Below are 49,166 nucleotides of genomic sequence, written 5' to 3'. Positions count from 1 at the left end.
GCACGGATCCCGGCGGACGGGCGCTACCTGATCGAGCACCCGACCGGCGCGGCCGAGGTGCTGCTCGACATCGCCCCGGACGGCGCGCTCCGGGGCGCCGGCACAATTCGCACCGCCCGAAAGCTCTTCGACGGCCGCGTCTTCCCCGGCCCCGCCCGCGCCTGAGCCGAGGGAGGCCGTGGCGCGAATATGCATTTGCATATTCAGGCGGCGCCGGGCGATATGCAAATGCATATTCGCCCGTTCAACCCTCGGAACGCGCCGCCTCCACCGCCGCCGGAACCAGCGCGCCGGGGTGCCGGATCACCTGCCGGCTGAGCGCGTGGCCCGCGCGGATCGCCGCCGCGCAATCCGCGCCCGCCAGCGCCGCGGCGAGGTAGCCGGCATTGAAACTGTCGCCGGCCGCCGTGGTGTCGACCGGCCGCTCCGGGCGCGGATCGTCGAGCGCGCCCCAGCCTTCGGCGCCGCCGAACCGCATCGGGCCACCGCCGTTCTTCACGACGACCTGGCCCGCCCCGAGGTCGAGATAGCGGCGGATCGTCGCCCCGGCGTCGGCGTCGCCGAAATGGGTCGCCTCGTCGTCGAAACTCGGCAGCACCAGATCGGCCGCCGCCGCCGCCGCCTCGATCCCCGCCCGCATCGCCCCGGGCGAGGACCAGAGCCGGGGCCGCAGGTTCGGGTCGAAGACGATCCGCGTTCCCCGCGCCCGCGCCGCGACCAGCGCCTCCGCGAGCCGCGCGCGTCCCTCCCCGGACAGGATCGCGACGGTGATCCCGGAGAAATAGGCGACGCGGCAGTCGTGAAGCGCGCGCCCGAGCGCCCCGGGATCGTCCGCCAGCCGTTTCGCGGCCGAGGTGTCGCGCCAGTAGGAGAAGCTCCGCTCCCCGTCCCGGAGCGAGATCGCGTAGAGGCCGATCTCGCGCTCCGGGTCGCGGCCGACATGCTCGGTCCCGATCCCCTCGGCGGTCAGGAAATCGAGCATCCGGCGCGAGAATTCGCCCTGCCCCACCCGGCTGAGATAGCCGACGCGCCAGTCCGCGCCCAGCATCCGGCGCAGATACCAGGCGGTGTTGAGCGTGTCGCCGGCGATGCCGAGGCGCCAGAGGTCGCCGGTCCCGGCGGCCGAGAGCTCGACCATCGCCTCGCCGATCGAGAGCACCAGCGGCGCGCTCACGCGCCCGCCTCCGCGAAGCGCCGCGCGAGCGCCGCCTCGACGCCGCGAAGTTCCGCGAGGCCCTTCAGACGGCCGATCGCCGGATAGCCGGGCTGGCCGCCCCGGCCGATGTCGTCGAGGATCTCCTGGCCATGATCGGGCCGCATCGGGATCTCCGCGTCCGCGCGCCCCGCCGCGCGCCGCCGCGCCTCCTCCGCCAGTACGGCCTCGACGAGGGCGACCATGTCGGTCTGCCCGCCGAGATGCTCGTCCTCGAAGAAGCTCGCCGGAACGGTCTCGGTATCCCGCCGGACGTTGCGCAGGTGCAGGAAATGCACCCGATCGCCGAGGCGGCGCATCATCCCGGGCAGATCGTTGTCGGGCCGCGCCCCGAGCGAGCCCGAGCAGAGCGTGATCCCGTTCTCCGGAAGATCGACCGCGGCCAGCCGCTCGGCATAGTCCTTCTCGGTCGACATGATCCGGGGCAGGCCGAGCAGCGGGAACGGCGGGTCGTCGGGATGGCAGCAGAGCCGGAGGCCGAGTTCGCGCGCGACCGGCGCCACCTGTTCGAGGAAATCGTGGAAATGCGCCCGGAGCCGGGCATCGGTCACCGGCGCGTAGCTTTCGAGCAGCGCCCGGACGTCGGCCATGCCGAGCCGCTCGGCCGCGCCCGGCAGGCCGAAGACGACGTTGCCCGCGAGTTGCTCGCGCCGGCCCGCGTCCATCTCCGCGAAGCGGCGGGCCGCCTCCTCGCGGATCTCCTCGGGGAAATCCTCCGCCGCGCCGGGGCGTTCGAGGATGTGGATGTCGAAGGCGGCGAAATCGGCGAGATCGAAGCGCATGCAGCGCGCGCCATTGGGCCGGCGCCAGCCGAGATCGGTGCGCGTCCAGTCGAGGACCGGCATGAAGTTGTAGCAGATCACCTCGATCCCCGCGGCGCGCAGGTTGCGCGCGGAGGCGATCCAGTTCCCGACATGGGCGCGCCAGTCGCCGGTCTGGGTCTTGATCGCCTCGCTGACCGGCAGGCTCTCGACCACTTCCCAGGCGAGGCCGGAGGGCGCGCCGCCGCGCGTCGTCGCGACCTCGCGCTGGCGTTTCGCGATCTCGTCGGGCGTCCAGACCGCGCCGGTCGGGACGTGGTGCAGCGCGGTCACGACGCCCCGGACGCCGGCCTGCAGCATGTCGTCGGTCGACACGGGGTCCTTCGGACCGAACCAGCGCCATGTATGTCGCATCGGGGTCTCCTGAATGTCAGTCGGTGAAGAAATCGGGATGGCGCGCGGCGATGCGCGGCAGTTCGTCGAGCATCTGGCGCAGATGCGCGCGCACCGCGCGCTCGGCCGCGTCGGGAGAGCGCCGGCGCAGCGCCTCGAGGATGTCGCGGTGCTGGCCGATGGTTCCGGCGCGGTCGAAGGCGCGCATCGACATGTGCCGAAGCCGGTTCATCTGCGACTTCAGCTTCTCGAGATCGTGCCAGACCGCCTCCTGCCTCGCCCCGGTGGCGAGCAGGCGATGAAAGCGGTCGTCGGAATCGATGAAGGCCTCGACCGCGCCCTCGGCGTCGGCGCGCTCCTGGAGCGCGATCTCCTCGGCCATCCGCGCGAGCATCTCCACCGGCGGGTCGGCCGCGACCATCCGCGCGAGATCGCTCTCCACCGCCTCCCGGATCAGGCGGGCGGAGAGAACGGCGGCGACCGAGATCTTGCCGATATAGGTGCCGCGCTGCGGCCGGACCTCCGCGAGCCCGTCGCTCGCGAGCCGGATGAAGGCCTCGCGCACCGGCTGGCGGCTGACGCCGATCGCGCCGGCGATCTCGGTCTCGCTCAGCCGCGCGCCGGGCGCGAGCTCGCCGCGCAGCACACGTTCGCGCATCCAGTCATAGACCTGGCTGGTGACGCTCGGCGCCGTGGCGATGACGATGCGATCCAAGATGTTCCTCCCTGATTGCTCCATACGGGATACTTCCATACAAGTAAACCCGTCACGCGCGTTCTGCGAGATTTCCGCGGAACTCTCCGCGTCGCGGCCGCGTTGCCTCCCCGCAAGCCACGGGGACATGCCTTGCCACAGATCTTCACGCCCTCGGCCGATACCTGGCCGAGAGTCGGCGTCGGTCTCGGGATCGTCGCCGTGACCGCCGCGATCCTCCTGGGCGCGGGCCTGGTGCAGTCCGCCTATGTGACCTCGGTCGACTGGGTGGTGGACCAGCCGGTGCCCTTCAGCCACCTGCACCACGCGGGAGAACTTGGCATCGACTGCCGCTACTGCCACGCGGGCGTCGAATCCGCCCCCAATGCCGGCCTTCCGGCGACGGAGGTCTGCATGACCTGCCATTCCCAGATCTGGACCGGAGCGCCGATGCTGGCGCCCGTGCGCGAAAGCCTCGCCAAGGGCGAGCCGCTGCGCTGGAACCGCGTCGCGCGGTTGCCCGACTACGCCTATTTCGACCATTCGATCCATGTCTCGCGCGGCGTGCCCTGCGTCGAATGCCATGGCCGGGTCGACGAGATGCCACTCATGAAGCGGGGCGAGCCCTTCACCATGGCCTTCTGCCTCGACTGCCACCGCGATCCCGCGCCCCATCTGCGGCCTCCGGATCAGGTCACGCGGATGGACTGGTCCGACTGGACGGCGGAACGCGCCGCCGATTACGGCCGCCGCGCGATGGAGGCCCATCACATCGAGCCGTCCCGGCTCGACGACTGCGGCGTGTGCCACCGATGAGCGCGCCCCGCCCCCCGCTCTGGCGCGCGCTCGACGCCGATCCCTCCGAGGCCCGCGCCGCGCGCGAATTTCCCGCGCTGGCGGCGCTCCCGCCGGTCGAGCGGCGCGACGTGCTCCGGCTCATGGGCGCCTCGCTCGCGCTCGCCGGGCTTTCGGGCTGCGACTGGGGGCCGGACGAGACCGCGATGCCCTATGTCACCGTGCCCGAGGGCGAAGTGGTGGGCGAGCCCCGCTTCTACGCCAGCGCCGCGCTGATGGCGGGCTATGCGATGCCGCTGATCGGCCGGACCTATTCCGGGCGGCCGGTGAAGCTCGAAGGCAATCCCGACCATCCCGAATGGCGCGGCGCGACCGATGTCTTCCTGCAGGCGGCGCTGCTCGACCTTTACGACCCCGACCGCTCGCGCACGCCGCGGCGCCAGGACCGGCCGGCCGACTGGGCCGCCTTCGACACCATGCTCGCCGATCTGAGGCGGCGGCTGGACGCGGAGGGCGGCGCGGGTTTCGCGCTGCTCTCGGGCGAGGTGACCTCGCCCACGCTGCTGCGCCAGTTCGCGGCGCTCGCGGCGCGCTGGCCCCGGGCGCGGCGGTTCACGCACGAGCCGCTCGGCGACGCCCCCCGGCGCGAGGCGGCGGCGCGCGCCTTCGGCCGGCCGCTCGCGACGCGGGTCGATCTCGCGCGGGCGGAGGTGGTGGTGAGCCTCGGCCACGACCTGCTCGGCCCCGGGCCGGAACAGGCCGTGACCGCGCGCGGCTGGGCCGAGCGCCGCCGCGCCTGGCGCGCGGGCGCCGGCGCGGCGCGGCTCTTCGCCGCCGAGGCGGCGCCGACCCAGACCGGCGCCTTCGCGGAGCGCCGGCTCGTCGCGGAGCCGGACCGGCTGCCCGCGCTCGCCCGGGGCCTCGCCGCGGCGCTCAACGGCGCGGGCGCCGAGGACGGTCTTTCCGAGGCCGAGGCGGCCTGGGCGCGGGCGGCGGCGGCGGCGCTGGCCGCCCGGCCCGGCCGGGGCCTCGTCACCGCGGGCCCCGAGGCGCCCGCGGAGGTCCAGGCGCTGGCGATGATCCTGACGGCGCGGCTCGGCGGGCTCGGCGCGACGCTACGGGTCACCGAGCCAGTGGCGCCGTCCGGCGAAAGTCTCGCGGCGCTGACGGAAGCGGCGGAGGCGGGGGAGATCACGACGCTGCTCGTGCTCGATGCCAATCCGCTCTTCACCACGCCGGGGGCCGATCCGTTCCGCGCGGCCTTCGAGCGGGTCCCGCTCCGGATCCATCTCGGCACGCATCGCGACGAGACGGCGGTCGAATGCCAATGGCACGCGCCGCTCACCCATCCGCTCGAAAGCTGGGGCGATGCGCGGAGCCGCGACGGCACCGTCTCGATCATCCAGCCGCTCGTGCGCCCGCTCGGCGGCGGACGCGCCCCGGCGGAGATGCTGGCACGGCTTCTGGGCGAGACGGAGACCGACGCGCGCGCGGCGACGCGGGCGACCTGGCGCGAGCCCTGGGGCGCGGCGTTCGAGACGCGCTGGACCGAGGCGCTGACGCGGGGCTTCGTCGCGGGGACCGCCGTCCCCGAACTGCGCCCGGTCCCCCTCGATCCGCCCTTGATGCCGGATCGCCCGGCGGCGGCGCTCACCCTCGTCGCGCGACCGCATCCCTCGGTCTGGGACGGGCGTTTCGCCAACAACGGCTGGCTCCAGGAGACGCCCGCGCCGCTCGACAAGGTCACCTGGGGCGGCGTCATCGCCATCTCCCCGGCGCTGGCCGAGGAGAAGGGCATCGCGACCGGCGACGAGCTGCGCCTCACGGCGGGAGACCGGAGGATGACGGGGCCGGCCTGGATCGCGCCGGGGCAGGCGCGCGGGACCGTCGCGGTGACGCTCGGCCACGGCCGCCGCGTGGGGGGGCAGGTCGCGGCGGAAGTGGGGGCGGACGCCTTCGCGCTGCTGCCGCCGGACGGGGCGCGGGTCTTCGCGCTCGACGGAATCGAGAAGACCGGCGCGCGCGTCACCGTGGCGACGACCCAGGCGCATCAGGCGATGGAGGGCCACGACTTCGTGCGCCTGACCGACCGCGGCGCCCCCCTGCCCCCGGAACCGGCGCGCGCGAGCTTCTATGATCCGCCGAAACCGTCTCCCGGCTGGGGCATGTCGATCGACCTCGACGCCTGTATCGGCTGCAACGCCTGCCTCGTCGCCTGCGTCGCGGAGAACAACATTCCCGTGGTGGGCAAGGATCTCGTCGCCCAGGGGCGCGAGATGCACTGGCTCCGAGTGGACCGCTATCACGCGGGCGAGCCGGCCGATCCCGCGACCTATTTCCAGCCGGTGCCCTGCATGCATTGCGCGCAGGCGCCCTGCGAGATGGGCTGCCCGGTCAATGCCACGGTGCACGACGCCGAGGGGCTGAACCTTCAGGTCTACAACCGCTGCATAGGCACGCGCACCTGCTCCTCCTTCTGTCCCTACAAGGTGCGGCGCTTCAACTGGTTCGACCTCACCGGCGACGATCCGCCCGAAATCCGCGCGATGCGCAACCCCGAGGTCACCGTGCGCGCGCGGGGCGTGATGGAGAAATGCACCTATTGCGTCCAGCGCATCAGCGCCGCCCGGATCGCCGCGAAGAAGGAGGACCGCCCGATCCGCGACGGCGAGGTGGTCACCGCCTGTCAGGCCGCCTGCCCGACCGAGGCGATCACCTTCGGCGACATGAGCGATCCGGAGACGGCGGTCAGCCGCGCCAAGGCATCGGGCCGCGACTATCCGCTGATCCCCGAGGCCAACACCCGGCCGAGCACGACCTATCTCGCCCGCGTCCGGCCCGATCCGGAGGAGAGCGCATGACCGACGCCGCCCTCGACCCGATCGACCGGATCACGCGCATCCCCGGCGACTTTCCGGCGCCCCGCGCCTGGTGGATCTGCTTCGGCGTCTCGCTCGCGCTGCTCCTCCTCTTTCTCGTCTCGGTCGGCGTGCTTCTCGTCTTCGGCGTCGGGGTCTGGGGCAACAACATCCCGGTCAACTGGGGCCTCGCGATCGTCAACTACGTCTGGTTCCTCGGGATCGGCCATGCCGGCACGCTGATCTCGGCGCTGCTGCTGCTGACCGGGACGACGCGACGGAACGCGCTGAACCGCTTCGCCGAGGCGATGACGCTCTTCTCGGTGATCTGCGCCGGGCTCTTCCCGGTGCTGCACCTCGGACGGCCCTGGCTCTTCTACTGGATGGCGCCCTACCCGAACACAATGACGGTCTGGCCGCAGTTCAAGAGCCCGCTCGCCTGGGACTTCTTCGCGGTGCTGATCTACCTCATCGGCTCGATCCTGTTCTGGTACCTCGGCGCGATCCCCGATTTCGCCGCGATGCGGGACCGGAGCCGGTCGCGTTTCGCGCAGGTCGCCTTCGGCCTCGCCGCCCTCGGCTGGCGCGGCGAGGCGCGGCACTGGGCGCGCTGGCGGCAGGCCTACCGCCTCGTCGCGGCGCTCGCCGTGCCGCTCGTCTTCGGCGTCACCGCCTCCTACGCGCTCCTTTTCGCCGCGGGGCCGGTGCCGGGCTGGGCCTCGGGCATCTTCCCGGCCTATTTCTTCTGCGGCGCGATCTTCTCGGGCTTCGCCGTCGTCGCGATCATCGCGGTCACGCTGCGCCACGCGCTCGGGCTCGGCGCGCTCGTCACGCGCTCCCACCTGAACCTGATCGGCCAGCTCCTGCTCGCCACCGGCTTCATGACCGGCTACGGCTACGCCGCCGACGCCTTCACCGCGCTCTGGTCCGGCGACGCGCGCGAGATCGCCACGCTGCACGACCGCTGGACCGGCGCCTATGCCTGGAGCTACTGGGGCGCGGTCGCGCTCAACTTCCTGCCGCTGCAACTGCTCTGGTTCCGCCGCGTAAGGGTCAGTCCCGTCCCGCTCGCGCTCATCGGGCTCTCGGTCACCATCGGCATGTGGCTCGAACGCTACATGCTGCTCGTCACCGGGCTCTACCGCGACTGGCTCGTCTCCTCCTGGGGGATCTACCACGCGAGCTTCTGGGAATGGGCGCTCTTCGCCGGGATGATCGGCGTCTTTCTCGCGCCCTTCCTGCTCTTCGTCCGCTTCCTGCCGGTCATGTCGGTCTTCGAACTGCGCGAGGCGCGGCACGAGAAACGCGAGGCGGGCCATGGCTGACCTGCTGCTCGAATACGACGACCCTGACCGGCTGATGGCTGCGGCGCGACGCCTGCGCGAGGCGGAGCGGCGGTTCGAGGCAATCACTCCCTACCCGCTCGAAGGGCTCGCGGAGCTGACCGGCTTCGCCGAGGCGCACGTACCGAAGCTCGCCCTCGCGGGGGGCGTGCTCGGCGCCGTGCTCGGCTTCGGCGGGCAGGTCGCGACCAACCTGCTCTATCCGATCGACGTCGGCGGCCGGCCGCCCGTCGCCTGGCAGGGATTCGCGCTCGTCACCGCGCTGATCGCGATCTTCACCGCGATGCTCTTCGCGCTCGGGGGGATGCTCGCGCTGAACCGGCTGCCGAAGCTGCGTCACCCGGTCTTCGACGATCCGCGCATGAGCCTCGCCGAGCCCGACCGGTTCTTCCTGCTGATCCCCGAGGGCGAGCGCGAAGGGCTCCCCGAACTCGATCCGCGCCGCGCCGCGGAGGTGCCACGATGAGGCGGGCGACGCTCCTGCTGCTTGCGCTCGCCGCCTGCGAGATGGCGGACCAGCCGCGCTACGACGCCTACGAGCCGGCGCCGCTCTTCCCCAATGGCGCCTCCGTCCAGCCGCCGCCCGAGGGCGCGGTGGCGCGGGGCTATCCCGCGCGGGCCGCGACGCTCGCGACGCGCCCCCCGCTCACGCCCGCGCTGCTCGACCGGGGCCGGGAGCGTTACGCCATCGCCTGCGTGCCCTGCCACGGGATCGCGGGCGACGGCGACGGCGTGGTGCCGTCGCGGGGCTTCCCGCCCCCGCCCTCCTTCGCGGAGCCCCGGCTCCGCGCGGCCCCGGCGGCCACCATCGTCGACGTGATCACGCACGGCCACGGGGTCATGTATTCCTATGCCGACCGCGTCGCCCCCGCCGACCGCTGGGCCATCGCGGCCTATGTCCGCGCGCTCCAGACCAGCCTCGGGACGCCCGCCGCCGACCTGCCCGAGGCGGACCGTGCGAAGCTGGCGGAGGCGGGGCGATGATCGCCGCGGCCGGCCTGCTCGTCACCGCCGCCGCGCTCGGCGCGATCCTGCTCGCGCCCGGCGCGCTCTTCGGCTGGCTCGCCGCCGCCGCCTTCTGGGCCGGGGTGCCGGTCGGCGCGCTGTTCCTCGCGCTGCTCGCCCGCGTCACCCCGGGCCCGTGGCGCGCCGCCGTCGGCCCGGGCGCCACATGGCTCGCGCGGCTCCTGCCCTTCGTGGCCCTCGCCGGGGTGCCCGTCGCTCTCGGCCTCGCGACGCTCTACCCCTGGGTCGGCGCGCCGGCCGAGACGGCGTTCCGGGGCCTCTGGCTGTCGGAGGCCGGCTGGCTCATCCGCGCCGCGCTCTTCCTCGCGCTCGGCTCGGGCCTCGCCTTCCTGCCCGGGGACGGGCTGGCGGCGGCGGGGCTGATCCTCTTCGTGCCGTTCCACACCTTCGTCGCCTTCGACTGGCTCATGTCGCTCGACCCCGCCTTCCATTCCTCGGCCTTCGGCCTCTATCTCCTCGCGATCCAGACGCTGAGCGCGCTCTCGGTCCTCCTGCTCGCCCGGCTCGCCATGCGCCGGGGATCGCCCGATCCCTTCGGGGCGCTGCTGCTCGTCGCGCTGCTCTTCTGGGGCTATTGCGCCTTCATGCCCTATCTCATCGCCTGGTCCACCAACCTGCCCGCGGGCGCGGCCTGGTACCTGCGCCGGACGACCGGGCCGTGGGCGCCGCTCTTCCCGGTGATCGCGCTGCTCCACGTCGCGCCGGCGGCGGCGCTCCTGTTCCGGCCCGCGCGCGCGAACCGCCGGGTGCTCGCCGTCTGCGCGGCGCTGGCGCTCGCGGGCTCGGCGCTCGAAACCGGCTGGCTCGTGCTCCCCGAGGCGCCGGCGGGCGCGGCGGCGCCGCTGACCGCGCTCGCCGCCGGGCTCGGCCTCGGCCTGCTCGGCCATGCCGCGGCGGCCCGGAGACGAAGCCGGGAGGCGATGCCATGAACATGCCCGCGCATGAGACCCGCGACCTGCCGCCGCGCGGCATCCTGCTCGGGCTCGCCGGGATCTTCGTGCTGATCACGCTGACGGGCTTCGGCGTCGCCGCGCTGCTGCAGGCGATCGCCACCGCCCCGCCGCCGGACCGGCTGCCGCCGCCGTCGCGGGAGGGTCCGCCGCTGCTCTCCGATCCGCGCGCCGAGCGGGTCGCGGTCGAGGAGCGCGGCCGCGCCCGGCTGGCGGGCTATGGCTGGGCCGACCGCGCCGAGGGGCTCGCCCACATCCCGATCGACCGCGCGATGGCGCTCACCGCCGCGCGCGGCTGGCAGGATCCGGAGGAGAAAAGATGATCCGGCTGCTCGCTCTCCTGCTCGCGCTCGCCGCCCCGCCGGCGGCCGCCTTCGACGCGCTCCGCGATGCGACGATCGACGCCCGGCCGGGCGCCACGATCCCGCTCGACCGGCCGTTCCGCGACGAGAGCGGACGGCGCGTGACGCTGGCGGAACTCGCGGACGGGCGGCCGATCGTGCTGGCGCCGGTGCTGCACGACTGCCCGAACATCTGCGACGTCTCGCTCGCCGGGCTCGCCCAGGCGATCGGGGGTCAGTCCTACCGGCCCGGGCGGGACTTCGCGCTGGTCGCCTTCGGGATCGATCCGAAGGAAACGCCGGAGACCGCCGCCGCGTCGCTCGACCGGCTGCGGGGCGCCTTTCCCGGACTCGGGCCGATCACGGGGCTGACCGGGGCCGCGCCCGACATCGCCGCGGTGACCGAGGCGCTCGGCTACCGCTACGCCTGGGATCCCGATATCGGCGAATACGCGCATATCTCCGCGGCGGCGGTCCTGACCCCGGACGGCCGCCTCGCCGCCTGGCTGCGCGGCATCGCGCCGGAGCCGGCGGACCTGAGGCTCGCACTCACGGACGCGGGCCAGGGGAAGCTCGGAAGCTGGGGCGATCAGATCCTGCTCCTCTGTTATCACTACGACCCGAAGACCGGGGAATACGGCTCGATCGTCACCACGCTCCTGCGCGCGGGGGGCGTGGCGACGGCGGGCGGGGGCGCGCTGCTGATCGGGCTCGCGCTCTGGCGGGAACGGCGGAGGCGGCCATGAGCTGGCTCTGGCCCGTCGACGCCTCCGCCTACGCCGATCACGTGGACCTGCTGCTCGGCGGCTTCACCGTGCTCATCGTCGCGCTCTCGGCGCCGGTCTTCATCCTGATGGCGGTCTTCGCGGTCAAGTACCGCCGGGGACGGGTGGCGGACCGCCGGCATCCGGTCGACAACAGCGTCGGACTGGAGACTTCCTGGGCGCTGATCCCGTTCATCCTGCTGCTCGGCTTCTATGTCTGGGCGACCTGGCTCTTCGTCGACCTGCACCGGACCCCCGCCGACGCGCTCGAGATCGACGTGGTGGCGAAACAGTGGATGTGGAAATTCCAGCATCCGGGCGGGCAGCGCGAGATCAACACGCTGCACGTGCCGGTCGGCACCCCCGTCACGCTCCGGATGGCGAGCCAGGACGTGATCCATTCGCTCTTCATCCCGGCGCTGCGCATCAAGCAGGACGTGGTGCCCGGCCGCTACACCACCCTCTCCTTCACCGCCGACCGCCCCGGCACCTGGCATCTCGCCTGCGCCGAGTTCTGCGGGGTCGATCATTCGGTGATGGGCGGAAGCTTCGTCACGATGACGCCGGACGACTACGCGGCGTGGCTCCGGACGGCGGACACCGATGCGACGCTGGCCGAGGCGGGCGCGGCGCTCTTCCGGAGCCACGGCTGCTCGGGCTGCCACGGCCCCTCCGCCACCGTCCACGCGCCACCGCTCGAAGGGCTCTACGGCCGTCCCGTCCCGCTCGAGGGGGGCGAGGTGGTCACGGCGGACGCGCAGTACATCCGCGACAGCATCCTGCTGCCCCGGAGCCAGATCGCCGCCGGCTATCCGCCGATCATGCCGACCTTCGCGAACCAGCTCGGCGAGGAAGACGTGCTGAGGCTGGTCGCCTACATCCAGTCGCTGGCGGACGCCAGACCCGAGGATCGCCCATGAGCACCACCGCCGAGCCTCCCGCCGAAACCGAGGAGGAGCGCGTGAGCTACTTCCGCTCCGGCACCTCGCTGCGCTCCTGGCTGCTCACGACCGACCACAAGCGGATCGCGATCCTCTACCTGCTCTCCATCACCTTCTTCTTCTTCGTCGGCGGGCTCGCGGCGGCGCTGGTGCGCGCCGACCTCATGACCCCGGCGCCCGACCTGATGACGAACGAGGGCTACAACCGCGCCTTCTCGCTCCACGGCATCATCATGGTCTGGTTCTTCCTGATCCCGTCGATCCCAAACACATTCGGCAATTTCCTGATCCCGCTGATGATCGGCGCGCGCGACGTCGCCTTCCCGCGGCTCAACCTGCTCTCCTGGTACATCTACATGGCGGGCGGGCTCTTCGCGCTCGCCACACTGGTGCTCGGCGGCGTCGATACCGGCTGGACCTTCTACACGCCGCTCTCGTCGATGTATGCGAACGGCTCGGTCGTGCTGGTCGCGACGGCGGTCTTCGTCACCGGCTTCTCGTCGATCCTGACCGGGCTCAACTTCATCGTCACGATCCACAAGCTGCGCTGCCCCGGGATGACCTGGGGGCGGCTGCCGCTCTTCATCTGGTCGCATTACGCGACGTCGATCATCCTGGTGCTCGCGACGCCGGTCCTCGCGATCACGCTCGCGCTCATCGCGGCGGAGCGCCTCTTCGGCCTCGGCGTGTTCAACCCGGCGCTCGGGGGCGATCCGCTGCTCTTCCAGCATCTGTTCTGGTTCTACAGCCACCCGGCCGTCTACATCATGGTGCTGCCCGCGCTCGGGGTGATCTCCGAACTGGTCGCCGCCTCGGCGCGCAAGCCGGTCTTCGGCTACGAATTCGTCGCCGGATCCTCGATCGCCATCGCCGTGATCGGCTTCCTGGTCTGGGGGCACCACATGTTCGTCTCCGGCCAGTCGGTCTATGCGAGCGCGATCTTCTCCTTCCTCAGCCTCGTCGTCGCGGTCCCCTCGGGGATCAAGGTCTACAACTGGACCGCGACGCTCTGGAAAGGCCATATCGCCCTCGACCCGCCCTTCCTCTTCGCGATGGGCTTCATCGGCCTCTTCGTCGTCGGCGGCCTCACCGGGCTCGTGCTCACGATGCTCGCGGTCGACGTCCATGTCCACGACACCTATTTCGTCGTCGCCCATTTCCATTACATCATGGTCGGCGGCACGGTCTCCGCCTTCTTCGGCGCGCTGCATTTCTGGTGGCCGAAGATCACCGGCCGGCTCTATCCGCTCGCCTGGGGACGGGTCGCGGCGCTCCTGATCTTCATCGGCTTCAACCTGACCTTCTTCCCGCAGTTCCTGCTCGGCTACATGGGAATGCCGCGGCGCTACCATGTCTATCCGCCCGAGTTCCAGGTGCTGAACGTGCTCTCCTCCAGCGGCGCGGGCGTGCTCGGCGCGGCCTATCTGCTGCCCTTCGTCTATCTGCTCTGGTCGCTCAGGAACGGCGCGCCGGCGGGGCCGAACCCCTGGGGGGCGACCGGGCTCGAATGGACCGTCGCCTCGCCACCGCCGGAGCACAATTTCGCCGAGATCCCGGAGGTGACCCGGCCGCCCTACGACTACGAGATCGAGAGGCACGACGCATGACCGAATCCGTCTCCCCCTACACGGACCGCCGCCAGCGCCACGCCGCCGACATGATGGGGATGTATCTCTTCCTCGGCACCGAGATCATGCTCTTCGGCGGGCTCTTCGCCGCGATGGCGCTGACGCGCCTCCAGCACCCGGCCGAATACGTCGCCCATTCGCGCGAACTCCATCTCTGGATCGGTGCCTGGAACACCGTGATCCTGCTGACCTCGAGCCTCTTCGCCGCGCTCGCCGTCCACGCGGCCCGGGAAGGCGCGGGCCGCGCCGCGGCGCGCTGGCTCGGCGCGACGGCGGCCTTCGGCCTCGGCTTCCTCGCGCTGAAGGCGACCGAGTACACGCTCGAATTCCGCGAGGGTCTGCTGCCGGTCACCGGCGGCGACGGCGCGCTCTCCGAGCCGGTCCAGCGGCTCTTCATGCATCTCTACCTCGTCTCGACCGGGCTGCACGCCGTCCATCTGACGATCGGGATCTGCGTCGTCACGGGGCTCGCCTGGCGGCTGCGCCGCGCGGAGAGCGCGCGGGCGATCCCGGTGGAGATCACCGGGCTCTACTGGCACCTCATCGACGTGGTCTGGGTCTTTCTCTATCCCGTCCTCTACCTGGCGCGCTAGTCATGTCCGTCACCCGCCTCCTCGTCCTGACCTGGGCCGCGCTGCTCCTCCTGCTCGCGCTGACGGTGGCGGCGAGCTTCCTCCTCGTCGGGCCGCCGAGCCTCGCGGCCGGGATCGGCATCGCCGCGGCCAAGGCGGCGCTGATCTTCTGGGTCTTCATGCATCTGCGCGAGGATACGGGCCTGCTCCGCGTCGTCGCCATCGCCGCCTTCGCCTGGCTCGGCATCCTCTTCGCGCTCGGGGGCCTCGCCTATCTCGGCTGAGCGACGGCCGGCGCCAAGGCTCGCGCACGGGCTCGGAATCCTCACTTTTTTAAATTATATCAGTGGCTTACATGAGGCCACCTCTCACTTCACCTGATCCAGCATCCGGCGCACCGCCTCCTCCAGCCGGCGCCGGTCGATGGTGGAGAAATCGAGCGCGAGGCGGATCTCCAGCCGGCCGTTGGCGGCGGTGCATTTCGCCGGCCCCTCGGCCCGGGGCACCTCGAAGGTCATCCGCGCCTTGCGCGCGGGCCGGGGCGCGACCGCCGGTTTCTTCCCCGCGGGGAAGGTTTCGCCCCCCTCCCCCGCCCCGGCCCAGCGGCGCAGCACGCCAAGTTCGCCCTCCGCCGTCCGGTCCTCCCGCGCCGCCAGTTCGGCGCGGATCTCCGCCACGATCCCCGGCTCCGCGTCGAGACGCCGGCGCAGATCGAGCCCGAGGCCGCGCGGCAGTTCGCGCGGATATTCCAGCACGTCGCCCAGCAGATCGACCAGCGTCAGGAAGGCGCGGATGTAGCTGCGCTTCTGATAGCCCGCGCTCTGGAACAGGATCGCCACCGCCTTCTCCGGATCGTCGCAGGCGGTTCCCGGGTCGCGGGCATAGTCGCGCGCCATCGTCGCCATCTCCATGAAGGAGATGTCCTTGCGGACCATGTTCTCGTCCACCATCCGCCGGTAGAGCTGGTCGAGCCCCTCGGCATCGGTCATCAGCCCGGCCGGAATGGCGGCGTAGCGCTTCTCCCCGGTTTCGGCCCGCAGTTCGCGGAACGCGGTCAGCCGCCGCATGCCCTGGATCAGTTCGTAGCGCCCCTGCCCCGCCGGCTCGACCCGTATCGGATTCGAAAGGCCGATGTCGCGGATCGAGGCCTTCAGTTCGGCGAGTTCGAGATCCTCGCCCGGCATCCGGTCACGCGCGAGCTTGGTCGCGTCGATCGCATCGAGCGGGATCAGGTCGACGATGAGGCCGAGCCCCCGGAGCCGCACCAGTTCGCCCGCGAGCGCGTCGTTCTCGGCGCGGATCGCGGCCTCGGCCTCGGCCCGCGCCCGCAGCGCCTCGGCGTTCTCATGAACCGCCGTCGCCATCGGACCCCGCCGCCGCGGCGCCTTCTCCGTCGTCACCTTCCCCGCGGGGAAGGTTTCCGCCACCCCCGGCGCCGCGTCCGGCGCCGCCTCGGGCTCCTCCGGCATGTCGAGATCGAAGATCCGGCGCTTCCTCATGCGCGTGCCTCCACCTTGTCCCACGCCGCGACGCAGACCTGCTTGAATTCCGCGTAGGCGGTGTCGAAACTGCCGCGCGCGCGCCGCCAGGTCTCGCGCGTCATGTCGCGGTAGTCGATCTCGTAGACCGAGCAGAGGAACCGGCCCGACTGCTCCACCGCCCGCGTCATCTCGATCGGACTCTCGGTCACGCGGTCGCCGAAGACCTTGCGGAAGGCCTCGAGCATCGCCTTGTGCAGATCGTTGGCCGGCTCGTAGCGCGTCAGCAGGAACTTCACGTCGGCGAAGGCCTTGGGCAGCGCGATCTTCCCCGCGGGGAAGGTTTCCCCGAACCCCGCCGACAGATCCTCCAGCGCCTCGGCGAGCTGGCCGATGAAGCTCGTCGTGGAATCGTATTCCCAGTAGCCGGGTCCGGAGGGGATGTAGAGCACGTCCGCGGCGAAGACGGCGTTCATCGACTGGTAGCCGATCGCCGGCGGGCAGTCGAAGATGATGAGGTCGTAGGCGTCGTCGGGCAGATGGTCGAGGTAGCGCGACACGGCGGCGAAGAACGACCATTCCGGATTCAGGTGCCGGTACTGCGCGCTCGCGAATTCGACGAAGGCGGCGTTGGCGCAGGAGGGAATGATGTCGATCGTCGACCAGGCGGTGGGTTTCAGGAAGTCGTTGACGCGAAGCTCCGCGAGGCCGAGGTCGCGGATCGAGGCCGGGAGCCGGCGCCGGGGCAGGGCGGTCCCGCTCTCCGCCCCCTGGGGCGCCGCGTTCATCCGGTCGGTCTCGTTGATCAGGTCGCGCGCGAGGATGCCCCAGACCGTGTGCTCCTCGCTGACATCGGTCAACCCCATCGAATGGCTGAGCGTCGCCTGCGGATCGAAATCCACCACCAGCACCCGGTAGCCGTCGAGCGCGGCGGCGTGGGCGAAATGGAGCGCCACCGTGGACTTGCCCGCGCCGCCCTTGAAATTCGCGATCGCCGCGCGAAGCGCGCGCTTGCCCTTCGGCCGGGGCGGCATCAGGCTGCGGCGGTTGACCTTCATCCGCCGGCGCAGATCGTTGATCTCGTCGAGCGAGAACCACCGCTGGCGCCCGTCCTCCTCCACCTCGCCCGCGGGCAGGCCCGGCTCCGCCGCCAGCCGGCCGCGGAAGGTCGACTGGTTGATCCGGAACACCAGCTCCGCCACCTCCCAGCTCGAGAACCGCCGCAGCGTCTTCTCGAGTTCGGGACTGAAGGTCTGCCGTCGGATCCAGCCCTGCATCTTGAGCGACTGCGCCTGCAGCGCCGCCAGATCGCTATGTGTGTACATTTCGCCTGCCTTCGTCTTTTCGCGGACGTTGTTTCCTGCCAATCGCAGAAATACGTTGATCTCCGCTTCGACGCAAACACTTCCGGCGCGCGTAGCGTGCCTGGGCGGCCGATTCAGCCCGGCCGCGGCGGCGCCTCCAGATATTGGGGGTCATCACGGTCGCGCCCGCCAGGGATGGGGGGACAAAATCGCCATTCAGAGGGACGTTCTGGGTGTCCCCCAATACCATGATACCTTTTCTTTCAGGGAAGAAGGCGGGCGCTCCCGGCGGCGCCTGCCCTGAACATCAGTCCCTTGACAGAATCGCGAGGCAGGACGTTAATTCGACCGAGGCGGCCAATAGCGTTGAGAATCACAAGCGCCGCGCATCGAGCAGGAACACCGGGCCGGGAAACCCCGGCCAGCGAAGGACGGAACACATGCGGGCGAGGACGCTGGCCGGACCGGAGGCCGCCAGTCTCAAATACGATCTGCTGACCGCGCTCGGCTGCCACGCGCTCGGCGGCGCGGCGGGAACCCAGCGCATGACGCTGCGCTTCATCACGCTCGTCACCGCCCGTTACGACTGGCGGCGCGGGATCCTCCACGTCGGCCAGCGCGAGATCGCCCGGCTCTGGGCGGTGGACGAACGCACCGTGAAGCGCGAGATGGCGCGGTTCCGCGACCTCGGCTGGATCACGCTCGAGACACCGGCGCGGCGGGGCAGGGTGGCGAGCTACGCGCTCGACCTCGAGCGGATCCGCGCGGCGACGCGGGAGGCCTGGCCCCGTGTCGGCAGCGATTTCGACGCGCGGATGCGCGCCCTCGCGGATCCCGGGGGCGGCGCGAATGTCGTCCCGTTCCCGCGCGCCGATGCCCCGGCGCCGGAGGAGGAAGCGGGGACCGCCGCGCCCTGGGCCGCCGCGCGGCGGCTTCTGCGCGACGAGGATCCCGCCCTCTTCGCGAACTGGTTCGAGCCGTTGCGGGCTGGCGGAGAGAGCGCCGGCGCGCTGGTGCTGGTGGCACCGAACAGCTTCCACGCCAGCCACGTCCGCACCCATTACGCCGACCGCCTCGGCCGCGCGCTTCGCGGCGCGGGGCTGGCGGAGGCCTTCCGCCTCGTCGCCGAGGGCGCGGCGGAGAGCGCGGCGCCCCGGTGAGCCATGCGCGGACGCGCGCCATCTGGCCGGCGCCTTTGGAACCCCGCGGGAAGTGTCGGGTTGGACTGCCATTGAAACCCGCCCCCGAGGGAGCGGGGCCGCGAAGCCAAGCCGATGGAGCAGTCGATTTGACCCAGGACAGCCACGAGAAAACCCGCCTCGCCGATCTCGAGATCGAGCGGGGCCGGGGCGGTGAATACCATCAGACCGCCGGGGGCGACACGACGGTCCTGACCACGCAGCAGGGCACCCCCGTCTCCGACGACCAGAACTCGCTCAAGGTCGGCGCGCCCGGGCCGACCCTGATGGAGGATTTCCACTTCAGGGAAAAGATCTTCCATTTCGACCACGAGCGCATCCCCGAGCGCGTCGTCCATGCGCGGGGCTTCGGCGCCCACGGCTATTTCGAGACGCTCGACACGCTCGAGGACGTGACGATGGCCGACATCTTCCAGCGCAAGGGCGAGAAGACCGAGGCCTTCGTCCGCTTCTCGACCGTCGCCGGCAACAAGGGCTCCGCCGATCTCGCCCGCGACGTGCGCGGCTTCGCGGTGAAGCTCTACACGAAGCAGGGCAACTGGGATCTCGTCGGCAACAACATTCCGGTCTTCTTCATCCAGGACGCGATCAAGTTCCCCGACCTGATCCATTCCGCGAAGCAGGAACCCGACCGCGGCTTCCCGCAGGCCCAGACCGCGCACGACAATTTCTGGGACTTCATCTCACTGACGCCCGAGTCGATGCACATGGTCATGTGGATCATGTCCGACCGCGCGATCCCGCGCTCCTTCCGCTTCATGGAAGGCTTCGGCGTCCACACCTTCCGCTTCGTGAACGCCGAGGGGAAGTCGACCTTCGTGAAGTTCCACTGGAAGCCGAAGCAGGGGCTGCAGTCGGTGGTCTGGAACGAGGCGGTGAAGCTCAACGGCGCCGATCCCGATTTCCACCGCCGCGATCTCTGGGACGCGATCCAGATGGGCGACTTCCCGGAATGGGAACTGGGCGTGCAGCTCTTCGACGAGGAATTCGCCGAAAAATTCCCGTTCGACGTCCTCGACGCGACCAAGATCATCCCCGAGGAGGAGGTGCCGGTGCGCATCGTCGGGCGGCTGGTGCTCGACCGCTGCGTCGACAATTTCTTCGCCGAGACCGAGCAGGTGGCCTTCCAGACCAACAACATCGTCCCGGGCATCGACTTCACCAACGACCCGCTGCTGCAGGGACGCAACTTCTCCTATCTCGACACGCAGCTGAAGCGGCTCGGCTCGCCCAATTTCACCCATCTGCCGGTGAATGCGCCGCGCTGTCCGTTCCATCACTTCCAGCAGGACGGCCATATGGCCTTCCACAACCCGAAGGGCCGGGCGAATTACGAGCCGAACTCCTGGGGAGAGGGGCCGCGCGAGGATCCGAAGGGCGGCTTCCGGACCTATCCCGCGCGAGAGGAGGGGGAGAAGCTCCGGATGCGGCCCGAGCTCTTCGCCGATCACTACAGCCAGGCGCGGCAGTTCTACGCGAGCCAGACGCCGGTGGAGCAGGGGCACATGCGCGACGCGTTGGTCTTCGAACTCTCGAAGGTCGAGACGCCCGCGGTCCGCGCCCGCGTCGTCGCGCATCTGCGCGTGATCGACGAGGGGCTGGCGAAGGGCGTGGCCGAGGGCCTCGGCCTCCGCGACATGCCGGACGCGGCGGATCCGGCGCGGCCGGTCGTGGAGGGGCTGCCGCCTTCGCCGAAGCTCAGCATCCTGCGCAACGGTCCCGAGAGCTTCAGGGGGCGCAAGATCGGCGTGCTGATCACCGACGGATTCGACGCCGCCCTCCTGAAAGGGATCGAGAGCGCCGCCAAGGCCGAAGGGGCGATGGTCGAACTGGTCGCGCCGGAGGTCGGCGGCGCGGCGGATGACGCGGGCAAGGTCCACGCCGCGAAGCAGAAGCTCGCCGGCGGCCCCTCGGTCCTCTACGACGCGGTGGCGCTCCTGGTGTCGAAGGAGGGCGCGGCGCGGCTCTCCGGCGATCCGGCCGCGCGCGACTTCGTCGCCGACGCCTTCGCCCATGCGAAGTTCATCGCTTTCGCCGAGACCGCGCGGCCGCTGCTCGATCAGGCGGGCGCCACGCCCGACGACGGCTTCCTGCTCCTCGGCAAGCCGGGCGACGCGGAGGATTTCGTGAAGCTCTGCCGTCAGCTCCGCTACTGGGCGCGCACCAGCGCCGCGGCGCGCGAGGCGATGTCCGCGAAGTGAGGTCCTACCCGGCGGCGCGCGCGCGCCGCGTCGCCGGGAACGACCCGGCCCGAGCGGGGTTTTCAGAGAGACGAAGCGCGGCCAGGGCCGCGATCCTCAGGACAGGAGCGATATTCAATGAGCAACGGGACAGGACCGGACCGCAAGACGCCCGGAGAAGCCTCGGGCGCACTCCAGCACGCCACGATCGTGGCCGGGGAAGAGACCCACGAGATCGAATCCGGGGCGCCCGACCAGCCCGGCAGCCCTCCGGAGCCGCGCCGGGGAACCCTGGTGGCCGGCGAGGAGACCCATGAGATCGAGGGGGAGGGTGGCAAGACGCCGGCGGCGGAGCAGAGTGGAAAGCCGGAAAACTAGCACGCCGCGGCTGAGATTATCGGACGCGCCGCGCCGGTTTCCGGCGCGGCGTTTTCACTCCCGTGCCACGCCCGCGGGCGCCGCGCCCTAGGCGACGGCGAGCGCGGGGCGCGGGGCCGCGACGGCGCGGGGCGCGAATTCCGCCGCCACGCTCTCGGCCACGAGCCGGGCGGTGGCGGCCGAGAGCGTCCAGCCGAGATGGCCGTGGCCGGTGTTGTAGAACACGCCCCTCCGCCGGCCGCGCCCGACGCGCGGCAGCATCGAGGGCGTCATCGGCCGGAGGCCCGCCCAGGGGATCGCATGTTCGGTCGAGACGCCGGGGAAATGCTTCTCGCACCATTCCACCAGCGGCTGGACGCGGTCGGCGCGGATGTCGCGGTTCGCGCCGTTGAACTCGGCCGTGCCGGCGACGCGGAAACGGTCGGCGCCGAAGCGGCTAGCGACGATCTTGGAGCGGTCGTCGAGCAGGCTGATCCAGGGCGCGGCCGCCTGGCTTTCGGGGTCGTCGAGCTGGACGGTGATCGAATAGCCCTTCACCGGATAGATGTTCACCCTGTCGCCGAGCGCCGCGGCGATCGCCCGGCTGCGGACGCCGGCGGAGACGACCACCGCGTCGAAGGCTTCCTCACGCCCGCCCGCGTTCACGCGCACGCCGCCCTCGACGGCCGCGACGCCCTCTACATCGGTCCCGAAGCGGAGGCTCGCGCCCCGGCGGGCGCAGGCGCGGGCGAGGCCGGTGGTGAACTTGTGGATGTCGCCGGAGCTGTCGCTCCCGGTCAGGAAGCCGCCGACGAACTCACCGTGGAGCGCGGGCTCCACCTCGCGGATCTCCGCGGGGGTCAGCTCCCGCCGCTCGAGCCCGCCCTCGGCCAGCATCGCGTTGACGCGGCGCGCATGCGCGAGATCCTTGCGCTCCGAATAGAAGTGCAGGATGCCCCGGCGCTCGAGGTCGAAGTCGATCCCCTCGCGCGCCGCCATCTCGAAGAGCACCGCGCGCGCGGCGATGGCGAGGCGGACCGTCTCGACCGTGTTCGCGCGATAGGAGGGGATGTTGGAGAGGAACTCCGCCATCCAGCGCATCTTGTGCAGGGTGGGGGCGGGGTTGACGAGCAGCGGCGCGTCGGTCTGAAGCATCCACTTCAGGCCCTTCAGCACCGTGCCCCACTGCGTCCAGGTCTCGGCGTTCGAGGCGGAGAGCTGGCCGCCGTTGGCGAAGCTCGTCTCCATCGCGGCGTAGCGGTGGCGGTCGAAGACCGTCACCTCGAAGCCGCGGTCCAGCAGTTCATAGGCGGTCGTCAGGCCGGTCACGCCGGCGCCGATCACGGCGATGGTGGTCATTGGGCACACTCCAGGGCTCGCGGCATTCCGCCGCCGCGCCCCCTCCGTGCCTTGGACCTGAGAGTTTCACCCGGGTGGCTTCCGGGCTTTCTCCTTCGGTGGGCCTCCCGGCCGCTTTCCGGAGTGTTGAGACATCGCCGGTCCTTGGACCTGAGAGTTTCCGGGGCGCGGTTGCTCCTTCGGCGGCGGGTCGCCCCGCCTTCTCCCGGCGATGCCTTTACGCCCGAGCAGCTAGCACGGGCGCGTGATTCCTTCAAGTCCGCGTCTCAGCGGCGCTGGCTGTGCGCCTTCAGTTCGCGGCGCCGGGCGTGGAGGATCGGCTCGGTATAGCCCGCGGGCTGGACCCGGCCTTCGAAGACCAGATCGCAGGCGGCCCTGAAGGCGATCCCGTCGAAACCGGGCGCCATCGGGACATAGGCGGGATCGCCGGCGTTCTGGCGGTCGACGACCCCGGCCATCCGCTTCATGATCTCCATCACCTCGTCCTTGCTCACCACCCCGTGGTGCAGCCAGTTCGCGATGTGCTGGGCCGAGATGCGGCAGGTGGCGCGGTCCTCCATCAGGCCGACGTCGTTGATGTCGGGCACCTTGGAGCAGCCGATGCCCTGATCGATCCAGCGCACCACATAGCCGAGGATGCCTTGCGCGTTGTTCTCCACCTCGCGCTCGATCTGGCTCCGCGTCCATTTGCGATAGCTCGCGAGCGGGATCTCGAGCAGCGATTCCACATAGGCGCGCCGCCCGCCCTTCGCGAGCACGGCCTGAACCGCGAAGACGTCGATCCGGTGATAATGCAGCGCGTGCAGCGTCGCCGCCGTCGGGCTCGGCACCCAGGCGCAGTTCGCGCCCGCCTTCGGATGCTCGACCTTCGCCTCCAGCATGGCCGCCATCTTGTCGGGCATCGCCCACATGCCCTTGCCGATCTGCGCCTTGCCCGAGAGGCCGCATTCGAGGCCGATGTCGACGTTCTGGTTCTCGTAGGCGGTGATCCAGCCCTTGCGCCGGATGAAGTCCTTGCGGCTGAACGGGCCGGCCTCCATCGAGGTATGGATCTCGTCGCCGGTGCGGTCGAGGAAGCCGGTGTTGATGAAGACGAGCCGGTGGCGCGCGGCGCGGATGCATTCCTTGAGGTTGACCGAGGTGCGACGCTCCTCGTCCATCACGCCGATCTTGACCGTGTTCGCGGGCAGGCCCAGCACGGTCTCGACGCGGGTGAAGGTCTCGTCGGCGAAGGCGACCTCCTCGGGACCGTGCATCTTCGGCTTCACCACGTAGACCGAGCCGGCGTGCGAGTTGCGCGGCCCCTCGGTCTTTCGCAGGTCGTGGAGCGCGATCAGCGTGGTGATCATCGCATCCATCAGCCCCTCGAAGATCTCGTCGCCGTTCCGGTCGAGGATCGCGGGGTTGGTCATCAGGTGGCCGACGTCGCGCACGAGCATCAGCGCGCGGCCCTTGACGGAGAAGGCGCTTCCGTCCGGCGCGGTGAAGGTCGGGTCGGGGCTGAGCCGCCGCGTCATCTCGCGCCCGCCCTTCTCGAAGGTCTCCGCGAGATCGCCCCGCATCAGGCCGAGCCAGTTGCGATAGGCCGCGACCTTGTCCTCGGCGTCGACGCAGGCGACGGAATCCTCGCAATCCATGATCGCCGAGATCGCGCTCTCGAGCCGCACGTCCGCGAGGCCGGCCTGGTCGCGCGCGCCGATCGAATGCGTCCGGTCGAAGACGAGCTCGACATGGAGGCCGTTGTTGCGCAGGAGGACCGACTCGGGCGCGCGGGGGTGGCCGCGGTAGCCGACGAACTTCTCCGGCTGGGCGAGGGGCATGTCATCGACGAGCAGCGCGCCCTGATGCACGTGATAGCGCCGCGCGTCGGCGTGGCTCGTCCCCTCGACCGGGAAGGCCTCGTCGAGGAAGACCCGCGCGCGCGCCACGACGCGCGCGCCCCGGCCCCGGTCGTATCCGCCGGGCGCCGGAAGGCCCCCCATCGCATCGGTGCCGTAGAGGCCGTCGTAGAGGCTGCCCCAGCGCGCATTGGCGGCGTTGAGGGCGAACCGCGCGTTGGTGATCGGCACCACGAGTTGCGGTCCCGGAACCGTCGCGATCTCGGGATCGACATTCTCGGTGTCGATGGTGAAATCCTCGCCCTCGGGCAGCAGGTAGCCGATCTCGGTCAAAAAGGCCTTGTACGCGTCGCGGTCATGCGGCTGGCCCCGGCGCGCGATGTGCCAGTCGTCGATCTGCGACTGCAGCGCCTCGCGCCTGGCGAGCAGCGCCCGGTTGCGCGGGCCGAGGTCGTGGGCGAGCGCGGAGAAGCCGGCCCAGAAGGCCCCGGCCTCGATCCCCGTTCCGGGCAGCGCCTCGGCCTCGATGAAGGTCGCGAGTTCCGGTGCGACGAGAAGCTCGCTCCGCTCGACGAAGTTGCGTTCGGCCTGATGTCCGGATGTCTCGGTCATGGTGTCCCCCGCTCTGGTTTCCGCGTCGGCTGGCCCCGGGCGCGCCGTGCCCGCAGGGCGCCGTCCGCGCGCGTCGCCTCCAGTTAGCACCGGTCGCGGCGGACGGCGAGGGGTGGTTTCCCGCGGAAGCGAAACGTACCCCGCGCGTCAGAATATGCTTGCCCGTCCGGCCTCCGGCGCTAGTTTTCCCGCGGGCCGGCGTCTCGCCGCCGCCATTCGCGCGCCGACCCGGAAGACAGTGATTGGGAGACGTGTCATGGAACTTCGGATCAACCGGGAGACCTATTCGGTCCAGTCGGAGGGCGATACGCCGCTCCTCTGGGTGATCCGGGACGAACTCGGTCTCACCGGCACGAAATACGGTTGCGGCATCGCGCAATGCGGCGCCTGCTCGGTCCTCGTCGACGGTGTGGTGACGCGCTCCTGCGTCACCCCGGTCGACAGCGTCGAGGGCAGCGAGATCACGACGATCGAGGCGATCGAGGCGGACGAGACCGGCCGGCGCGTCGTCGAGGCCTGGGTCGCGCATCAGGTGCCGCAATGTGGCTACTGCCAGTCCGGGCAGGTGATGGCCGCGACCGCGCTGCTCAGGGAAAGCCCGAACCCGTCGGAGGAGGAGATCGCCGCCGTGATGGTCAACCTCTGCCGCTGCGGCACCTACAATGCGATCAAGGCGGCGATGGCCGATCTGGCGGACGGCGGGGAGCGGGGCTGATGGGCGATCTCTCGAACAGGACCCTCACCCGGCCCGAACTCTCCGGCGGTCCGGTCAACCTGTCGCGCCGCGGCTTCCTGCTCGCCTCCTCCGGCGCGGCCGCGGGATCCCTCGTGCTCGGCCTCGGCCTGCCCGGGAGCCGGGCGCGCGCCCAGGAGGCGATGGCGCCGGGCACCCGCGTGCCCGCCTTCCTCGAGATCCGCCCGGACGGGACGGTGCGCCTGCTCAGTCCCTTCGTCGAGGGCGGTCAGGGCGTCTTCACCGCGATGGCCCAGATCGTCGGCGAGGAACTCGACGCCGATCCCGCGACCTTCGTGGTCGAGAACGCGCCTCCGGGCGCCGACTACCAGGTGATGGAGGGCATGCCCGGCTTCCGGATCACCGGGGGGAGCCTCTCTGTGCGCACCAGCTACGCCGCGATGCGCCGCCTCGGCGCGCTCGCCCGCGCGATGCTGATGACCGCCGCCGCCGCCCAGCTTGGCGCGCCGGTCTCCGAACTCTCGACCGAGCCGGGACGGGTGGTCCACGCCGCCTCGGGCCGGTCGCTCGGCTATGGCGAGCTCGCGCCCGCGGCGCTCGACCTGCCGGTGCCCGATCCGGAGAGCGTGACCCTCCGCGATCCGGCCGAGTTCCGCTGGATCCGCCAGCCGGTGAAGCGGCTCGACGTCTACGAGAAATCGACCGGCAAGGCTGTCTTCGCGATCGACGCGCAGGTGGAGGGCATGCTTCACGCCGCCGTCCAGCACGCGCCCCGGCTCGGCATGACGATCGGGACGATCCGCAACGAGGACGAGCTTCGCGCGATGAAGGGCGTGCATTCCGTCCACCACCTGCCGGGCGCGGTCGCGGTCGTGGCCGAACGCTGGTGGGATGCGAAACGCGCGGCGGAGGCGGCGCAGGTCGACTGGCGCGAGCCCGAGGGCGCGCCGGAGCCGAACCTGCGCCACATGCCCGCCGATTTCTCCACCGACGCCTTCGGCGACGCCCTCGAGCGCGCGCCCGGCGACGGCGAGGAGGCCGAGGCGAAGGGCGACGCGCCGAAGGTTCTGGGCGAGGCCGAAACGGTGGTCGGCGCGACCTATCGCGCGCCCTTCGTCAATCACGCCCAGCTCGAACCCCCGGCGACGCTGGCGCGGTTCAATCCCGACGGAACGCTCGACCTCTGGGTGCCGAACCAGGCGCCCGACATGTTCCAGGCCGACGCGGCCAAGCAGGCGGGGATCGAGCCGGCGCGGGTGCGGGTCCATTCGCCGCTGCTCGGCGGCTTCTTCGGCCGGCATTTCCTCTATCCCTCCTCGAATCCCTATCCGCAGGCGATCGCGCTCGCGAAGGCGGTGGGGCGGCCGGTCAAGGTCATCTGGAGCCGGGAAGAGGAATTCCTGCGCGACCGGCTGCGTCCGATGGCGGTGACGCGGTTCCGGGGCACGCTCGACGCCGACGGCCTGCCGCTCGCGCTAGAGGCGGTCAGCGCCTGCGAGGGGCCGAGCGAGGCGATCTCCGGCCGCGACAAGGACGGCAAGCTCGACCCGATGGCGACCGAGGGGCTGACCGGCAAGGCCTATGCGATCCCGAACGTCCGCGTCGCGCAGATCTATGTCCAGAACCCGACGATGCTCGGCTACTGGCGCTCGGTCGGGCATTCGATGAACGATTTCCTCTACGAGAGCTTCTTCGACGAGATGGCCGACCAGGGCGGCCAGGATCCTTACGAGCTGCGGCTGCGGCTGCTCGCCGGGAACGAGCGGCTGACGAACCTGCTGAAGGCGGTCGGCGACCTCTCGGGCGGATGGCGCCGGGGGCCGTTCACGGCGGAGGACGGATCGCGCCGGGCGCGGGGCGTGGCGATGGCCTCGCCCTTCGGCTCCGAGGCGGCCTCGATCGCGGAGGTCTCGATCGAGGAGGGCGAGGTGCGGGTGCACGACCTCTGGCAGGCGATCGATCCCGGCAGCATCGTGAACCCCGCGATCATCGAGGCGCAGGTGAATTCGGCGGTCGCGCTCGGCCTGTCGCAGGTCCTGCTCGAGGAGGCGCGCTACGAGAAGGGCCAGCCGGTCGCGCGCAACTTCGACATGTATCCGATCCTGCCGCCGGACCGGATGCCGCGCGTGCATGTCCGCGTGGTCGAGAGCGGCGCGCCGATGGGCGGGATCGGCGAGCCGGGGCTGCCCTCCGTTCCCCCCGCGGTCGCGAACGCGGTCTCGCATCTGACCGGCCAGCGGGCGCGACGCATGCCGCTCTCCCGCCTCAGCTTCGAAAGCTGACGACGCGCGGCCCTCACCGCCCGGCCCGGCGCCGGGCGGTGAGGGCGCATGCCAGCCGATACGCGCCAGCCCATTCCCGCGCGCCGCGCCGGGACAGCAAGAACGGAAATCCGAGTTGAAGAAGCGTTTCGCCATTCCGGCCGTCGTCCTTCTCGCCGCCGTGGCCGGCGGCGTCTGGCTCGCGAAGCATCACCCCGCCTCGCCCTTCGAGGCGGCGGAGAAATCCGCGGCCGCGCCGGATCTCGTGGCGCGCGGCGAATACGTGGCGCGGGCGAGCGATTGCGTCGCCTGCCACAGCCTGCCGGACGGCGCGCCCTTCTCGGGCGGGCTCGAGATGGCGACGCCGATGGGGTCGATCTTCGCGACGAACATTACGCCCGATCCCGAGACCGGCATCGGGGCCTACAGCCTCGCCGATTTCGACCGCGCGGTGCGCAGCGGGGTGACGCCGGACGGGCGCCGCCTCTATCCGGCGATGCCCTATCCCTCCTATGCGAAACTCACGGACGAGGATGTCCGCGCGCTCTACACCTATTTCATGGAGGCGGTCGAACCCGCGAACCATCCCAACCGCCCCTCCGGGATCGACTGGCCGATGGATCAGCGCTGGCCGCTCGCCTTCTGGAACATGATGTTCACCGAGGGCGGCGTCTACGAGGCGAGCACCTCGGAGGACGCGCTCTGGAACCGGGGCGCCTATCTGGTCCAGTCGGCCGGCCATTGCGGAAGCTGCCACACGCCGCGCGGTCCCGCGATGGAGGAACGCGCGCTGGACGAATCGAGCCCGCTCTATCTCTCCGGCGCGCTGCTCGACGGCTGGTACGCGCCGAGCCTCAGGAACGACCCGAACACCGGGATCGGGCGGTGGAGCGAGGCCGACGTGGTCGCCTTCCTGAAGGAGGGCCGGAACGCGCACGCGGTGGTCTTCGGCTCGATGGCCGACGCGTTCAACAACTCGACCCAGTTCCTGACCGACGAGGATCTGCGCGCGATCGCCCATTACCTCAAGTCGCTGCCCGGCGATCCGGAGCGGGACGGGAGCCCTTGGGAATACGATCCCGCCTCGGCCGCGGCGCTCGCTCCCGCGCGCCGGGCCGAGGTGCCGGGCGCCCAGACCTACGCCACGAAATGCGCCTATTGCCACGGCGCCGACGGGCGCGGGCGCGCGCCCTGGATTCCGCCGCTCGCCGGGGCGGTCTCCGCGCTCGCCCCCGAGGATGCCTCCGCGATCAACGTGACCCTGAACGGCTCGGCGCGGGTGGTCGCGGGTGGTGTGCCCGACGCCTACCGGATGCCGCCCTTCCGCGCGCAGCTCTCCGACCGGGAAATCGCCGACGTGCTCTCCTTCATCCGGAGCGCCTGGGGGAATTCGGGCGGCGCGGTCGCGCCCGAGGCGGTGGCGGAGCTGCGCGGGCCCACCGACCCGGCGAGCAGCCAGGTCATCGTCCTCCAGATGCGCTGAGGCGCCGCCCCGACGCGCCCTCGGGGGAGGCCGGGGGCGTGGGAGGCATCAGGTCAGGGCGCGGATGCCCATCCAGAGCGCCATCGCGACCATCATCACGTTCTCGGTCAGCGACACGAAGCCGAGCGGAACCCGGCTCGATCCGCCGACGCAGGCGCATTTGAGTTCGCGCTTGTCGACATAGACCGCCTTGAAGACCGAGACCGCGCCGATGCCGCCAATGAAGAGCGCGAGCGGCGCGGAGAGCCAGGTCGCGGCCCCCGCGATCATCAGCACGCCCGCGAGCGTCTCGGCATAGGGATAGAAATAGCCGTAGCGCACCCAGCGGCGGGCGAGCAGGTCGTAGTTGAGGAACATCGTCGAGAAGCTCTCGACGTCCTGAAGCTTCTGGATCCCGAGCAGGCACATCGAGATCGCGATGAACCATTCGCCCGCCCGGACCGTCGCGACACTGCCATAGGCCGCCCAGGAGAAGGCGAGCGCCATCAGGAAGGCCACGCCGAAGATCGCGATCACCGGCCGGTAGCTCGTTTCGTCCTCGCCGGGAACATGCTCGCCGAAATGCTCGCGCAGATCGTCGTAACCGCCGATCCGCTCCCCGCCGATGAAGGTCTGCGGCGTCGTCTTGACGCCATGCTCGGCCTTGAAGGCCTCGGTTTCCTCATGGGTGCGGAGCGGATGGTCCTCGACCCGGTAGCCCTGATGCTCGAGCAGGTCCTTCGATTTCAGCCCGTAGGGGCATGTGTGCTCGGGCATGACCATCCGGTAGAGGACGGCCACCTTCTCCTTTCCGGTGGATGCGTCGAACGGCATGGCGTGTCTCCGTCGCGGGTTTCTCGGGGACAAACCCGCCGGAGCCGTCGCGGTTTCGCATTCCGCGGAGTTTTTCGCCCTCCACCCTCGTCGCGGCGGGGAACAGGAGGGGGATCCGCCGGTTGGACCGGGGCTGTTTGTCGCGCGCGCCCCGCGTGCTATGCCTTGTCCGATCCGGCCCATCTCGCCACGCTCCCGCCACCCGCGCCCAGGAGGTCCGAACATGCCGCGCCGCCTTTCCCTCGTCCCCGCCATCCTGGCGCTGTCGCTGCCGATGGCGGCCAACGCCGTCACGGTCTCCTCGAAGATCGATACCGAGGGCGGGGTGCTCGGAAACATCATCCTCGCCGTGCTCGACCAGGCCGGGATCCCGGTCGAGAACCGGATCCAGCTCGGCGCCACGCCGATCGTGCGCCAGGCGATCATCGCGGGCGAGATCGACATCTATCCCGAATATACCGGCAACGCCGCCTTCTTCTTCGACCGCGCGGACGAGCCGGTCTGGCAGGACGCCGCCAAGGGCTACGCCGAGGCCAAGCAGCTCGACTACGCCGCGAACAAGATCGTCTGGCTGACGCCCGCCCCCGCGAACAACACCTGGGGCATCGCGCTCCGCGAGGACGTGGCGGAGCCGAACGGGATCGAGACCCTCTCCGACCTCGGCCGCTACGTGACGGGCGGGGGCACGGTCAAGCTCGCGGCCTCGGCGGAATTCGTCAATTCCTCCGCCGCGCTCCCGGCCTTCCAGCAGGCCTACGGCTTCACGCTCGCGCCCGACCAGCTGATCGTGCTCTCGGGCGGCGACACCGCGGCGACGATCCAGGCGGCGGCGAACCAGACGAGCGGGGCGAGCGCGGCGATGGTCTACGGCACGGACGGCGGCATCGCCTTCTCCGGCCTGCGCGTGCTCGAGGACGACAAGCACGTGCAGCCGGTCTACGAGCCCACCCCGATCATCCGCGAGGCGGTGCTGACCGAGCATCCCGAGATCGCCGACCTGCTCGCCCCGGTCTTCGGCAAGCTGACGCTCGAGACGCTCCAGACCCTGAACGGCAAGGTGCAGGTCGAGGGCATCCCGGCCGGCGACGTCGCCCGGGACTGGCTCACGGAGTCGGGCTTGCTGAAGTGATCGGCTCTCTGGCGGCGTCGCGGCCCGACGGGGCGCGCCTCGCGCTCGGGCTCGGCTGCCTCGGCGCGCTGGCGCTGCCCTTCGTCTCGGTCCGCGCCTCGCGGATCGGGGCGCCGGAGCCGCGCACGCTCGTCGAGATCCTCCCGCCCGGGCGGCTGCTCGCCGTCCTCGCCCTGTCCGCGGCGGTCCTGCTCGCGCTCGTGCTGCTGCGCGCGCCCTGGGCGCGGGTTCTCCTGTCGCTCCTCGCGCTCGCGGGCGTGCTCGCCGGGATCGGCCTCGCCGCGGGCCCGCTCGCCGCGGAAGCCGGGCCCTATGCCCGGGTCGCGCCGGGAGCGGGGGCCTGGACGCTGCTCGCGCTGCTCGCGCTCTTCTTCACCGAGGCCGCCTCGCGCCTCGCGCTCGGGCCCGCGGCGCGGCTCGGGCTCGGCCTCGTCATTCTCGCGGGCCTCGCCGCGCTTCTCGCCTCGGACCTGCTGGCGCCGCTCTCGATCATGGTCGAATACCGCAACCGCGCCGCGAGCTTCCGGAGCGAGGCGGCGCAGCACCTCCTGCTCGCCGGCGGATCCTTCGCCGCGGCGATGGTCGTGGGCGTGCCCCTCGGTCTCCTCGCCGCGCGCCGCGCGCGGCTCGCGCCGCCGCTTCTGGGCGCGCTGACCGCGATCCAGACCGTGCCCTCGATGGCGATGTTCGGCCTGATGATCCTGCCGCTCGGCTGGCTCGCCGCCCATGCCCCCCCCGCCGCCGCGCTCGGCATCCGGGGCATCGGCGCCGCGCCCGCGCTGCTCGCGCTCTTCCTCTACGCGCTGCTCCCGATCGTCGGCCATACGCGCGAGGGGCTGCGCGGCGTGCCCGGGGCCATCCTCGAATCCGCCGATGCGATGGGGCTCGACGCGCGCCAGCGGCTCTGGCGCGTCGAGATCCCGCTCGCGCTCCCGGTGCTGCTGACCGGCGCGCGGATCGTGCTGGTGCAGAACATCGGCCTCGCGACGGTCGGCGCGCTGATCGGCGCGGGCGGCTTCGGCGTCTTCGTCTTCCAGGGGCTCGGCCAGACCGCCGCCGATCTCGTCCTGCTCGGCGCGCTGCCGCCGGTCGCGCTCGCGATGCTGGCGGCGCTTCTGATGGACGCGCTGATCGCCTGCGTTCCGGGGCCGGCGCGATGATCGAGATCGATGGCCTCTCGAAGAATTTCGGCGCCGAGCGCGCGGTCGCGGACGTGTCGCTCCGGCTCGAGACCGGCACGATCACGGCGGTGGTCGGCACCTCCGGCTCGGGCAAGTCGACGCTGATGCGGATGATCAACCGGCTGATCGAGCCCGACGCGGGAACCGTGCGGATCGACGGTGTCGACACCCGCGAGATCCCGCTGACCGAGCTCCGCCGGAGCATCGGCTACGTGATCCAGGACCACGGCCTCTTCCCGCACTGGAGCGTGGCGCGCAACATCGGCGCGGTTCCCGCGCTGCTCGGCTGGCCGCGGGAGGAGATCGCGGCGCGGGTGGAGGAGCTGATGCGGCTGCTGCGGCTCGATCCCGAGCGGCTCGGGCCGCGCTATCCGCACGAGCTTTCCGGCGGCCAGGCGCAGCGCGTCGGCGTCGCGCGCGCGCTCGCGGCGCGGCCCCGGATGATGCTGATGGACGAGCCCTTCGGCGCGCTCGACCCGGTGATCCGGCAGGAGGCGCGCGCGGAACTGGTCGCGATCCAGCGCGCGCTCGGCGCCACGATCCTGATCGTCACCCATGACATGGCCGAGGCGATGGCGCTCGGCGACCAGATCGCGGTGATGGACGGCGGGCGGCTCGCCCAGGCGGGGACCCCGGCCGAGATCGTGCTCCGCCCCGCGACGCCGCTCGTGCGCGCGCTGATCGGGGAAAGCGAGCGCGGCTTCCGCCACCTCGCGCTCCTGCCGGTCGCGGCGGCGCTCACCCCCGGCGCGGCGGAGGGCGAGGCGCTTCCCGCCGGGGCGACGCTCGCGGACGCGCTGTCGCGAATGATCTGGACCGGCGCGCGGCGCCTGCCGGTGGCGGCGGCGGACGGGCACGGGGCGGGCGTCGTCGCGCTCGAGGACATTCTCGCGGCGGGCAGGGGGGCGCCGTGAAGGGAACCCTCGCGCTCGCGCTCCTCGTCGCCGCCTTCCTCGCCTTCCCCGAGGCCTTCGTCCCGGTGCTGCGGCCCTTCGCGCCCGAGGGCGGGCCGGTCATCTACGACCGCGCCAGCCTCGCCGGACTGACGGCCGCCCATGTCGGCCTCGTCGCGCTGGCGCTGCTGCCCTCGGCGCTGATCGCGCTCGGCCTCGCGATCTGGGTCACGCGGCCGGGGCGGGCGCATCTGCTGCCGCTCGCCCGCGCGGTGGTGAATTTCGGCCAGACGCTGCCGCCGGTGGCGGTGCTGGCGCTCTGCGTGCCGGTCTTCGGCTTCGGCGCGGTGCCGACGCTCGTCGCGCTCTTTCTCTACGGGCTCCTGCCGATCTTCGAATCCTCGCTCGCCGGGCTCTCCGGCGTGCCCGCGCCGACGCTGACCGCCGCGACGGCCATGGGCCTCACCCCGGCGCGCCGGCTGCTCCAGGTCGAACTGCCGCTCGCCGCCCCGCTGATCCTCGAGGGCACGCGGCTCTCGGCGGTGATCGCGCTCTCGACCGCGACCATCGGCTCGACGGTCGCCGCGCGCACGCTCGGCGAGGTGATCATCGCGGGGCTCAACGTGATGAACCTCGCCTTCGTGCTTCAGGGCGGACTGCTGACCGCGGCGCTGGCGCTGCTGATCCACGCGGGTTTCGGCGCGCTGGCGGAGGCGGCGCGGCCGCCCGGCGCGCGTTCGTCGCGATGATGCCCGAGCCGCGGCCCTTCGTCGGGCCATTCGGACATTCCGTAAGCTCGCTGTAAGCTTGCCACCGTAGCAGCCAGCGCCGGCGAGGATCCGGCTTACCGCGTGAAGGCCCCCCGATGTCGCATGTCCCGCTCCGGATAGCCGCTGACCCGCTGGGTCGCTCCGTGCCGGGAGGGCGGCCGCGATGACCGGCGCGCCCAAGATCCGCGACCGGACCTGGATCGCGCTTCTCGCCTTCGGGCTCGTCGCGGTCCTCGGCGTATTCGCGCGGCCGGTGCTGCCCGTCGACGAGACGCGCTATCTCGCGGTCGCCTGGGAGACATGGCTCCACGGCAACTGGCTGGTGCCCCGGCTGAACGGGGCCCCCTACGCGCACAAGCCGCCGCTGCTCTTCTGGCTCATCAACCTCGTCTGGTCGATGACCGGCGTCTCGGACATCCCGGCGCGGCTCGTCGCGCCGGCGGCCGGGTTCGCGAGCATCTGGGCGACGAGCCGGCTCGCCCGCGCGCTCTGGCCGGGCGATCCCGGCATCGGCGGGCGGGCGGCGATGATCCTCGCGGGGACGAGCGTCTTCACGCTCTACGCGGGGCTCACGATGTTCGACACGCTGCTGGGCCTCGCGGTCCTCGGCGGGGTCTTCGCGATCCTCAGGGGCGGACAGACCCGGCGCGGCTGGATCGGCCTCGGCGTCGCGCTCGCGGCCGGGGGGATCGCCAAGGGGCCGGTCATCCTGATCCATCTGCTGCCCGTCGCGCTCGCCGCGCCGCTCTGGGCCGGCATTCCCGCCCGGCGGATGCTGACCGGCCTCGGCCTCGCCATCGCGACGGGGGTGGCGCTGATCGCGCTCTGGCTGGTCCCGGCGGCGGTGCTGGGCGGGCCGGAATACCGCGCGGCGGTGCTCTGGACCCAGACGGCGGGGCGCGTGAGCTCCTCCCTCGGTCATGCGCGGCCCTGGTGGTTCTTCCTGCCGCTGGTCCCGGCGCTGCTCTGGCCCTTCGGCTGGTCGCCGACGCTCTGGCGCCGCCTCGCCGGGCTCGCGCCCCGGACGGACCGGAGCCTGAGGTTGCCGCTCATCTGGGCCGGCTCCGCGCTCGTGCTCTTCAGCATCGTCAGCGGCAAGCAGGCGCATTACCTCGTGCCGACCCTGCCCGCGGTCGCGCTGATCCTCGCCCGCGCGGCGGGGGAGACGCGCTTTCCCGCGCGGCTCGCCGCCGCGCCGCTCGTCGTGATCGGCCTCGCCTGCCTCGGCGCGGCCCTCGGTCTCGTCGGCGGCGACGCCGCGATCCTGCTCCGGCCCCGCCTTCTCGCGGCGCTCATCGGCCTCGGCTTTCTCGGCTGCGCCTGGCTCGCCTGGCGGCTGCGCGGGACGGATCTGCTCTGGGTCGGGCTGCTCCCGCTCGTGCTCGTCAACCTGCTGTTCCTCTATGGCGCGCCCGGGCGGATCTACGACCCGGTGCCGATCGCAAGCTTCATCGCCCCCGCCGACGGCGCGGGGATCGCGGTGCTGGGGGACGAGTACAACGGCGAGTTCACCTTCGCCGCCCGGCTCAGGAACCCGGTCGCCACGCTGACGCCCGACGCGGCCGGAGCATGGCTCGCCGCCGATCCCGGCCGCGTGCTCGTCGCCCGGCGCGACCGGCCGGCGCCGGCGGGGGAGCCGGCCTTCGGGGTCGTCTATCGCGGCCACCCCTACGGCGTCTGGCGCGGCTCGCAAGCGTCCGCGGCTAAATAAGCATAGACATATTCCGCGCGACAGGGGCGAACAAGCATATGCTTATTCGCCATCTCCGGGGGTGGCGGTGGCTTCGCGGCTCGCCTCGGCGACGCCCTCCGCGAGCGGCGCGGTGAGTCCCGCGGAGAGCATCTCCGCCGGTTCCAGCCGCGCGAGCGCGGGATGGGCGTCGCGCAGCTTCGGGAGGTCCGCGAAGACCGCCCGCGCGACGGAGTCGACGACGCTCGGCGGCGTGCGGGCCGAGGTGACGAGGGTCGCGGTCAGCGCGAAGGTGGGAACGGCCCCGGTCTGTTCCGGGTAGCTGCCGGCCGGGATCTCCGCCGGGCGGTAGTAGCCGTTCGCGGCGACCAGCCGCTCGATCCCCGGCCCCGCGACCGGGACCAGCGCCGCGCCGCAACTCGCCTCCATCTCCTCGACCGTCAGGTTCGGATGCGCGACGATGAAGATGGCCGCGTCGATCTCCCCCGCGCAGAGCGCGCGGGCGGTGTCGGGCATCGGCGTGTCGGCGACATAGGCGAAATCCGCCTCGGTCCAGCCCATCGCCGCCATCACCACCCCCATCGTCGCCCGCCCGCCCGATCCGGCGGGGCCGAGGCTCACGCGCTTGCCGCGCAGATCACCGAAGCCGCGGATCCCGGCGCCCGGGCGGGCGACGACGGTGAAGGGTTCGGGAAAGAGGCCGAGGACCGAGCGCAGCTCGCGGTCCGGCCCGACCTCGGCGAAGACCGCGGTGCCCCCGACCGCGTGATACTGCCAGTCGGACTGGACGAGACCGAAGGTCCGCGCGCCGCTTCGCACATCGCGCAGGTTCTGGATCGAGCCGTCGGAAGCCTCGGTCAGGCAGCGGATCCCGGTCTCCCAGCGCCGCGCGTTCACCAGATCGCAGATCGCGCCGCCGACGAGATAATAGACGCCGGTCTTGCCCCCCGTTCCGATCGAGATCAGCGTCTGGTCGGCCGCGGGCGCCGGCGCGGCGAGGCCGAGCGCGAGGAGAAGGCTCGCGAGGCCGGGGCGGAGGCCGCGCGCGCGCGGCGTGTCGCTCTCGTCTGTCATGCCCGGGATGCGGCTCCGGATGCGTGAGATCGTCAAGTAGCACCCGCGCCGGTCCCTGCCAAGCGCGCGCCCGCGAAGATCGCGGGTGGCCGCGCGAAGCTGGCGGTTGATTTGCCCGGCCCGGCCCGGGGATACTCGGCGCCGCCGAGGGCGCGCGCGGGGGGCGATGGAAAGCTATCAGAGACTGGTCGACGTCATCGCGTTGCAGAACCTGCGGATGCGCCTCGAATTCTGGCTGCTGACCGAGGTGCTGGTCTGGTCGACGCTCGGGCAGGCCGGGGCCATCCTCGCCTGCCTCGCGCTCGCCCATCTCCTGGCGGGGCGGGCACGCGCGCGCCTCGCGGAGATGGCGGAGCGGCGGGCGGGGACGCCGGCGGTCCGGGCGCTGCTCCATTCCGCCCGCTCGGTCGCGCGGGCCGCGATCGCCTTCCTGCTGCTCGCCGCCGTCAACGGGCTCGCGGCGCGTTTCGTCTGGCCGAACCTGCTCATCAGCACGGCGACGAACCTGATCGGCGCCTGGATCGTGATCCGCTTCCTGACCCGCTTCATCCGCAACGACTTCCTGTCGCGGGTGGTCGCCTTCCTCACCTTCGCGATGGCGACGCTCAACATCCTCGGCCTGCTCGGGCCGGTCATCGTCTGGCTCGACCAGCTCGATTTCCGGATGGGGGAGACCAGCGTCTCCGCGCTCGACCTGCTGCGCGCGGCCTTCGAACTCGGCGTGCTGCTCTGGCTCGCGGTCTTCGTCTCGCGGCTGCTCGAGGCGCGGGTGAGCCGCGCGCCGAGCCTCACCCCCTCCCTCCGGGTGCTGACCGCGAAGCTCATCCGCTTCTCGCTCATCGCGCTCGCCCTCGTCGTCGCGCTGACGAGCACGGGGATCGACCTCACCGCCTTCGCGCTCTTCACCGGCGCGCTCGGCGTCGGCATCGGTTTCGGTCTGCAGAAGCCGATCTCGAACCTGATCAGCGGGCTGATCCTGCTCTTCGACCGCTCGATCAAGCCCGGCGACGTGATCGAACTCACGGATCCGGGCGACCATCAGAAGCTGCTCTTCGGCTGGGTCACCGCGCTCAACGCGCGCTATGTCTCCCTCACGACCCGCGACGGCACCGAATGGCTGGTGCCGAACGAGGATCTGATCAGCCGGCGCGTGATCAACTGGTCCTATACCCACAACCGCCTGCGGCTGCTGACGCCGATCGCGATCAGCTTCGACGCCGACGTGCCGCTGGCGATGCGCCTCGTCGAGGAGGCGGCGCGCGAGACGCCGCGCGTGCTGCGCCACCCCGAACCGGTCTGCCGGCTGATGAGCTTCGGCGACAGCACCGTCAATCTCGAGATGCGCTTCTGGGTCGACGATCCCGCGAACGGCGTCATCAACGTGCGGAGCGCGGTCCTGGTGTCGATCTGGCGCAAGTTCAGGGAGCACGGCATCCGCACCCCGCTCGCGCATCGCGACCTGCTGATCAAGCCGGAATCCGAACTGACGGTGCGGCTGGACGGCACGCCGCCGAAACCGGAGTGACGGCGCATGACGGGGTTGAAACGCGGGCGGTCCATGCGGATGATGCTTGCGCATCCCGGAGATGGAACATGACGACCGCGTCGCGCAGGGCAACCAATCTCTCCCTAGATCCCGGCCTCATCGCCGAGGCGCGGGATCTCGGCGTGAACGTGAGCCGCGCGGCGGAGGCGGGGCTCCGGGCGGCGGTCCGCGCCGCCAGGGCCGAGGCGTGGCGGCGCGAGAACGCCGGCGCGATCGCGAGCGCCAATACCTGGGTGGAGGCCAATGGCCTGCCGCTGGAGCGGTCCCGGCGGTTCTGAGGGCGCGCTACGACGCCTGCCCGGCGCCCGATGGCGCGGGGTTCCTCCTCGACCTCCAGTCCGATCTGCTCGACGGATTCGGCACCCGGGTCGTGGCGCCGCTCCTGCCCGCGGCGTGCGCGCAGGCGCCCGCGAAGGTCCTGAACCCGGTCTTCGAGATCGAGGGCGTCCCGCATGTGCTCGTCACCCAGTTCCTCGCCGCCGTGCCGGCGAGCCTGCCGCGCGGCCCGATCCTCTCGCTCGCGGACCGGGCGGACGAGATCACGCGCGCGGCCGACATGGTGTTTCACGGCTTCTGAGCCGCCTACCGTGGTTCCGGGCCTTGAGTTCGCCCGCGCGCGGCGCTATCGATGCGGAAACCGTTGGGGTGCCCGGAAGGGCTGAGAGGCGCGCGCGCCAACCCATCGCACCTGATCCGGACAATGCCGGCGTAGGGAACGGACATGACGACATCGATCCTCATCCCCGCCCGCCTCGGTCCCGTCCTTCCGGGAGCTCGGCGCCCATGCCCGACAGACTGACATCCGCGACCGTGCTCGGCACCGGCGTGGCGGGCCTCGCGCTCGCCGCCGAACTGACGCGCCGGGGCGTTGGCGTCACCGTGATCGACCGCGCGGGCGCGCCCGGTCCCTCCGCCTGCTCCTGGTGGGCGGGCGGCATGCTCGCGCCCTTCTGCGAGGGCGAGAGCGCGGAGGAGCCGGTGGTCCGGCTCGGCCAGGAAGCCGCCGGCTGGTGGGAGCGCGCGGCGGGCGGCGTCGCCCGGGCGGGCACGCTGGTCCTGGCGCTCGGGCGGGACCGGGGTGAGCTCGACCGGTTCGCGCGGCGGACGACGGCGCACCGGATGCTCGGCCGCGAGGAGATCGGCGCGCTGGAGCCCGACCTCGCCGGGCGGTTCGAGCGGGCGCTCTTCTTCGAGGAGGAAGCGCATCTCGATCCGCGCGCGACGCTGACGGCGCTGCGCGACCGGCTGGCGGCGGCGGGAGTGCCGATCCTGACGGGCGAGGCGCCGCCGGGCGGGTCGGCGGAGGCGGGGCCGGTCTTCGACTGCCGGGGGCTGGCCGCGCGCGACGACCTCGCCGACCTGCGCGGAGTGAAGGGCGAGATGCTGGTGCTGCGCTGCCCGGATGTCGCGCTCGCGCGGCCGGTCCGGCTGCTGCATCCCCGGATCCCGCTCTACATCGTGCCGCGCGGCGACGGCGTCTTCATGCTCGGCGCGACGATGATCGAGTCGGGCGAGCGGGGCAGGATCACCGCGCGCTCGCTGCTCGAGATGCTGACGGCGGCCTATGCGCTGCATCCCGCCTTCGGCGAGGCGGAAGTGCTCGAGATCGGCGTCGACGCGCGGCCGGCCTTTCCCGACAACCTGCCCCGGATCAGGCGGCGGGGATCGCGCATTTACCTGAACGGCCTCTATCGCCACGGCTTCCTGCTCGCGCCCGCGCTGGCGCGGATGGCCGCCGATCTGGTGACGGGCGGCCCGAGACCGGAGGTGATGGATGAGGATCGTGCTTAACGGCGAGCCGCGCGAGATCGGTTCCACGCGGCTCGACACCGCGCTCGACGAACTGGGCTATGGCGGCGCGGCGGTGGCGACGGCGGTGAACGGCGAGTTCGTGCCCGCGGGGAGCCGCGAGGCGACGGAGCTCGCGCCGGGCGACCGGCTCGAGGTCGTGACGCCGAGACAGGGAGGCTGAGATGCCGCGGTTCTATGGCGTGGAAATTCGGTCCCGGATGATGCTCGGGACCGCGCAATATCCCTCCCCGGCGATCCTCGCGGAGGCGTTCCGCGCCTCGGGCGCCGGGATCGCCACCGTCTCGCTGCGGCGCGAGAGCGGCGGCGGCCGGGCGGGGTCGGATTTCTGGACGCTGATCCGCGAGCTCGGCGTGCGCGTCCTGCCCAACACCGCAGGCTGCCATTCGGTGAAGGAGGCGGTGACGACGGCGCATATGGCGCGCGAGGTCTTCGGCACGACATGGATCAAGCTCGAGGTGATCGGCCATACCGACACCCTCCAGCCCGATCCCTTCGCCTTGGTGGAGGCGGCGCGGATCCTCGCGGCGGACGGCTTCGAGGTGTTCCCCTACACGACCGAGGATCTGGTCGTGGCCGGAAAGCTCCTCGACGCCGGATGCGAGGTGCTGATGCCTTGGGGGGCGCCGATCGGCTCGGGGCTCGGGCTGGTCAATCCCTACGGGTTGCGCGCGCTGCGCGAGCGGTTCCCCGACGTGCCTCTGGTGGTGGACGCCGGGATCGGACTGCCGAGCCACGCGGCGGCCGCGATGGAGATGGGCTACGACGCCATCCTGCTCAACACCGCGGTCGCGAAGGCGGGCGATCCGGCGGCGATGGCGCGGGCCTTCGCGCTGGCCGTCGAGGCGGGCGCGGCGGGCCGCGCCGCCGATCCGATGGAGCCGCGCGACATGGCCGCGGCCTCGACGCCGGAAATCGGAAGGGCCTTCCTGGAATGATGCCGGATCGTTTCTACCCCATCTTCGATTCCGCCGACTGGTTCGCCCGGCTGCTGCCCGCCGGCATCCGCTTCGCGCAGCTCAGGGTGAAGGACCGGAGCGCGGCCGAGACGCGGGCGGAGATTGCCCGTGCCCGCGACCTCTGCGCGGAGGCGGGGGCCGTGCTGGTCGTGAACGACCATTGGGAGATCGCGATCGAGGAGGGCTGCGGTTTCGTCCACCTCGGCCAGGAGGATCTCGACGAGGCGGACGTGCCGGCGATCCGGGCGGCGGGGATGCGGCTCGGGCTCAGCACGCATGACGAGGCGGAACTCGACCGGGCGCTCGGCCTCGCGCCGGATTACGTGGCGCTCGGTCCGGTCTATCCGACCATCCTGAAGAAGATGCGCTGGACCGAGCAGGGGCTCGGACGCGTCGCGGAATGGAAGGCGAGGGTCGGCGCCGTGCCGCTGGTCGCGATCGGCGGGCTGACGGTGGAGCGCGCGGGCGGCGTGCTGGCCGCCGGGGCGGATGTGGTCTCGATGGTGACCGACATCACGCTCAACGCCGATCCGGAGGCGCGGACGCGGGCCTGGGTGGAGGCGACGCGGTGAACCGCTACGCGCGTCAGATGATCCTGCCCGAGGTGGGTCCGGAGGGGCAGGCGCGGCTCGCGGAGGCGCGGGTGCTCGTCGTCGGCGCGGGCGGGCTCGGCGTGCCGGCGCTCCAGTATCTCGCGGGCGCCGGGGTCGGGCGGATCACGGTGGTCGATCCCGACGTGGTGGAGCGGGGCAACCTGCACCGGCAGGTGATGTATGGCGACGTCTGGCTCGGCCGGTTCAAGGCCGAGGCGGCGGCGGGCATCCTGCGCGGGCTCAACCCCGAGGTCGCGGTCCGGCCCCTTGTCGCCGCGCTCGATCCGGCGAACGCGGGCGGACTGGTGGAGCGGGCCGATCTGGTGCTCGACTGCGCCGACAGTTTCGCGGTGAGCTACACGCTCTCCGATGCCTGCCTCGCGGCGGGCCGGCCGCTCGTCAGCGCCTCGGCGCTCGGGCTCGGCGGCTACGCGGGCGGGTTCTGCGGCGGCGCGCCGTCGCTGCGCGCGGTCTTCCCGGATTTGCCGGAGCGGGCGGCGAGTTGTGCGACGGCGGGGATCCTCGGGCCGGTGGTGGGCCTGCTCGGCTGCCTCCAGGCGCGGATGGCGCTCGGTGTGCTGCTCGGGCTCGAACCCAGCCCGCTCGGCCAGCTCGTGACCTTCGACGAGGCGATGCGCTTCGGCGGTTTCCGCTTCGACCGCGCGGAGGAGCCCGCCGACCCGCTGCGCTTCGCCGCGCCGGAGGAGATCGACGCGGAGGATTTCGTGGCGGATCTGCGCGGGGCGGACGAGGCGCCGGTCGCGGTCGGCGCGCGCCACCCGGTCGATGCCTTCGGGCCGGGCGGACCGCGCCCGGCGCCGGGACAGCGCGCCGTGCTGGTCTGCCGGAGCGGCCTCAGGGCCTGGCGCGCGGCGCGGCGGCTGCGCGCGGACTGGGGCGGAGAGATCAGGCTGGTCGCCATGGGCGACCGACAGGGGAGGGAATGATGAGGATATGGGGCATCCTGCTCGCGGCCGCGCTGGCGAGCCCGGCGGCCGCGGCGGACAGGCTGACGCTGATGCTGGACTGGTTCGTGAACCCGGACCATGGGCCGATCGTGATCGCCGAGGAGAAGGGCTATTTCGCCGAGGAGGGGCTCGAGGTCGAGGTGATCGCGCCCGCCGATCCCTCCGATCCGCCGAAGATGGTCGCGGCGGGGCAGGCGGACCTCGCCGTCGGCTACCAGCCGCAGCTTCACCTGCAGGTCGCCGAGGGGATGCCGCTCACACGCGTCGGCACGCTCGTCGCCACGCCGCTCAACTGCCTGCTGGTACGCGACGACGGTCCGGTGAAGTCGCTGGCCGATCTCAAGGGGAAGAAGATCGGCTTCTCGGTCGCGGGCGTCGAGGAGGCGCTGCTCTCCGCGATGCTGGCGCGCGCGGGGCTGACGCTCGACGACGTGGAGCTGGTTAACGTCAATTTCTCGCTCTCGCCCGCGCTCATGTCCGGGCAGGTCGACGCGGTGATCGGCGCCTTCCGGAATTTCGAGCTCAATCAGATGGATATCGAGGGGCACAAGGGCCACTGCTTCTATGTCGAGGAAGAGGGGGTGCCGCCCTATGACGAGCTGATCTACCTCGCCAACCCCGGGACGATGAACCGCGACGCGATCCGCCGCTTTCTCGCCGCGACCGAGAAGGCGACGCAGTATATCGTGAACCACCCGGAGGAGAGCCTCGAGACCTTCGTCGGCACCGCGCCGGAACTCGATGACGAGCTCAACCGGCGTGCCTGGGCCGACACGATCCCGCGCTTCGCGCTCCGCCCCGCCGCGCTCGATACCGGGCGCTACGCGCGGTTCGAGACCTTCCTCGAGGAGGCGGGGCTCGCGAAGGGCACGCGGCCGGTCTCCGATCTCGCGATCGATCTCGGCGCGCAATGAGCGGGCCGGACTACGGCCGGACCTTCGCGCTCTGGCGCGCGGGGGCGGGGGAGGTCTGGGGGCACTACACGCGCCACGCCTTCGTCGAGGGACTGCGCGACGGAAGCCTGCCGCGCGCGGCCTTCCTCCACTACCTGCGGCAGGACTACGTCTTCCTGATCCATTTCGCCCGCGCCTGGGCGCTCGCGGTCGCCAGGGCCGAGACGCTCGCCGAGATGCGCCCCGCGGCGGCCACCGTCGCGGCGCTGGTCGACGCGGAGATGAGCCTGCATCTGGAGCTCTGCGCGCGCGAGGGGATCGACGCGGCCGCGCTCGAGGCGACCGAGGAGGCGCCGGAGAACCTCGCCTATACCCGCTACGTGCTCGAGGCGGGCTATTCCGGCGATTTCCTCGACCTGATGGCGGCGCTCGCGCCCTGCGTGCTCGGCTATGGCGAGATCGGCGCGCGGCTCGGGGCCGAGGCGGCGCCGGGAACGGGCTATGCCGAATGGATCGGGACCTATGGCGGCGAGGACTACCAGGCGGTCTGCCGCGACGTCGGGGCGCTGATCGACGCGGCGGCCGAACGGCGGATCGGTTCCGATTTCGCCGGGGCCGCGCGCTGGCCCCGGCTCGCCGGGCATTTCCGGACCGCGACCCGGCTCGAGGTCGGATTCTGGGACATGGGGCTCCGGGGCCGGTGAGGGGGATCGGGGTCGAGGTCGCGGGCCACGCGGAGATCGAGAGCGCGCCGCTGTTCGGCCCGCTCGACGTGATCCTGGCGCCGGGGGAATGGACCTGCCTGCTCGGCCCCTCGGGCGTCGGCAAGTCGACCGTGCTGCGGCTGATCGCGGGCCTGCCGACCGGCGCGGATTTCGCGGGGACGGTCGCCGCCTCGGACGGCGCGCCGCTCGCGGGGCGGGTGGCGTTCATGGCGCAGAGCGATCTGCTCTTTCCCTGGCTCGACGTGACCGGGAACGTGGTGCTCGGCGCGCGGCTGCGCGGGGCGAAGCCCGATCTCGCGCGCGCCGCGGCGCTCATTGATCGGGTCGGGCTCGGCGCGCATGCCCACAAGCACCCGCGGCGGCTCTCGGGCGGGGAGCGGCAGCGGGTGGCGCTCGCACGCACGCTGATGGAGGACCGGCCGGTGATCCTGCTCGACGAGCCGTTCTCGGCGCTCGATGCGAAGACGCGGGCGGAGATGCAGGAACTCGCGGCGGAACTGCTCGCGGGGCGCACAGTGCTGCTCGTCACCCATGACCCGGGCGAGGCGGCGCGGCTCGGGCATGCGATCCTCGTCATGACGCGCGAGGGCGTGAGCCCGGCCGAGACGCCGCCGGCGCCGCCGATCCGGCCCGTGGACGATCCCGCGACGCTGGCGGCGCAGGGGCGGCTCTACGCCATGCTGCGGGAAATCGCATGAGCGGCGGATCGCGGCTGGGACCGGCCGGACGGACCATGCTCGCGGCGCTCATCGGCCTCGCGCTCTGGCAGGCGGTGGTGAGCCTCGCCGGCACGCCGCCCTTCATCCTGCCGGGGCCGGCGCGGGTGGCGGTGGCGCTCTGGGTGAACCGGGCGCTGATCGCGAGCCACGCGCTCACGACGATCACCGAGGTGCTGCTCGGCCTCGCGCTCGGCACGCTGCTCGGCGCGGCGACGGCGGTCGGGCTCGCGGCCTCGCCGCTCGCGCGGTCGCTGGCGCGGCCGGCGCTCGTCTTCTCGCAGGCGGTGCCGGTCTTCGCGCTGGCGCCGCTGCTGACGCTCTGGCTCGGCTACGGGCTGACGGCGAAGGTGGTGATGGCGGTGCTGATCATCTTCTTCCCCGTCACCTCGGCCTTTCTCGACGGGCTGATGGCGACGCCCGCCGGCTATCTCGACCTCGCGCGCTGCATGGGCGCGACGCCGGCCGGGATCATGCGGCGGGTGCGGATCCCGGCGGCGCTGCCCTCGCTCGCCTCCGGGCTGCGGCTCGCCGCGGTCTACGCGCCGATCGGCGCGGTGATCGGCGAATGGGTCGGCTCCTCGCGGGGGCTCGGCTACCTGATGCTGCTCGCCAACGGCCGGGCGAAGACGGATCTGATGTTCGCGGCGCTCCTCGTGCTCGCGGTCTTCACCGTGGCCCTGCACGCGGCCGTCGACCGCGCCGCCCGCCGGCTCGGGGAGGAAGCGCGGGGCGGGTAGTCCCGCGCCGCCCCCGGCTTGACGTCATACCGACCAGTTGGTATGTTGCGCGCATGACCCAGCCCCTCCCGCGCAAGGATGCCCGCCTGAAGCTGCTCGACGCCGCGCTGACGGTGATCCGCCGCCAGGGCTACGCGGCGACCTCGGTCGACGAGCTCTGCCGCGCGGCGGGGGTGACCAAAGGCGCCTTCTTCCATCACTTCCGCTCCAAGGAGGCGCTGGCGGTCGCCGCGGCGGCGCATTTCGGCGCGCTGGCGGAGGGGCTCTTCGCGGCGGACTGGACGACGCGCGCCGATCCCGCCGAGCGCGTGCTCGGCTATGTCGCGCTGCGCCGGGCGATCATCGACGGCCCGTTCGAGGAATTCACCTGCCTGCTCGGCACGATGGCGCAGGAGGCCTATGCGAGTTCGGAGGCGATCCGCGCCGCCTGCGCCGAGGGGATCACCGGCCACGCGGCGCGCCTCGAACCCGACATCCGGGCCGCGCTCGAAGCCGCCGGGCGCGACGGGGCGGAGGCCGGAGGCCTCGCGCTCCATGTCCAGGCGGTGCTGCAGGGCGGATTCGTGCTTGCCAAGGCGACGGGGGATCCGGAGGCCGCGCGGCGCGGCGTCGATCACCTCGCGCGCTACCTGCGCCTCCTGTTCCGGCGCGAGGCGTGACACCCTCCGGCCGGGCAAGGGCCGGAGCGACAGGGGAGGAAGATCAATGGCCGAGACGACGATGGAGACGCCCGCCTTCGCCCCCCGGGTGATGCTCGGGGTCATTCCCTATGTCTCGATGCCCGGCAAGGCCGGCGAGGCGGCGGATTTCTACGCCCGGGCCTTCGCCGCGCGCGAGATCGGCCGGTTCGCCGACGCGGCGAGCGGCGGGATCATGCATGTCCAGCTCGAGATCAACGGCGGCGCGCTGATGATGACGGGGATGTGCGCCGAGGGGCAGGCGCCGAGGCGGCCCCAGGGTTTCCATCTCCAGCTCGTCGTCGCGGACGGACAGGCATGGTGGGACCGCGCGGTGGCGGCCGGCTGCGAGGTGGTGATGCCCTTCGAGAGGATGTTCTGGGGCGACCGCTGGGGCATGCTGCGCGATCCCTTCGGCCTCGACTGGGCGGTGAACGAGCCGGGCGCGCGCCCCTCCTGATCCTCACGCCTCGGGCCGCCGTCCTTCCCGCGCGGGGAAGGGCGGCCTTCGGGTTCCGCCGATCAAATGGGCAAACGGGCGGAGTCGCGGCGTCGGTTCGTGCCGGTTCGCCCGCGATTCCGCCTCTTCCCGTCACGAGGCCTCGATTTTGAGCGCCGAGGCTGTATCTTCTTCCGGCATCACGAAATCGTCACGGGCCAGGAAAGGGGATCAGGCATGACTACCACCACGGCCAGGAAGATGTCTCTCACAACCAAGATCATGCTCGGCATGGTGCTCGGCGTCGCGGTCGGGCTGATCGCGAACCGGATCGGCTCGCCCTTCATCGACGAGCAGATCGTCGGCGGGCTCTTCGCGATGGTCGGCAAGATGTTCGTCAACGCGCTGAAGATGCTCGTCGTGCCTCTCGTCATCTTCTCCCTCCTGACCGGGGTGATGGGGATCGGCGACATCCGCGTGCTGGGGCGCGTGGGGGGCAAGTCCTTCGCGCTCTACATCCTCACCACGGCGATCGCGATCGCCATCGCGATCGGCATCGCGCTGCTCGTCGGACCCGGGCAGGGCTTCGTCATGGAGGGGGTCGACGCGAGCGGCGTGACCGCGGCGGAGGCGCCCTCGGTCTGGGAGGTCTTCGCCAACATCGTGCCGGGCAACCCGGTCGCGGCCTTCACCAATGGCGACATGCTCCAGATCATCTTCTACGTGATCGTCGTCGGCATCGCCGCGGTGATGCTCGGCGAGGAATCCGCGGGTTTCGCGCGGGCCTGCGAATACATGAACGAGCTGATGATGAAGGTCGTCGGCATCGTCATGCATTTCGCGCCCTACGGCGTCTTCTGCCTGATCGCCAAGGTCTTCGCGGAGCAGGGGATCGACCTGTTCGTGCCGGTCCTCGCCTATGTGGCGACGCTGGTCGGCTCGCTCTTCCTGCATCTCTTCGTCACGCTGATGGTGATCCTGAAGGTCTTCTCGGGTCTCAACCCGGTGCCCTTCATGCGCAAGATCCGTCCGGCGCAGCTCTTCGCCTTCTCGACGGCGAGCTCGAACGCGACGATCCCGGTGACGATGCGCTGCGTGACGGAGCGGATGGGCGTCGACAATTCGGTCGCCTCCTTCACCGTGCCCTTCGGCGCGACGATCAACATGGACGGGACCGCGATCATGCAGGGCGTGGCGACGGTCTTCCTCGCCAATGTCTACGGCATCGACCTCGGCCTCGGCGGCTATCTCACGGTGATCGCGATGGCGGTGCTGGCCTCGATCGGCACGGCGGGCGTGCCGGGGGTCGGGCTCGTCATGCTGACCATGGTGCTGACGCAGGTCGGCCTGCCGGTCGAGGGGATCGCGCTGATCCTCGGCGTCGACCGGCTGATGGACATGATCCGGACCGCGGTCAACATCACCGGCGACGCGGTGGTCTCGACCATCGTGGCCAAGAGCGAGGGCAAGATGGATCTCGCGGTCTATGGCGATCCGGCGGCGGGCGACGCGGAATCGCTCGGGATCGATCCCGCGGCCGAGGCGGCGCTCGCCACCCATGCGAGGCCGCATCCGGCGGAGTGACCCCGCCCGTCCCGGCCCGTCTCCGGACGGGCCGGGAGGCTCATTCGGCCGGCTCGGCGCGCCGGATCCGGTGGCCGCATCTGGGGCAGACCACCTCGCCGTCGCGCCGGCGCTTCAGCAGCACCTCGTCGTAGATCGCGCGGGCGATGTCGTGGCTGATGCCGAGTTCGCCCCGGAGCCGTTCGATCGCGCGGCCCTCGGTGAGGTCCATCTTCCCGTCCTCGAGCGCGAGGCGGAACTGGATCCGCAGGTGATCGCGGCGGCGGCGCAGGTGATCGGCGAGGCCGCTGGCGAGGATACCGGCGGGAAGCGCCGCCACGCCGACGCCGAGCACGGTGACGAAGGCGCCGAAGATCCTTCCGGCCGCCGTGACGGGGGTGACGTCGCCGTAGCCCACCGTCGTCAGCGTGACGATCGCCCACCACATCGCCTCGGGGATCGAGCCGAAATTCTCCGGCTGGGCCGCGCGTTCGACGAAATAGGCGCCGGTGGCGGCGAAGACGAGCAGGATCGCGAGGATAGAGAAGGCCGCCGCCAGCGAGGCGGCCTCCTCGCGGATCACCGACATGAGCACCGCCAGCGCGGGGGAGTAGCGCGCGAGCTTGTAGACCCGGAAGAGGCGCAGGACACGGAGCGCCTGGAGGTTCAGCGGGAAGACCAGCGCGAGATAGAAGGGCAGGATCGCGACGAGGTCGACCAGCGCCATCGGCGTGCGCGCGTAGCGCAGCCGCGCCCGCCAGGGCGGCTTTCTCGGATTGCCCTCTGGACTGACCCAGAGGCGCAGCGCGTATTCGACGGTGAAGATCCCGACCGAGAGCGCGTCGAACAGGAAGAATTCCCAGCGGTATTCGGCATGCAGCGCCGGTTCGGTTTCGAGCGCGACCCCGATGACATTGGCGAGCACGAGGGCGATGAGACCGAGT

General features: G+C 71.6%; 48 protein-coding genes and 2 riboswitches (1 of these 50 cut by a window edge). Of the genes, 38 read left to right on the top strand and 10 right to left on the bottom strand.

The window, feature by feature from the left end; genetic code table 11:
• Window positions 1-244: 244 nt before the first annotated feature.
• The 3 genes from FJM51_RS10535 to FJM51_RS10525 are packed head-to-tail and all read right to left on the bottom strand — an operon-like array spanning window position 245 to window position 3,082.
• Window positions 245-1,174, bottom strand: a complete 930-nt coding sequence (locus tag FJM51_RS10535) for a sugar kinase (protein WP_140454092.1) — start codon at window positions 1,172-1,174, stop codon at window positions 245-247.
• Window positions 1,171-2,388, bottom strand: coding sequence for a mannonate dehydratase (gene uxuA, locus FJM51_RS10530; protein WP_140454091.1), 1,218 nt, complete (start codon window positions 2,386-2,388; stop codon window positions 1,171-1,173). The genes FJM51_RS10535 and uxuA overlap by 4 nt, the downstream gene beginning before the upstream one ends.
• 16 nt (window positions 2,389-2,404) lie before the next feature.
• On the bottom strand, window positions 2,405-3,082 hold the full coding sequence (locus FJM51_RS10525; RefSeq protein ID WP_233713070.1) for a GntR family transcriptional regulator: 678 nt from the start codon (window positions 3,080-3,082) through the stop codon (window positions 2,405-2,407).
• Window positions 3,083-3,214: 132 nt separating this feature from the next.
• Here FJM51_RS10525 and FJM51_RS10520 point away from each other — a divergent pair, with 132 nt between their 5' ends.
• The 12 genes from FJM51_RS10520 to FJM51_RS10465 are packed head-to-tail and all read left to right on the top strand — an operon-like array spanning window position 3,215 to window position 14,563.
• Window positions 3,215-3,877: a cytochrome c3 family protein gene (locus FJM51_RS10520; protein WP_140454089.1), complete on the top strand. Its 663-nt coding sequence runs from the start codon at window positions 3,215-3,217 to the stop codon at window positions 3,875-3,877.
• Window positions 3,874-6,717 carry a 4Fe-4S dicluster domain-containing protein gene (locus tag FJM51_RS10515; protein WP_140454088.1) on the top strand — a complete coding sequence of 948 codons (2,844 nt, stop codon included), beginning with the start codon at window positions 3,874-3,876 and terminating at the stop codon, window positions 6,715-6,717. Before FJM51_RS10520 ends, FJM51_RS10515 begins: the two co-directional genes overlap by 4 nt.
• A complete protein-coding gene (gene nrfD / locus FJM51_RS10510; RefSeq protein ID WP_140454087.1) occupies window positions 6,714-8,039 on the top strand; it encodes an NrfD/PsrC family molybdoenzyme membrane anchor subunit in 1,326 nt (441 codons plus the stop codon). The genes FJM51_RS10515 and nrfD overlap by 4 nt, the downstream gene beginning before the upstream one ends.
• On the top strand, window positions 8,032-8,523 hold the full coding sequence (locus tag FJM51_RS10505) for a DUF3341 domain-containing protein (RefSeq protein ID WP_140454086.1): 492 nt from the start codon (window positions 8,032-8,034) through the stop codon (window positions 8,521-8,523). Before nrfD ends, FJM51_RS10505 begins: the two co-directional genes overlap by 8 nt.
• Window positions 8,520-9,041, top strand: coding sequence for a c-type cytochrome (locus FJM51_RS10500; protein WP_140454085.1), 522 nt, complete (start codon window positions 8,520-8,522; stop codon window positions 9,039-9,041). The genes FJM51_RS10505 and FJM51_RS10500 overlap by 4 nt, the downstream gene beginning before the upstream one ends.
• Window positions 9,038-10,012, top strand: coding sequence for a hypothetical protein (locus FJM51_RS10495; protein ID WP_140454084.1), 975 nt, complete (start codon window positions 9,038-9,040; stop codon window positions 10,010-10,012). The genes FJM51_RS10500 and FJM51_RS10495 overlap by 4 nt, the downstream gene beginning before the upstream one ends.
• Window positions 10,009-10,356, top strand: a complete 348-nt coding sequence (locus FJM51_RS10490) for a hypothetical protein (protein WP_140454083.1) — start codon at window positions 10,009-10,011, stop codon at window positions 10,354-10,356. The genes FJM51_RS10495 and FJM51_RS10490 overlap by 4 nt, the downstream gene beginning before the upstream one ends.
• Complete coding sequence (locus FJM51_RS10485) at window positions 10,353-11,120, top strand: SCO family protein (RefSeq protein WP_140454082.1); 768 nt, start codon at window positions 10,353-10,355, stop codon at window positions 11,118-11,120. Before FJM51_RS10490 ends, FJM51_RS10485 begins: the two co-directional genes overlap by 4 nt.
• Window positions 11,117-12,058: a cytochrome c oxidase subunit II gene (gene coxB, locus FJM51_RS10480; RefSeq protein WP_140454081.1), complete on the top strand. Its 942-nt coding sequence runs from the start codon at window positions 11,117-11,119 to the stop codon at window positions 12,056-12,058. Before FJM51_RS10485 ends, coxB begins: the two co-directional genes overlap by 4 nt.
• Window positions 12,055-13,686, top strand: coding sequence for a cytochrome c oxidase subunit I (gene ctaD, locus FJM51_RS10475; protein WP_140454080.1), 1,632 nt, complete (start codon window positions 12,055-12,057; stop codon window positions 13,684-13,686). The genes coxB and ctaD overlap by 4 nt, the downstream gene beginning before the upstream one ends.
• A complete protein-coding gene (locus FJM51_RS10470) occupies window positions 13,683-14,300 on the top strand; it encodes a cytochrome c oxidase subunit 3 (RefSeq protein ID WP_140454079.1) in 618 nt (205 codons plus the stop codon). The genes ctaD and FJM51_RS10470 overlap by 4 nt, the downstream gene beginning before the upstream one ends.
• A 2-nt stretch (window positions 14,301-14,302) precedes the next feature.
• Complete coding sequence (locus FJM51_RS10465) at window positions 14,303-14,563, top strand: cytochrome C oxidase subunit IV family protein (protein ID WP_140454078.1); 261 nt, start codon at window positions 14,303-14,305, stop codon at window positions 14,561-14,563.
• Between the two features lie 84 nt (window positions 14,564-14,647).
• Here FJM51_RS10465 and FJM51_RS10460 read toward each other — a convergent pair whose 3' ends face one another.
• Together FJM51_RS10460 and FJM51_RS10455 are read right to left on the bottom strand one after the other, a co-directional pair.
• Window positions 14,648-15,778, bottom strand: coding sequence for a ParB/RepB/Spo0J family partition protein (locus FJM51_RS10460; RefSeq protein WP_140454077.1), 1,131 nt, complete (start codon window positions 15,776-15,778; stop codon window positions 14,648-14,650).
• Entirely contained in the window at window positions 15,775-17,082 is a 1,308-nt protein-coding gene (locus tag FJM51_RS10455; protein ID WP_140454076.1) for an AAA family ATPase, read from the bottom strand. Before FJM51_RS10455 ends, FJM51_RS10460 begins: the two co-directional genes overlap by 4 nt.
• Before the next feature lie 419 nt (window positions 17,083-17,501).
• On the opposite strand from FJM51_RS10455, the gene FJM51_RS10450 reads away from it, so the two are divergent.
• From FJM51_RS10450 to FJM51_RS10440, 3 genes are all read left to right on the top strand, one after another.
• Entirely contained in the window at window positions 17,502-18,221 is a 720-nt protein-coding gene (locus FJM51_RS10450; protein WP_140454075.1) for a DnaA N-terminal domain-containing protein, read from the top strand.
• Window positions 18,222-18,349: 128 nt separating this feature from the next.
• Window positions 18,350-20,461, top strand: a complete 2,112-nt coding sequence (locus FJM51_RS10445) for a catalase (RefSeq protein ID WP_140454074.1) — start codon at window positions 18,350-18,352, stop codon at window positions 20,459-20,461.
• Window positions 20,462-20,578: 117 nt separating this feature from the next.
• A complete protein-coding gene (locus FJM51_RS10440) occupies window positions 20,579-20,818 on the top strand; it encodes a hypothetical protein (RefSeq protein WP_140454073.1) in 240 nt (79 codons plus the stop codon).
• Window positions 20,819-20,905: 87 nt separating this feature from the next.
• Here FJM51_RS10440 and FJM51_RS10435 read toward each other — a convergent pair whose 3' ends face one another.
• Together FJM51_RS10435 and FJM51_RS10430 are read right to left on the bottom strand one after the other, a co-directional pair.
• On the bottom strand, window positions 20,906-22,156 hold the full coding sequence (locus tag FJM51_RS10435) for a D-amino acid dehydrogenase (RefSeq protein ID WP_140454072.1): 1,251 nt from the start codon (window positions 22,154-22,156) through the stop codon (window positions 20,906-20,908).
• Between the two features lie 128 nt (window positions 22,157-22,284).
• Window positions 22,285-22,374, bottom strand: a riboswitch (glycine riboswitch).
• 48 nt (window positions 22,375-22,422) lie between these two features.
• On the bottom strand, window positions 22,423-24,606 hold the full coding sequence (locus FJM51_RS10430; RefSeq protein WP_140454071.1) for a malate synthase G: 2,184 nt from the start codon (window positions 24,604-24,606) through the stop codon (window positions 22,423-22,425).
• Window positions 24,607-24,862: 256 nt separating this feature from the next.
• Here FJM51_RS10430 and FJM51_RS10425 point away from each other — a divergent pair, with 256 nt between their 5' ends.
• The 3 genes from FJM51_RS10425 to FJM51_RS10415 all read left to right on the top strand — a co-directional run bounded on the left by FJM51_RS10425 (window position 24,863) and on the right by FJM51_RS10415 (window position 29,044).
• A complete protein-coding gene (locus tag FJM51_RS10425) occupies window positions 24,863-25,321 on the top strand; it encodes a (2Fe-2S)-binding protein (protein WP_140454070.1) in 459 nt (152 codons plus the stop codon).
• Complete coding sequence (locus FJM51_RS10420; RefSeq protein WP_140454069.1) at window positions 25,321-27,582, top strand: xanthine dehydrogenase family protein molybdopterin-binding subunit; 2,262 nt, start codon at window positions 25,321-25,323, stop codon at window positions 27,580-27,582. The genes FJM51_RS10425 and FJM51_RS10420 overlap by 1 nt, the downstream gene beginning before the upstream one ends.
• A 115-nt stretch (window positions 27,583-27,697) precedes the next feature.
• The gene (locus tag FJM51_RS10415) at window positions 27,698-29,044 is read left to right on the top strand and encodes a c-type cytochrome (protein ID WP_140454068.1); all 1,347 of its coding nucleotides are present in this window, start codon (window positions 27,698-27,700) and stop codon (window positions 29,042-29,044) included.
• 48 nt (window positions 29,045-29,092) lie between these two features.
• Here the strand turns inward: FJM51_RS10415 and FJM51_RS10410 are convergent, their stop codons facing one another.
• The gene (locus tag FJM51_RS10410) at window positions 29,093-29,857 is read right to left on the bottom strand and encodes a MauE/DoxX family redox-associated membrane protein (RefSeq protein ID WP_140454067.1); all 765 of its coding nucleotides are present in this window, start codon (window positions 29,855-29,857) and stop codon (window positions 29,093-29,095) included.
• A 223-nt stretch (window positions 29,858-30,080) separates the two neighbouring features.
• On the opposite strand from FJM51_RS10410, the gene osmF reads away from it, so the two are divergent.
• From osmF to FJM51_RS10385, 5 genes are all read left to right on the top strand, one after another.
• On the top strand, window positions 30,081-30,986 hold the full coding sequence (gene osmF / locus FJM51_RS10405) for a glycine betaine ABC transporter substrate-binding protein OsmF (protein WP_140454066.1): 906 nt from the start codon (window positions 30,081-30,083) through the stop codon (window positions 30,984-30,986).
• Window positions 30,983-32,146: an ABC transporter permease gene (locus tag FJM51_RS10400; RefSeq protein WP_233713069.1), complete on the top strand. Its 1,164-nt coding sequence runs from the start codon at window positions 30,983-30,985 to the stop codon at window positions 32,144-32,146. The genes osmF and FJM51_RS10400 overlap by 4 nt, the downstream gene beginning before the upstream one ends.
• The gene (locus tag FJM51_RS10395) at window positions 32,143-33,081 is read left to right on the top strand and encodes an ABC transporter ATP-binding protein (RefSeq protein WP_140454065.1); all 939 of its coding nucleotides are present in this window, start codon (window positions 32,143-32,145) and stop codon (window positions 33,079-33,081) included. The genes FJM51_RS10400 and FJM51_RS10395 overlap by 4 nt, the downstream gene beginning before the upstream one ends.
• Entirely contained in the window at window positions 33,078-33,809 is a 732-nt protein-coding gene (locus FJM51_RS10390; protein WP_140454064.1) for an ABC transporter permease, read from the top strand. The genes FJM51_RS10395 and FJM51_RS10390 overlap by 4 nt, the downstream gene beginning before the upstream one ends.
• 184 nt (window positions 33,810-33,993) lie before the next feature.
• The gene (locus FJM51_RS10385; RefSeq protein ID WP_140454063.1) at window positions 33,994-35,541 is read left to right on the top strand and encodes an ArnT family glycosyltransferase; all 1,548 of its coding nucleotides are present in this window, start codon (window positions 33,994-33,996) and stop codon (window positions 35,539-35,541) included.
• Between the two features lie 42 nt (window positions 35,542-35,583).
• On the opposite strand, the gene FJM51_RS10380 is transcribed toward FJM51_RS10385, so the two are convergent.
• Complete coding sequence (locus FJM51_RS10380; RefSeq protein WP_140454062.1) at window positions 35,584-36,594, bottom strand: TAXI family TRAP transporter solute-binding subunit; 1,011 nt, start codon at window positions 36,592-36,594, stop codon at window positions 35,584-35,586.
• A gap of 166 nt (window positions 36,595-36,760) precedes the next feature.
• Between FJM51_RS10380 and FJM51_RS10375 the strand changes: the two genes are divergently transcribed.
• The 15 genes from FJM51_RS10375 (at window position 36,761) to FJM51_RS10305 (ending at window position 48,243) form a co-directional block, all read left to right on the top strand.
• Complete coding sequence (locus FJM51_RS10375) at window positions 36,761-38,119, top strand: mechanosensitive ion channel family protein (protein WP_140454061.1); 1,359 nt, start codon at window positions 36,761-36,763, stop codon at window positions 38,117-38,119.
• Window positions 38,120-38,187: 68 nt separating this feature from the next.
• Entirely contained in the window at window positions 38,188-38,418 is a 231-nt protein-coding gene (locus tag FJM51_RS10370) for a type II toxin-antitoxin system CcdA family antitoxin (RefSeq protein WP_140454060.1), read from the top strand.
• Window positions 38,328-38,717: a CcdB family protein gene (locus FJM51_RS10365; RefSeq protein WP_306419423.1), complete on the top strand. Its 390-nt coding sequence runs from the start codon at window positions 38,328-38,330 to the stop codon at window positions 38,715-38,717. The genes FJM51_RS10370 and FJM51_RS10365 overlap by 91 nt, the downstream gene beginning before the upstream one ends.
• A gap of 54 nt (window positions 38,718-38,771) precedes the next feature.
• A riboswitch (TPP riboswitch) is annotated at window positions 38,772-38,872 on the top strand.
• Window positions 38,873-38,923: 51 nt separating this feature from the next.
• Window positions 38,924-39,931, top strand: coding sequence for a glycine oxidase ThiO (gene thiO, locus FJM51_RS10360; protein ID WP_140454059.1), 1,008 nt, complete (start codon window positions 38,924-38,926; stop codon window positions 39,929-39,931).
• Window positions 39,915-40,112: a sulfur carrier protein ThiS gene (thiS, locus tag FJM51_RS10355; RefSeq protein WP_140454058.1), complete on the top strand. Its 198-nt coding sequence runs from the start codon at window positions 39,915-39,917 to the stop codon at window positions 40,110-40,112. Before thiO ends, thiS begins: the two co-directional genes overlap by 17 nt.
• Window position 40,113: 1 nt before the next feature.
• A complete protein-coding gene (locus FJM51_RS10350) occupies window positions 40,114-40,887 on the top strand; it encodes a thiazole synthase (protein WP_140454057.1) in 774 nt (257 codons plus the stop codon).
• Window positions 40,884-41,480, top strand: coding sequence for a thiamine phosphate synthase (locus tag FJM51_RS10345; RefSeq protein WP_140454056.1), 597 nt, complete (start codon window positions 40,884-40,886; stop codon window positions 41,478-41,480). The genes FJM51_RS10350 and FJM51_RS10345 overlap by 4 nt, the downstream gene beginning before the upstream one ends.
• Window positions 41,477-42,448 carry a HesA/MoeB/ThiF family protein gene (locus FJM51_RS10340; protein ID WP_181164523.1) on the top strand — a complete coding sequence of 324 codons (972 nt, stop codon included), beginning with the start codon at window positions 41,477-41,479 and terminating at the stop codon, window positions 42,446-42,448. Before FJM51_RS10345 ends, FJM51_RS10340 begins: the two co-directional genes overlap by 4 nt.
• Entirely contained in the window at window positions 42,448-43,383 is a 936-nt protein-coding gene (locus FJM51_RS10335) for an ABC transporter substrate-binding protein (protein WP_140454055.1), read from the top strand. Before FJM51_RS10340 ends, FJM51_RS10335 begins: the two co-directional genes overlap by 1 nt.
• Window positions 43,380-44,066 carry a thiaminase II gene (gene tenA, locus FJM51_RS10330; protein WP_140454054.1) on the top strand — a complete coding sequence of 229 codons (687 nt, stop codon included), beginning with the start codon at window positions 43,380-43,382 and terminating at the stop codon, window positions 44,064-44,066. The genes FJM51_RS10335 and tenA overlap by 4 nt, the downstream gene beginning before the upstream one ends.
• On the top strand, window positions 44,063-44,785 hold the full coding sequence (locus FJM51_RS10325) for an ABC transporter ATP-binding protein (protein ID WP_233713068.1): 723 nt from the start codon (window positions 44,063-44,065) through the stop codon (window positions 44,783-44,785). Before tenA ends, FJM51_RS10325 begins: the two co-directional genes overlap by 4 nt.
• Entirely contained in the window at window positions 44,782-45,543 is a 762-nt protein-coding gene (locus tag FJM51_RS10320; RefSeq protein WP_140454053.1) for an ABC transporter permease, read from the top strand. The genes FJM51_RS10325 and FJM51_RS10320 overlap by 4 nt, the downstream gene beginning before the upstream one ends.
• Window positions 45,544-45,596: 53 nt before the next feature.
• On the top strand, window positions 45,597-46,202 hold the full coding sequence (locus FJM51_RS10315; RefSeq protein ID WP_140454052.1) for a TetR/AcrR family transcriptional regulator: 606 nt from the start codon (window positions 45,597-45,599) through the stop codon (window positions 46,200-46,202).
• A gap of 46 nt (window positions 46,203-46,248) precedes the next feature.
• A complete protein-coding gene (locus tag FJM51_RS10310; protein WP_140454051.1) occupies window positions 46,249-46,680 on the top strand; it encodes a VOC family protein in 432 nt (143 codons plus the stop codon).
• A 240-nt stretch (window positions 46,681-46,920) separates the two neighbouring features.
• The gene (locus FJM51_RS10305; protein ID WP_181164522.1) at window positions 46,921-48,243 is read left to right on the top strand and encodes a dicarboxylate/amino acid:cation symporter; all 1,323 of its coding nucleotides are present in this window, start codon (window positions 46,921-46,923) and stop codon (window positions 48,241-48,243) included.
• A 40-nt stretch (window positions 48,244-48,283) separates the two neighbouring features.
• On the opposite strand, the gene FJM51_RS10300 is transcribed toward FJM51_RS10305, so the two are convergent.
• Window positions 48,284-49,166, bottom strand: partial view of an ion transporter gene (locus FJM51_RS10300; protein ID WP_140454049.1) — the 3' portion only. Its footprint extends 158 nt past the window's final position; only the last 883 of its 1,041 coding nucleotides appear in the window; its start codon lies off the right edge, out of view; it ends in the stop codon at window positions 48,284-48,286.

It is taken from the genome of Amaricoccus solimangrovi (assembly GCF_006385685.1).
Taxonomy (GTDB): domain Bacteria; phylum Pseudomonadota; class Alphaproteobacteria; order Rhodobacterales; family Rhodobacteraceae; genus Amaricoccus; species Amaricoccus solimangrovi.
This window is presented reverse-complemented; position numbering and strand designations above follow the sequence as displayed.

Excerpts from the sequence above, each read along its gene's own strand:
- uxuA (WP_140454091.1), bottom strand. The coding sequence starts at position 2,388 with ATGCGACATACATGGCGCTGGTTCGGTCCGAAGGACCCCGTGTCGACC.
- FJM51_RS10515 (WP_140454088.1), top strand. The coding sequence starts at position 3,874 with ATGAGCGCGCCCCGCCCCCCGCTCTGGCGCGCGCTCGACGCCGATCCC.
- nrfD (WP_140454087.1), top strand. The coding sequence starts at position 6,714 with ATGACCGACGCCGCCCTCGACCCGATCGACCGGATCACGCGCATCCCC.
- FJM51_RS10505 (WP_140454086.1), top strand. The coding sequence starts at position 8,032 with ATGGCTGACCTGCTGCTCGAATACGACGACCCTGACCGGCTGATGGCT.
- FJM51_RS10500 (WP_140454085.1), top strand. The coding sequence starts at position 8,520 with ATGAGGCGGGCGACGCTCCTGCTGCTTGCGCTCGCCGCCTGCGAGATG.
- FJM51_RS10495 (WP_140454084.1), top strand. The coding sequence starts at position 9,038 with ATGATCGCCGCGGCCGGCCTGCTCGTCACCGCCGCCGCGCTCGGCGCG.
- FJM51_RS10490 (WP_140454083.1), top strand. The coding sequence starts at position 10,009 with ATGAACATGCCCGCGCATGAGACCCGCGACCTGCCGCCGCGCGGCATC.
- FJM51_RS10485 (WP_140454082.1), top strand. The coding sequence starts at position 10,353 with ATGATCCGGCTGCTCGCTCTCCTGCTCGCGCTCGCCGCCCCGCCGGCG.
- coxB (WP_140454081.1), top strand. The coding sequence starts at position 11,117 with ATGAGCTGGCTCTGGCCCGTCGACGCCTCCGCCTACGCCGATCACGTG.
- ctaD (WP_140454080.1), top strand. The coding sequence starts at position 12,055 with ATGAGCACCACCGCCGAGCCTCCCGCCGAAACCGAGGAGGAGCGCGTG.
- FJM51_RS10470 (WP_140454079.1), top strand. The coding sequence starts at position 13,683 with ATGACCGAATCCGTCTCCCCCTACACGGACCGCCGCCAGCGCCACGCC.
- FJM51_RS10465 (WP_140454078.1), top strand. The coding sequence starts at position 14,303 with ATGTCCGTCACCCGCCTCCTCGTCCTGACCTGGGCCGCGCTGCTCCTC.
- FJM51_RS10460 (WP_140454077.1), bottom strand. The coding sequence starts at position 15,778 with ATGAGGAAGCGCCGGATCTTCGATCTCGACATGCCGGAGGAGCCCGAG.
- FJM51_RS10455 (WP_140454076.1), bottom strand. The coding sequence starts at position 17,082 with ATGTACACACATAGCGATCTGGCGGCGCTGCAGGCGCAGTCGCTCAAG.
- FJM51_RS10450 (WP_140454075.1), top strand. The coding sequence starts at position 17,502 with ATGCGGGCGAGGACGCTGGCCGGACCGGAGGCCGCCAGTCTCAAATAC.
- FJM51_RS10440 (WP_140454073.1), top strand. The coding sequence starts at position 20,579 with ATGAGCAACGGGACAGGACCGGACCGCAAGACGCCCGGAGAAGCCTCG.
- FJM51_RS10435 (WP_140454072.1), bottom strand. The coding sequence starts at position 22,156 with ATGACCACCATCGCCGTGATCGGCGCCGGCGTGACCGGCCTGACGACC.
- FJM51_RS10430 (WP_140454071.1), bottom strand. The coding sequence starts at position 24,606 with ATGACCGAGACATCCGGACATCAGGCCGAACGCAACTTCGTCGAGCGG.
- FJM51_RS10425 (WP_140454070.1), top strand. The coding sequence starts at position 24,863 with ATGGAACTTCGGATCAACCGGGAGACCTATTCGGTCCAGTCGGAGGGC.
- FJM51_RS10420 (WP_140454069.1), top strand. The coding sequence starts at position 25,321 with ATGGGCGATCTCTCGAACAGGACCCTCACCCGGCCCGAACTCTCCGGC.
- FJM51_RS10410 (WP_140454067.1), bottom strand. The coding sequence starts at position 29,857 with ATGCCGTTCGACGCATCCACCGGAAAGGAGAAGGTGGCCGTCCTCTAC.
- osmF (WP_140454066.1), top strand. The coding sequence starts at position 30,081 with ATGCCGCGCCGCCTTTCCCTCGTCCCCGCCATCCTGGCGCTGTCGCTG.
- FJM51_RS10395 (WP_140454065.1), top strand. The coding sequence starts at position 32,143 with ATGATCGAGATCGATGGCCTCTCGAAGAATTTCGGCGCCGAGCGCGCG.
- FJM51_RS10385 (WP_140454063.1), top strand. The coding sequence starts at position 33,994 with ATGACCGGCGCGCCCAAGATCCGCGACCGGACCTGGATCGCGCTTCTC.
- FJM51_RS10380 (WP_140454062.1), bottom strand. The coding sequence starts at position 36,594 with ATGACAGACGAGAGCGACACGCCGCGCGCGCGCGGCCTCCGCCCCGGC.
- FJM51_RS10375 (WP_140454061.1), top strand. The coding sequence starts at position 36,761 with ATGGAAAGCTATCAGAGACTGGTCGACGTCATCGCGTTGCAGAACCTG.
- FJM51_RS10370 (WP_140454060.1), top strand. The coding sequence starts at position 38,188 with ATGACGACCGCGTCGCGCAGGGCAACCAATCTCTCCCTAGATCCCGGC.
- thiO (WP_140454059.1), top strand. The coding sequence starts at position 38,924 with ATGCCCGACAGACTGACATCCGCGACCGTGCTCGGCACCGGCGTGGCG.
- thiS (WP_140454058.1), top strand. The coding sequence starts at position 39,915 with ATGAGGATCGTGCTTAACGGCGAGCCGCGCGAGATCGGTTCCACGCGG.
- FJM51_RS10350 (WP_140454057.1), top strand. The coding sequence starts at position 40,114 with ATGCCGCGGTTCTATGGCGTGGAAATTCGGTCCCGGATGATGCTCGGG.
- FJM51_RS10345 (WP_140454056.1), top strand. The coding sequence starts at position 40,884 with ATGATGCCGGATCGTTTCTACCCCATCTTCGATTCCGCCGACTGGTTC.
- FJM51_RS10335 (WP_140454055.1), top strand. The coding sequence starts at position 42,448 with ATGAGGATATGGGGCATCCTGCTCGCGGCCGCGCTGGCGAGCCCGGCG.
- tenA (WP_140454054.1), top strand. The coding sequence starts at position 43,380 with ATGAGCGGGCCGGACTACGGCCGGACCTTCGCGCTCTGGCGCGCGGGG.
- FJM51_RS10320 (WP_140454053.1), top strand. The coding sequence starts at position 44,782 with ATGAGCGGCGGATCGCGGCTGGGACCGGCCGGACGGACCATGCTCGCG.
- FJM51_RS10315 (WP_140454052.1), top strand. The coding sequence starts at position 45,597 with ATGACCCAGCCCCTCCCGCGCAAGGATGCCCGCCTGAAGCTGCTCGAC.
- FJM51_RS10310 (WP_140454051.1), top strand. The coding sequence starts at position 46,249 with ATGGCCGAGACGACGATGGAGACGCCCGCCTTCGCCCCCCGGGTGATG.
- FJM51_RS10305 (WP_181164522.1), top strand. The coding sequence starts at position 46,921 with ATGTCTCTCACAACCAAGATCATGCTCGGCATGGTGCTCGGCGTCGCG.